Origin of the sequence: Cellulosimicrobium sp. 22598 (genome assembly GCF_052044445.1) — a bacterium.
GTDB lineage: Bacteria > Actinomycetota > Actinomycetes > Actinomycetales > Cellulomonadaceae > Cellulosimicrobium > Cellulosimicrobium cellulans_G.
In genome coordinates, this window is sequence record NZ_JBQEMZ010000025.1 from 1 (window position 1) to 55,120 (window position 55,120).

General features: G+C 75.1%; 55 protein-coding genes. 26 read left to right on the forward strand and 29 right to left on the reverse strand.

Annotated features, from left to right (window positions below):
• Positions 1–486 precede the first annotated feature (486 nt).
• On the reverse strand, positions 487–1,515 hold the full coding sequence (locus tag ACTJIY_RS19135; protein WP_440675175.1) for a helix-turn-helix transcriptional regulator: 1,029 nt from the start codon (positions 1,513–1,515) through the stop codon (positions 487–489).
• 93 nt (positions 1,516–1,608) lie between these two features.
• Between ACTJIY_RS19135 and ACTJIY_RS19140 the strand changes: the two genes are divergently transcribed.
• Together ACTJIY_RS19140 and ACTJIY_RS19145 are read left to right on the forward strand one after the other, a co-directional pair.
• Positions 1,609–2,697: an ATP-binding cassette domain-containing protein gene (locus ACTJIY_RS19140; protein ID WP_440675176.1), complete on the forward strand. Its 1,089-nt coding sequence runs from the start codon at positions 1,609–1,611 to the stop codon at positions 2,695–2,697.
• Positions 2,694–3,548 (forward strand): ABC transporter permease, encoded by an 855-nt coding sequence (locus ACTJIY_RS19145; protein ID WP_440675177.1) that lies wholly within the window; start codon positions 2,694–2,696, stop codon positions 3,546–3,548. The genes ACTJIY_RS19140 and ACTJIY_RS19145 overlap by 4 nt, the downstream gene beginning before the upstream one ends.
• An 83-nt stretch (positions 3,549–3,631) precedes the next feature.
• On the opposite strand, the gene ACTJIY_RS19150 is transcribed toward ACTJIY_RS19145, so the two are convergent.
• Complete coding sequence (locus ACTJIY_RS19150) at positions 3,632–5,086, reverse strand: hypothetical protein (protein ID WP_440675178.1); 1,455 nt, start codon at positions 5,084–5,086, stop codon at positions 3,632–3,634.
• A gap of 115 nt (positions 5,087–5,201) precedes the next feature.
• The gene (locus tag ACTJIY_RS19155) at positions 5,202–5,522 is read right to left on the reverse strand and encodes an MTH1187 family thiamine-binding protein (RefSeq protein WP_253053765.1); all 321 of its coding nucleotides are present in this window, start codon (positions 5,520–5,522) and stop codon (positions 5,202–5,204) included.
• 70 nt (positions 5,523–5,592) lie between these two features.
• Between ACTJIY_RS19155 and cofD the strand changes: the two genes are divergently transcribed.
• Both cofD and ACTJIY_RS19165 read left to right on the forward strand, forming a co-directional pair.
• Positions 5,593–6,546: a 2-phospho-L-lactate transferase gene (gene cofD / locus ACTJIY_RS19160; RefSeq protein WP_253053767.1), complete on the forward strand. Its 954-nt coding sequence runs from the start codon at positions 5,593–5,595 to the stop codon at positions 6,544–6,546.
• Positions 6,539–7,411, forward strand: a complete 873-nt coding sequence (locus tag ACTJIY_RS19165; protein ID WP_253053769.1) for a 2-phospho-L-lactate guanylyltransferase — start codon at positions 6,539–6,541, stop codon at positions 7,409–7,411. The genes cofD and ACTJIY_RS19165 overlap by 8 nt, the downstream gene beginning before the upstream one ends.
• Positions 7,412–7,471: 60 nt before the next feature.
• Here ACTJIY_RS19165 and ACTJIY_RS19170 read toward each other — a convergent pair whose 3' ends face one another.
• The 4 genes from ACTJIY_RS19170 to ACTJIY_RS19185 form a co-directional block, all read right to left on the reverse strand.
• Positions 7,472–8,221 carry a hypothetical protein gene (locus ACTJIY_RS19170; RefSeq protein WP_253053771.1) on the reverse strand — a complete coding sequence of 250 codons (750 nt, stop codon included), beginning with the start codon at positions 8,219–8,221 and terminating at the stop codon, positions 7,472–7,474.
• A complete protein-coding gene (locus ACTJIY_RS19175; protein ID WP_253053780.1) occupies positions 8,218–8,835 on the reverse strand; it encodes a nitroreductase family protein in 618 nt (205 codons plus the stop codon). The genes ACTJIY_RS19170 and ACTJIY_RS19175 overlap by 4 nt, the downstream gene beginning before the upstream one ends.
• Before the next feature lie 88 nt (positions 8,836–8,923).
• Entirely contained in the window at positions 8,924–9,064 is a 141-nt protein-coding gene (locus ACTJIY_RS19180) for a hypothetical protein (RefSeq protein ID WP_253053782.1), read from the reverse strand.
• 59 nt (positions 9,065–9,123) lie between these two features.
• A complete protein-coding gene (locus ACTJIY_RS19185; protein WP_253053784.1) occupies positions 9,124–10,107 on the reverse strand; it encodes an aldo/keto reductase in 984 nt (327 codons plus the stop codon).
• Positions 10,108–10,217: 110 nt separating this feature from the next.
• Between ACTJIY_RS19185 and pdxR the strand changes: the two genes are divergently transcribed.
• On the forward strand, positions 10,218–11,861 hold the full coding sequence (pdxR, locus tag ACTJIY_RS19190; RefSeq protein WP_440675179.1) for a MocR-like pyridoxine biosynthesis transcription factor PdxR: 1,644 nt from the start codon (positions 10,218–10,220) through the stop codon (positions 11,859–11,861).
• On the opposite strand, the gene ACTJIY_RS19195 is transcribed toward pdxR, so the two are convergent.
• The gene (locus tag ACTJIY_RS19195) at positions 11,836–13,635 is read right to left on the reverse strand and encodes an oleate hydratase (RefSeq protein ID WP_440675180.1); all 1,800 of its coding nucleotides are present in this window, start codon (positions 13,633–13,635) and stop codon (positions 11,836–11,838) included. The genes pdxR and ACTJIY_RS19195 overlap by 26 nt on opposite strands.
• A 151-nt stretch (positions 13,636–13,786) precedes the next feature.
• Here ACTJIY_RS19195 and ACTJIY_RS19200 point away from each other — a divergent pair, with 151 nt between their 5' ends.
• Complete coding sequence (locus ACTJIY_RS19200; protein ID WP_439158632.1) at positions 13,787–14,281, forward strand: DUF6174 domain-containing protein; 495 nt, start codon at positions 13,787–13,789, stop codon at positions 14,279–14,281.
• Positions 14,282–14,339: 58 nt separating this feature from the next.
• Here ACTJIY_RS19200 and ACTJIY_RS19205 read toward each other — a convergent pair whose 3' ends face one another.
• The 5 genes from ACTJIY_RS19205 to ACTJIY_RS19225 form a co-directional block, all read right to left on the reverse strand.
• Positions 14,340–17,246: an FAD-binding and (Fe-S)-binding domain-containing protein gene (locus tag ACTJIY_RS19205; RefSeq protein ID WP_440675193.1), complete on the reverse strand. Its 2,907-nt coding sequence runs from the start codon at positions 17,244–17,246 to the stop codon at positions 14,340–14,342.
• 876 nt (positions 17,247–18,122) lie between these two features.
• Complete coding sequence (locus ACTJIY_RS19210; RefSeq protein ID WP_047232044.1) at positions 18,123–18,824, reverse strand: response regulator; 702 nt, start codon at positions 18,822–18,824, stop codon at positions 18,123–18,125.
• Positions 18,821–20,320: an ATP-binding protein gene (locus tag ACTJIY_RS19215; protein ID WP_253053001.1), complete on the reverse strand. Its 1,500-nt coding sequence runs from the start codon at positions 20,318–20,320 to the stop codon at positions 18,821–18,823. Before ACTJIY_RS19215 ends, ACTJIY_RS19210 begins: the two co-directional genes overlap by 4 nt.
• Positions 20,317–21,189 carry an ABC transporter permease subunit gene (locus ACTJIY_RS19220; RefSeq protein ID WP_440675181.1) on the reverse strand — a complete coding sequence of 291 codons (873 nt, stop codon included), beginning with the start codon at positions 21,187–21,189 and terminating at the stop codon, positions 20,317–20,319. Before ACTJIY_RS19220 ends, ACTJIY_RS19215 begins: the two co-directional genes overlap by 4 nt.
• On the reverse strand, positions 21,186–22,175 hold the full coding sequence (locus tag ACTJIY_RS19225; protein WP_253053005.1) for an ABC transporter ATP-binding protein: 990 nt from the start codon (positions 22,173–22,175) through the stop codon (positions 21,186–21,188). Before ACTJIY_RS19225 ends, ACTJIY_RS19220 begins: the two co-directional genes overlap by 4 nt.
• 388 nt (positions 22,176–22,563) lie before the next feature.
• Between ACTJIY_RS19225 and ACTJIY_RS19230 the strand changes: the two genes are divergently transcribed.
• Both ACTJIY_RS19230 and ACTJIY_RS19235 read left to right on the forward strand, forming a co-directional pair.
• The gene (locus ACTJIY_RS19230) at positions 22,564–23,457 is read left to right on the forward strand and encodes a Bax inhibitor-1/YccA family protein (protein ID WP_253053007.1); all 894 of its coding nucleotides are present in this window, start codon (positions 22,564–22,566) and stop codon (positions 23,455–23,457) included.
• 2 nt (positions 23,458–23,459) lie between these two features.
• On the forward strand, positions 23,460–23,978 hold the full coding sequence (locus ACTJIY_RS19235) for a hypothetical protein (protein ID WP_253053009.1): 519 nt from the start codon (positions 23,460–23,462) through the stop codon (positions 23,976–23,978).
• An 82-nt stretch (positions 23,979–24,060) separates the two neighbouring features.
• Here the strand turns inward: ACTJIY_RS19235 and ACTJIY_RS19240 are convergent, their stop codons facing one another.
• On the reverse strand, positions 24,061–24,762 hold the full coding sequence (locus ACTJIY_RS19240) for a DUF5701 family protein (protein ID WP_253053011.1): 702 nt from the start codon (positions 24,760–24,762) through the stop codon (positions 24,061–24,063).
• A 125-nt stretch (positions 24,763–24,887) separates the two neighbouring features.
• Between ACTJIY_RS19240 and ACTJIY_RS19245 the strand changes: the two genes are divergently transcribed.
• Positions 24,888–26,297, forward strand: coding sequence for a cystathionine beta-synthase (locus ACTJIY_RS19245; protein WP_353708629.1), 1,410 nt, complete (start codon positions 24,888–24,890; stop codon positions 26,295–26,297).
• 101 nt (positions 26,298–26,398) lie between these two features.
• Here ACTJIY_RS19245 and ACTJIY_RS19250 read toward each other — a convergent pair whose 3' ends face one another.
• From ACTJIY_RS19250 to ACTJIY_RS19260, 3 genes are all read right to left on the reverse strand, one after another.
• The gene (locus ACTJIY_RS19250; protein WP_439159165.1) at positions 26,399–27,097 is read right to left on the reverse strand and encodes a hypothetical protein; all 699 of its coding nucleotides are present in this window, start codon (positions 27,095–27,097) and stop codon (positions 26,399–26,401) included.
• A gap of 69 nt (positions 27,098–27,166) precedes the next feature.
• Positions 27,167–27,757 (reverse strand): TetR/AcrR family transcriptional regulator, encoded by a 591-nt coding sequence (locus ACTJIY_RS19255; protein ID WP_440675182.1) that lies wholly within the window; start codon positions 27,755–27,757, stop codon positions 27,167–27,169.
• The gene (locus tag ACTJIY_RS19260; protein WP_440675183.1) at positions 27,750–28,643 is read right to left on the reverse strand and encodes an alpha/beta fold hydrolase; all 894 of its coding nucleotides are present in this window, start codon (positions 28,641–28,643) and stop codon (positions 27,750–27,752) included. Before ACTJIY_RS19260 ends, ACTJIY_RS19255 begins: the two co-directional genes overlap by 8 nt.
• 138 nt (positions 28,644–28,781) lie before the next feature.
• Between ACTJIY_RS19260 and ACTJIY_RS19265 the strand changes: the two genes are divergently transcribed.
• Positions 28,782–29,192: an FKBP-type peptidyl-prolyl cis-trans isomerase gene (locus tag ACTJIY_RS19265; RefSeq protein WP_047232052.1), complete on the forward strand. Its 411-nt coding sequence runs from the start codon at positions 28,782–28,784 to the stop codon at positions 29,190–29,192.
• A 65-nt stretch (positions 29,193–29,257) separates the two neighbouring features.
• On the opposite strand, the gene ACTJIY_RS19270 is transcribed toward ACTJIY_RS19265, so the two are convergent.
• Positions 29,258–30,472 carry a class I SAM-dependent methyltransferase gene (locus ACTJIY_RS19270; protein WP_440675184.1) on the reverse strand — a complete coding sequence of 405 codons (1,215 nt, stop codon included), beginning with the start codon at positions 30,470–30,472 and terminating at the stop codon, positions 29,258–29,260.
• Between the two features lie 156 nt (positions 30,473–30,628).
• Here ACTJIY_RS19270 and ACTJIY_RS19275 point away from each other — a divergent pair, with 156 nt between their 5' ends.
• Positions 30,629–32,023, forward strand: coding sequence for a DUF2252 domain-containing protein (locus ACTJIY_RS19275; RefSeq protein WP_253053023.1), 1,395 nt, complete (start codon positions 30,629–30,631; stop codon positions 32,021–32,023).
• Positions 32,024–32,053: 30 nt separating this feature from the next.
• Positions 32,054–32,425, forward strand: coding sequence for a SelT/SelW/SelH family protein (locus ACTJIY_RS19280; RefSeq protein WP_253053025.1), 372 nt, complete (start codon positions 32,054–32,056; stop codon positions 32,423–32,425).
• Between the two features lie 4 nt (positions 32,426–32,429).
• Here the strand turns inward: ACTJIY_RS19280 and ACTJIY_RS19285 are convergent, their stop codons facing one another.
• The gene (locus ACTJIY_RS19285; RefSeq protein ID WP_047232055.1) at positions 32,430–32,810 is read right to left on the reverse strand and encodes a DUF5997 family protein; all 381 of its coding nucleotides are present in this window, start codon (positions 32,808–32,810) and stop codon (positions 32,430–32,432) included.
• A gap of 54 nt (positions 32,811–32,864) precedes the next feature.
• Between ACTJIY_RS19285 and ACTJIY_RS19290 the strand changes: the two genes are divergently transcribed.
• The 4 genes from ACTJIY_RS19290 to ACTJIY_RS19305 all read left to right on the forward strand — a co-directional run bounded on the left by ACTJIY_RS19290 (position 32,865) and on the right by ACTJIY_RS19305 (position 35,908).
• Positions 32,865–33,749, forward strand: coding sequence for a LysR substrate-binding domain-containing protein (locus tag ACTJIY_RS19290; RefSeq protein WP_440675185.1), 885 nt, complete (start codon positions 32,865–32,867; stop codon positions 33,747–33,749).
• A 103-nt stretch (positions 33,750–33,852) separates the two neighbouring features.
• Positions 33,853–34,239 (forward strand): ArsR/SmtB family transcription factor, encoded by a 387-nt coding sequence (locus ACTJIY_RS19295; protein WP_253053027.1) that lies wholly within the window; start codon positions 33,853–33,855, stop codon positions 34,237–34,239.
• Entirely contained in the window at positions 34,236–34,892 is a 657-nt protein-coding gene (locus ACTJIY_RS19300) for an SRPBCC family protein (RefSeq protein WP_440675186.1), read from the forward strand. The genes ACTJIY_RS19295 and ACTJIY_RS19300 overlap by 4 nt, the downstream gene beginning before the upstream one ends.
• Before the next feature lie 164 nt (positions 34,893–35,056).
• Positions 35,057–35,908 (forward strand): phosphatase PAP2 family protein, encoded by an 852-nt coding sequence (locus ACTJIY_RS19305; RefSeq protein ID WP_440675187.1) that lies wholly within the window; start codon positions 35,057–35,059, stop codon positions 35,906–35,908.
• Between the two features lie 19 nt (positions 35,909–35,927).
• Here the strand turns inward: ACTJIY_RS19305 and ACTJIY_RS19310 are convergent, their stop codons facing one another.
• The 4 genes from ACTJIY_RS19310 to ACTJIY_RS19325 form a co-directional block, all read right to left on the reverse strand.
• The gene (locus tag ACTJIY_RS19310) at positions 35,928–36,779 is read right to left on the reverse strand and encodes a CPBP family glutamic-type intramembrane protease (RefSeq protein WP_439159171.1); all 852 of its coding nucleotides are present in this window, start codon (positions 36,777–36,779) and stop codon (positions 35,928–35,930) included.
• 52 nt (positions 36,780–36,831) lie between these two features.
• Entirely contained in the window at positions 36,832–37,668 is an 837-nt protein-coding gene (locus ACTJIY_RS19315) for an aldo/keto reductase (protein ID WP_253053035.1), read from the reverse strand.
• A 132-nt stretch (positions 37,669–37,800) separates the two neighbouring features.
• Positions 37,801–38,481 (reverse strand): peptide-methionine (S)-S-oxide reductase MsrA, encoded by a 681-nt coding sequence (msrA, locus tag ACTJIY_RS19320; RefSeq protein WP_253053037.1) that lies wholly within the window; start codon positions 38,479–38,481, stop codon positions 37,801–37,803.
• 145 nt (positions 38,482–38,626) lie between these two features.
• Complete coding sequence (locus ACTJIY_RS19325; RefSeq protein WP_440675188.1) at positions 38,627–39,421, reverse strand: SDR family NAD(P)-dependent oxidoreductase; 795 nt, start codon at positions 39,419–39,421, stop codon at positions 38,627–38,629.
• Positions 39,422–39,618: 197 nt separating this feature from the next.
• Between ACTJIY_RS19325 and ACTJIY_RS19330 the strand changes: the two genes are divergently transcribed.
• From ACTJIY_RS19330 to ilvA, 3 genes are all read left to right on the forward strand, one after another.
• Positions 39,619–40,860: a cystathionine gamma-synthase gene (locus ACTJIY_RS19330; RefSeq protein WP_440675189.1), complete on the forward strand. Its 1,242-nt coding sequence runs from the start codon at positions 39,619–39,621 to the stop codon at positions 40,858–40,860.
• Positions 40,861–40,985: 125 nt separating this feature from the next.
• The gene (locus ACTJIY_RS19335; protein WP_253053043.1) at positions 40,986–42,281 is read left to right on the forward strand and encodes an AI-2E family transporter; all 1,296 of its coding nucleotides are present in this window, start codon (positions 40,986–40,988) and stop codon (positions 42,279–42,281) included.
• Positions 42,278–43,543, forward strand: a complete 1,266-nt coding sequence (gene ilvA, locus ACTJIY_RS19340; protein ID WP_353708640.1) for a threonine ammonia-lyase — start codon at positions 42,278–42,280, stop codon at positions 43,541–43,543. The genes ACTJIY_RS19335 and ilvA overlap by 4 nt, the downstream gene beginning before the upstream one ends.
• Positions 43,544–43,626: 83 nt before the next feature.
• Here the strand turns inward: ilvA and greA are convergent, their stop codons facing one another.
• Complete coding sequence (gene greA, locus ACTJIY_RS19345; RefSeq protein ID WP_047232065.1) at positions 43,627–44,109, reverse strand: transcription elongation factor GreA; 483 nt, start codon at positions 44,107–44,109, stop codon at positions 43,627–43,629.
• 299 nt (positions 44,110–44,408) lie between these two features.
• The gene (locus ACTJIY_RS19350) at positions 44,409–44,843 is read right to left on the reverse strand and encodes a DUF4307 domain-containing protein (RefSeq protein WP_253053047.1); all 435 of its coding nucleotides are present in this window, start codon (positions 44,841–44,843) and stop codon (positions 44,409–44,411) included.
• Positions 44,844–45,039: 196 nt separating this feature from the next.
• Between ACTJIY_RS19350 and mca the strand changes: the two genes are divergently transcribed.
• Genes mca through ACTJIY_RS19365 form a run of 3 tightly spaced genes read left to right on the forward strand, consistent with a single transcriptional unit; the run spans position 45,040 to position 47,179 of the window.
• Positions 45,040–45,981 carry a mycothiol conjugate amidase Mca gene (mca, locus tag ACTJIY_RS19355; protein ID WP_253053049.1) on the forward strand — a complete coding sequence of 314 codons (942 nt, stop codon included), beginning with the start codon at positions 45,040–45,042 and terminating at the stop codon, positions 45,979–45,981.
• A complete protein-coding gene (locus ACTJIY_RS19360) occupies positions 45,978–46,370 on the forward strand; it encodes a hypothetical protein (RefSeq protein ID WP_353708642.1) in 393 nt (130 codons plus the stop codon). The genes mca and ACTJIY_RS19360 overlap by 4 nt, the downstream gene beginning before the upstream one ends.
• A 2-nt stretch (positions 46,371–46,372) precedes the next feature.
• Entirely contained in the window at positions 46,373–47,179 is an 807-nt protein-coding gene (locus ACTJIY_RS19365) for a carbon-nitrogen hydrolase family protein (protein WP_253053053.1), read from the forward strand.
• A 13-nt stretch (positions 47,180–47,192) separates the two neighbouring features.
• Here ACTJIY_RS19365 and trhA read toward each other — a convergent pair whose 3' ends face one another.
• On the reverse strand, positions 47,193–47,900 hold the full coding sequence (trhA, locus tag ACTJIY_RS19370) for a PAQR family membrane homeostasis protein TrhA (protein ID WP_439158856.1): 708 nt from the start codon (positions 47,898–47,900) through the stop codon (positions 47,193–47,195).
• 364 nt (positions 47,901–48,264) lie between these two features.
• Here trhA and ACTJIY_RS19375 point away from each other — a divergent pair, with 364 nt between their 5' ends.
• The 3 genes from ACTJIY_RS19375 (at position 48,265) to ACTJIY_RS19385 (ending at position 50,910) form a co-directional block, all read left to right on the forward strand.
• Positions 48,265–49,026 carry an isoprenyl transferase gene (locus tag ACTJIY_RS19375; protein WP_253053055.1) on the forward strand — a complete coding sequence of 254 codons (762 nt, stop codon included), beginning with the start codon at positions 48,265–48,267 and terminating at the stop codon, positions 49,024–49,026.
• A 60-nt stretch (positions 49,027–49,086) separates the two neighbouring features.
• The gene (locus ACTJIY_RS19380) at positions 49,087–49,632 is read left to right on the forward strand and encodes a MarR family winged helix-turn-helix transcriptional regulator (RefSeq protein ID WP_253053057.1); all 546 of its coding nucleotides are present in this window, start codon (positions 49,087–49,089) and stop codon (positions 49,630–49,632) included.
• A 69-nt stretch (positions 49,633–49,701) separates the two neighbouring features.
• Entirely contained in the window at positions 49,702–50,910 is a 1,209-nt protein-coding gene (locus tag ACTJIY_RS19385; protein WP_374614998.1) for a glycerate kinase, read from the forward strand.
• Positions 50,911–50,957: 47 nt separating this feature from the next.
• On the opposite strand, the gene ACTJIY_RS19390 is transcribed toward ACTJIY_RS19385, so the two are convergent.
• Positions 50,958–52,169 (reverse strand): AAA family ATPase, encoded by a 1,212-nt coding sequence (locus ACTJIY_RS19390; RefSeq protein ID WP_440675190.1) that lies wholly within the window; start codon positions 52,167–52,169, stop codon positions 50,958–50,960.
• 211 nt (positions 52,170–52,380) lie between these two features.
• Here ACTJIY_RS19390 and ACTJIY_RS19395 point away from each other — a divergent pair, with 211 nt between their 5' ends.
• Complete coding sequence (locus ACTJIY_RS19395; protein WP_440675191.1) at positions 52,381–53,037, forward strand: manganese efflux pump MntP; 657 nt, start codon at positions 52,381–52,383, stop codon at positions 53,035–53,037.
• Between the two features lie 25 nt (positions 53,038–53,062).
• Here ACTJIY_RS19395 and ACTJIY_RS19400 read toward each other — a convergent pair whose 3' ends face one another.
• Positions 53,063–53,470 (reverse strand): RidA family protein, encoded by a 408-nt coding sequence (locus tag ACTJIY_RS19400; RefSeq protein ID WP_087469635.1) that lies wholly within the window; start codon positions 53,468–53,470, stop codon positions 53,063–53,065.
• 56 nt (positions 53,471–53,526) lie between these two features.
• Positions 53,527–54,900 (reverse strand): alanine racemase, encoded by a 1,374-nt coding sequence (locus ACTJIY_RS19405; protein ID WP_440675192.1) that lies wholly within the window; start codon positions 54,898–54,900, stop codon positions 53,527–53,529.
• Positions 54,901–55,120: the final 220 nt, after the last annotated feature.

Sequence of the window (55,120 nt, forward strand, 5' to 3'; positions counted from 1 at the left end):
AACCAAAGGAATCCCAGACACAACCAACCACCCCACCCGACGGGCGAAGACGATCAGCCATGCCACAGGGACAAAAAATTGGCATTGACTAACAAGCACACTGTTGAGTTCTCAAACAACCGACACACACCGCCTCCGACCTCGTTCCCGAGGCCCTTACGCGGGGCGCTTCCTTCGTTCTGAATCCTACCAGACCCGGCCGTTCGTCCCGGACCGGTGAAAACCGGATTTCCGTTCAGAAATGTACCTGATCCAGACACCCTCACTCGTTCACCGGCGCAGCACTGTGCTCCGAGAATCTGGTGGGAGTTTCACCCGGGGGACCAGCCACTTCGCATCTGCTCCGAGGAGCTGTGCCGTGGTGTCTGTTCCTCCCTGCCGGGCGACCTCGAGAACATTACGGGGTCCCGGGGCGGGAGGTCAACTCGCGCCGTGGTGACCCGGACCACTCTCCTCCGGGGCACCAGGCCCGGCGAGCACCGCCCCTCACGCAGGACGTTGCCGTGGGCCCGCTGCGTCCGTCCCCGCAGGATCGGCCGCGGCCGTCGCCCGCGCCGCGAGGCGGGTCATCGCCGTGCGCAGCTCGTCCGGCCCGACCACGGTGAAGGGGGCGTCGAAGATCCCGAACCAGGCGGCGAGCCCGCCCCACGACCAGGAGCCCGCCGTCAGCCGGCACCGCCCCTCGCCCACGGCCTCCACGAGTGCGCCCGTTCCGGCCCATGCCGCCACGACGGCGGCGTCCAGCTCGAGCTCGACCGTCCCCCGCACGGGCGTCACGGGCTGCGTGAACCTCTCGGCGATGAACGTCGCCACGTCCGGGGCCGGCAGCGCCCGCCGCTCGAAGCGCGCTCCGGCGCCCTCGCGCGGCGCCATCCGGTCGATCCGGAAGGTTCGCCAGTCGTCCCGGTCGAGGTCCCACGCGACGAGGTACCACCGCCCGCCCCACGTGACGACGTGGTGCGGCTCCACCCGGCGCGGCGCACGGAACCCCTCCCCCTCCTCCTGGCCCGGCGCGCGGAGCACCTCGCCCGTCCCGCCGTCGTAGTCGAACCGCAGCACGCGGCGTTCGACGGCCGCCGAGCCGACGGCCACGAGAACGTCGGCGCTGACCGCGGGCAGGGCCCGCTCCCTCCGGCCGGGCACCGCCGTCACCTCCAACGCGTCGATGCGCGTGCGCAGGCGCGCGGGCATGACCTGACGGATCGTCGCGAGCGCGCGTGCTGCGGCGTCCTCGACGCCGGGGAGCGTCCCGGTACGCAGTGCGATCGCGACGGCGACCGCCTGCTCGTCGTCGAACAGGAGGGGCGGCACGTCCGCCCCGGCATCGAGCCGGTACCCGCCGTCGGGCCCCTTCGTCGCGCCGACCGGGTAGCCGAGCTCGCGCAGCCGGTCGACGTCGCGCCGCACGGTGCGCGGGCTCACCTCGAGCCGCTCGGCGAGCGCGGACCCGGGCCAGTCCCGGCGCGCCTGGAGCAGCGAGAGCAGTCGGAGCAGTCGTCCAGAGGTCTCGAGCATGACCCCAGGGTGCCAGGAGTAGAGGACCGAACCTGGCCTCTACTTCTGGCACCGTCGGTCTCGACGCACGAAGCACACCCAGGAGGAGCCACCGTGATCCGCACCAGAGCACTGACCAAGGACTTCGCCGTCGGGCGCGACGCGAGCGCCACGGTGCACGCCGTCCGCGGCATCGACCTCGACGTCGCACCCGGCGAGCTCGTCGCCGTCCTCGGCCCCAACGGCGCCGGCAAGACGACCACGCTCCGCATGCTCACCACGCTCATCCGTCCCACGTCGGGCACCGCGACCGTCGCGGGCCACGACGTCGTCGCCGAGCCCGACGCAGTCCGCCACCGCATCGGCTACGTCGGGCAGGGCAACGGCGCCGGTCACGCCCAGCGTGCCGTCGACGAGCTCGCGAGCCAGGGCCGCATCCACGGCCTCGACCGACGCACCGCTCGACGCCGCGCCGACGAGCTCCTCGACTCGCTCGAGCTCGGGTCCTACGGCGCGCGCAAGGTCTCCGACCTCTCCGGCGGGCAGCGTCGCCGGCTCGACGTCGCCATGGGCCTCGTGCACGCGCCGTCGCTGCTGTTCCTCGACGAGCCGTCGACCGGCCTCGACCCGCACAACCGCGCGAACCTGTGGGAGCACGTGCTGCGTATGCGCGACGACGCCCTCGCGTCGACGGGCGAGCCCATGACGATCGTCCTCACCACGCACTACCTCGACGAGGCCGACACCATGGCCGAGCGCGTCGTCGTCGTCGACCACGGTCAGGTCATCGCCGACGACACCGCCGAGAACCTCAAGGCCGACCTCGCCGGGGACCGCGTCGTCGTGACGCTCGCGCCCACGCAGGGCCCGCTGCACGACGACGCGGCGCGCCTCCTCGCGCTCGCCCGCCGCGTCGAGGGCTTCCGCGAGGCGACCCGCACGCCCGACGGCACCCCCGCCGTCGGGCACGACGCCGCACCCTCGCTCGAGGTGCGGGCCGAACGCGGCGACGCGTACCTCCCCCGGCTGCTGCGCGCCGCCGACGCGGACGGCATCGCCGTCGAGACCGCGCTGGTGCACCGCCCCACGCTCGACGACGTCTTCCTCGCCCTGACGGGCCGCAGCCTGCGCGAGGCCGGCGCCGCGACCCCGACCGACACCCCCGCCGAGGGCACCCGCCCCACCGAGAGGACCGCAGCATGAGCACCGTCGACATCGCCCCCACCAGCATCGCCCCGCATCCGGCCCCGGCACGTCCGCGCGCACGTCGCGGGCTCGCCGCGTTCGCGCGCGACACCCGGATCGTGCTCGTCCGCGAGCTGCGGCCCGTGCTGCACGACCCGTTCTCCGTGCTGTTCGGGCTCGTCCAGCCGATCGTCTTCCTCGCGCTGTTCGGCCCCCTGCTCGTCGGGTCGCTCGGCGGCACGACGACCGGGCAGGAGGTCCTGGGCGGCAACGTCTGGCAGTGGTTCGTCCCGTCCATCCTCGTGATGACCACGCTCTTCGGGACCACCACGACCGGCGCGAACCTGCTCGTCGAGCTCCAGACCGGCGCGCACGAGCGCATGCTCGTCGCCCCGCTCTCGCGCGCCTCGCTGCTCGTGGGCCGCGCGCTCAAGGAGATGGTCCCGATCGTCGCGCAGTCGGTCGTCGTCGTGCTCGTCATGCTCCCGTTCGGGTTCGAGCTCCACCCCGCCGGGGCCGTCGTCGGGCTCGCGCTCCTCGCCGTCTTCGGCGTCGGGATCGGGTCCCTCAGCTACGCGCTCGCGCTCGCGGTGCGCAAGCAGGACTGGATGTTCTGGGTCGTGCAGCAGACGCTGATCTTCCCGCTCATGATCCTGTCCGGCATGCTCCTGCCGCTCGAGACCGGGCCGCGGTGGATGCAGGTGGCGTCCGACGTCAACCCGCTCCAGTACGTCGTCGACGCCGAGCGCGCGCTGTTCGCCGGCGACCTCACGGCCTCGGCCGTCGCGTGGGGCTGGGTCGCCGCCGTCGTGACGGCCGCCGTCGGGCTCGCGGTCGGGATCCGCACCATGGTGCGCTCGACCGACTGAGCGCGGCCTCCTCGCGTCGGGCCCGGGCCGGCTCCACGGCCCGGGCCGCCGTCCTGCCCGGGCTCGTCAGCCCGAACGGTGGGTCAGGCGTGGTGCTGGCGGAAGGCGTCGGTGAGGGTGGGGCCGTCGTCGCCGCCGAGGCGCCAGACGCTCCAGCCGTCGGCGGTGTGGGTGCCCGACACGGCGACGGCGGCGAGGTCGGGGTGGCGGTAGCGCGCGCCGTCGGAGAGCTCGATGAAGCCGTCGGGCTGGAGGACCGCCTCGAAGCGCTGGCCGCGCCGCGGCCGGGACCACACGAGCTCGCGGGGCGTGCCGAACGCGCGGGCGAGCGCGACGAGGTCGGGGTCGTCGTCGGGGCCGAGCGGCACGTCCGCGGGGGGCGGGGGCGGCACGGGGACGACGTCCCGGCTCGCGGACGCGCGCGGGGGTGCCGGGTCGAGGTCGACCGGCGGGTGGTACGACAGCGGGTCGTACGGCTGCTCGCGCGACGGGCTCCGCTGCTCGCCGTACTCGTGGGTGAGGTACGACTCGCGCGTCCGGATGGACTCGCGGGTCCGGATGGACTCGCGCGTGAGGATCGAGGTGCGCGGGGTGGGCGTCTCGTCGCCGGCCTCGACGGGCCGGCGGTCGGCCCAGCCGGTGGACGCGGGCTCGGGCACGGTCCGCGCGGTGAGCGGGTCGTCGAGGGGCACGAAGTCCAGGACCGGGGGCTCGGCGTGCGACGGCACCGAGGGCGCGGCGACCGGGGCCAGCGGGCCGGTCTCGTCGGCCGCGGTGGGTGCGATCCCGGGGAGGGCGCGCGGCTCGAGCTCGGCGGCACGACGGCGCTCGGCCCGGGACTGCGCGGCCTGCCGCGTCACCACGGGAAACTTGCCGGTCAGGGCTCGGCCCACGGCGACGCCGTCCGCGAAGTCGGATCCGGGGGCCACGGCGCGGCCCCGGCGGGGCTCGGGTGCCGCGGGTGGCGCGGGGTTGTCGCGCGTCATCGCGAGCGGGGACACGTCGACGAAGCGGCGGCCGTCGGCGCCCTGCACGACGCCGAGGCGCAGGACCGCGACCGGGGAGCCGGGCTGGCGGAGGAAGTCGAGCGCGTCCTGGATGCCCGGTGCGGCGCTCGAGCAGATGACGATGAGCCGGGCACCGGTCGCGCGGGCGGTCGCCTGCGAGCGCGTGAGGGGGACGTTGTCGTAGAACGCCGCGACGTCCTGCTGGAACCGCGACGCGCCGCCGGTGTAGCGGGCGGCGAGCTCGGCGCGCGTGAGACGCCCGGCCCGGCCGGCGTGGTTGAGCGCCGCGGTGAGGGCCTCCTCCGTGAGCTCCGCGGTGACCTCGATGACGACCGGGAGCCCTGCGGCGTCGAGCGCGAGCAGGTGGGGCTCGTCGTCGGACGTGCCCTGCGCGACGGGGAAGATCTGCTCGCCCAGCAGCCCCTCGATGTTGCCGTCCACGACACGCTGCGCGTCCGTCCCGAAGGCACCTGCCGGCTGGGGCGGCTGGACCAGTACGGGACGCTCGGCGTCCACCTCGAAGAGGGGCATCGGGGGATCTCCTGCTGCAGCGGGACGCGACCTGGGCGGGGGCGTTTGCGCCATAGCCTACGTCGCCGGTCAAGTCCCTCGAACCGGTCGAACCGCCCCCGCGCGACCGTGCAGGTCAGGCGTGCCCGGTCTCCTCGGACTCCACGGCGAGGCGCTCCTCGACCCGTTCGACCTTCCCCGTGAGCTCCCCGGTACGGCCGGGGCGGATGTCCGCCTTGATGACGAGCGAGACGCGGTGCCCGCCCGCGCCCACGGCCTCCGTGGCGCGCTGGATCACGGGCATGACGGCGTCCCAGTCGCCCTCGATCTCGGTGAACATCGCGGTGGTGCGGTTGGGCAGGCCCGACTCGCGGACGATGCGGACGGCCTCGGCGACGGAGTCCGCGACGGACTCGCCGGCACCGAGCGGGGCGACGGAGAAGGCGAAGACGGCCATGCGCCCATCGTGGCACGGGTCCGGCGCACGAACCGCCGGGACCCCGACGCCCCGACGTAGGCTCGTCGTCGTGACAGCAGAACACCGCACCGACCGCGTGACCGTGCTCGCGGGCGGGGTCGGCGGGGCACGCCTCGCGCACGGTCTGGACCTCGCCGGGGCCGAGCTCACGGTCGTCGTCAACGTGGCGGACGACGTCGAGCTGCACGGGCTGTGGATCTCGCCCGACCTCGACACCGTGACGTACACGCTCGCCGGGCTCGCGGACGAGGAGCGCGGCTGGGGCGTCGTCGGCGAGACGTACGCGGCGCTGGAGGCGATGGGCCGGCTCGGCGAGGACACGTGGTTCACGCTCGGGGACCGCGACCTCGCGACGCACGTGGTCCGGACGGCCGGGCTGCGCGCGGGGTCGACCCTGACCGAGGTGACCGCGCGGCTCACGACGGCGCTCGGCGTCCGGGCGCGCGTCCTGCCCGTGAGCGACGACCGCGTCGCGACGCTCGTCGACACGCCCGCGGGCCGGCTCGGGTTCCAGGAGTACTTCGTGGGGCGCCGGCACGCGGACGACGTCCTGGGCCTCGTCTACGACGGGATCGACGCCGCGCGCCCCGCGCCCGGCGTGCTCGACGCGGTGACCGACGCCGACGTGGTCGTGGTCGCGCCGTCGAACCCGTTCCTGTCGGTCGAGCCGGTGCTCGCGGTCCCGGGTGTGCGGGAGGCGCTGGCCGGGACGTCCGCGCGCCGCGTCGCGGTGAGCCCGATCGTCGGCGGCCGCGCGATCAAGGGGCCCGCGGCGCAGATCCTCACGACGCTCGGGCACGAGGTCTCCGCGCTCGGCGTCGCGCGCCTGTACGCCGGGCTCGTCGACGTCATGGTGATCGACGACCACGACGCCCACCTCGCGGACGCCGTGCGGGGCCTCGGGATGGACGTCGTGGTCACGGACACCGTCATGGGCGGCGCCGCGGGCCGCGAGCGCCTCGCGCGCACGCTCCTCGCGTCGGCGGGTGCCGCGCGTGGGTGACCTCGTGGTGCCCGACGGCGCTGCTCGTCCCGGTGGGCCCGCCCGTCCGGGGCGCGTGGTCGCCGTCGTGCCGCTGCGCGACGGGTCGTCGGGGAAGTCGCGGCTCGCGCACGTCCTCGACCCTGCGGCGCGCAGCCGGCTGATCGCCGTGCTCGCGCGGCACGTCGTGGGGACGCTGCTCGCGAGCGACGGCGTCGAGCGCGTGGTCGTGGTGACGTCGGACCCGCGGTTCACGTGGCGGGCGCTGCGCGACGTCGTGGTGGACGAGTCCGCCGGCGCTGCGGACGCGGCCGCGTCGGACGGTCTCCTGCTGACCGACGACGCCGACCGGCTGCGCATCGTGCTGCAGCCCGCGGACCGGCCGGGGCTGGACGCGGCGGTCGACCTCGGCCGGGAGATCGCGGCGCGTGACGAGTCCCCGGAGGGTCCGGTGCGGCTCCTCGTCGCGCACGCCGACCTCCCCGCGCTCACGCCCGCCGACGTGGCGGCGCTGCTCGCCGAGGACGCGCCCGTCGTCGTCGCGACGGACCGCGGGGGCACGGGCACGAACCTCCTCGTCCTCGACCCCCCGGCTTCCGCGCCGACGACCACGGGGTCGCTGTCGGAAACCGGCTCAGAACGACGGGAACCTCGTGCTCGGCGAGGCAGCGGTCCCGTCGGCGACGGGTTTCGGTTTCGGTTCGGGGCGGGCAGCCGTGCGGCCCACGTCGCGGAGGCCGCGCGGCTCGGGCTGCGGGCCGTCGTCGTGCAGCGGCCCGGGACCGCGGTCGACCTCGACACCGTCGAGGACTGGGACGAGCTGCCCGCGGACGCGCGCGCCGTCGTCGGGCTGCACGTCCCGGCGCTGCGCGACCGCGACGCCTGACGTCGCCGCGCCACGGCTCCGCGCCCACGGGCCGGGCCGTGCGCCGGCTCCAGGATCCGGCTACGAGAGCCAGACGCCGGGTTCCTCGACGGGTGCGACGAGACCGACGCGCACGTCGGCGAGCAGCCGCTGCCACGCGCCCTCGTCGAGCGGCCCGGCGCAGTCGAGCGCGAGCACGACGGACTGGGTCGACGCGCCGCCGTCGAACGTCGGCACGCTCACGACGCGCGCCGCACCGCGGACCCGGACCTCGCCGCGCGGCGTGCCCACGGCCCAGTCCTGGGCGACCGCGTTCACGCCCTGCACCGCCACGCCGTCGGACGTGAGCGGGAGCAGGACCTCACGCGTCGCACCCGGGTCGCCCCGGTCCGCGACGACGGTCTCGGTGAGCAGGGCGTCGGACGCCTCCCGGGCGCCTGCTCCCGGCGCCTCAGGGTCGCTCGCGCCGCGCCACGACAGCACGCACGCGCCGCTCGACCCGACGACCTGCCACCCGGCGCGCGCGACGAGCGGCGGTGCGGACGCGGCCCCGCCCAGGATCGTGACCTCGGGGGCCGGCGCGTCCGCGGGGTCGGGCAGCAGGTCGGACGGGCCGCCGGTCGTCGCGTCCGGATCCCCCGGTGCGGTCTCGGTCGTCGGCGCCGGGGACGTGGGGTCGCCGGCGTCCGGACCGGGCGCGTCCGCGGTGCCCGACGTCGTCGGGCCGCCGGTCGGGCCGGGCGACGGTCCGCCGGTGCAGGCGGTCGTCCCAAGGACGGCGAGCACGGCCGACGTCGCGAGCACCGCCGCGCGGGCGGGCGGGCGCCTCACGATCGGCCTCCCCAGCGGCCGCGGTGCACGACGTCGTCGAGCGGCTTGCGCTCGCGACGTCGCGGCGAGCCCGTGGTCGCCCGGTCGGCGGGGTGCCCGACGGCGACGACCCCGGTCGGGGCGTACGCGTCGGGGATGTCGAAGGCCGCGCGCAGCCGCCCGACCTCGCCCGGCGCGACGCCGAAGAAGCACGCGCCGAGCCCCTCGTCGACGGCGGTCTGGAGCATGAGCAGCGCCGCCATCCCGGCGTCGACGTGCCAGTAGGGGACGGCCCAGCGGTTCTCGTCGCGGTCCGCCCAGCCCTTGTCGTCCTCGGCGTACCGGTCGAGGTAGACGTCCTTCGACGTGAGGACCACGACGAGCACGGGCGCGGTGCGCATCCCGGCGAGCCACGCGCTCATGCTCCGCTCGGGCCGCTCGGGTGAGGTCGCGGCCCAGAAGCGCGCGACGTCGTCGGGCTCGGTGAGCACGAGGAACGACCACCCCTGCGCGAACCCCGCGCTCGGCGCGCGGACGGCGTTGCGCACGAGGCGGTCGACGGCGTCCGGCGCGACGGGCTCGTCGGTGAACCGGCGCACCATGCGTCGGCGTCGCACGACGTCCTGGAACTCCACGTGGCCCCCTCGGCACGGTCCGGGAACAGGTCCCCGCACCCTACCCGGCGACGCCCCGCGACGTCCGCAGCCCGGCCGCGCGCTCGCGTCACACGTCGTGGGGGAAGGCGGCCTCGCGCGCGACGGTCGAGCCGAACGCGGTCGGCGCGTCCGCGAGCGCGCGCAGGCGGACGTCCCGGAGGTCGCGCCAGTCGTCCGCCCGGACGCGCGCGACGGTGGTGGTGAGCACCCGCCCACGGTGGCAGCCCGGCCCGACGCCGTGGCGCCGGGCCGGGCGAGCACGCGGGCTCAGGCGGCGTCGAGCCGCGCGCGCAGCTCCGGGTCGAGCTCGAGGTCGGCCGCGCCGAGGAGCTCGTCGAGCTGCTCGATCGTGCTGGGCCCGACGAGCGGGATCACCGGGTGCTCGCCCCCGAGGAGCCACGCGAGCGCGACCTGGTTGGGCGTCGCGCCGAGCTCGCCCGCGACCTCGTGCAGGAGGCGGATGCGCTCGCGCGTGGTCGGGTGGTCGAACCCGTCCCACAGCGGCTTGTCCCGGCGCACGTACGCGCCCTGGAGGATCGGCGAGTAGGCGGTGACGGCGAGCGGCGGGCGCCCGTCGACCCCCGTGGACGCCGCGTAGTCGAGCAGCTCGTACGAGGCCCAGTTGTGCCGGCCGACCTCCGGCGTCGGGTAGGCGTACGTGTAGTTCTGCTGGACGAGCCCGTAGGGCGCGACGCCCTGGCGCAGCGCCTCCTCCCGCGCCTCGACGACGCGCCACAGCGCGACGTTCGAGATGCCGGTGATGCCCACGACGCCCTCGGCCTGGAGCTTGCCGAACGCGCCGACGGTCTCGGCGAGCGGCGTCTCGTGGTCGTCGACGTGCCCGTACAGCACGTCCAGGTGGTCGACGCCGAGGTGCCGCAGGCTCTCGTGCGCCTCGTAGCCGACGACGTCGGCGCCGAGGCCCTGGAAGTTCGTCGGCGGCGTGTTCGACAGCGGGAGGGACCTGTCCTTCTGCGCCGCGCCGAGCTTCGTCGCGATGCGGACCTGGTCGCGCACGCCGCGGCTCGCGAGCCAGCGGCCGAGGAGGTCCTCGCTGTCGCGGCCGTGCCCCCCGGCCCAGAGGCTGTAGTTGTTCGCCGTGTCGAGGAACGTGCCGCCCGCCTCGACGAAGCGGTCGAGGATCGCGAACGACGTGTCCTCGTCGACGAGCGTGCCCATGTTCATCGTGCCGAGGCACAGGGTCGACACGTCGAAGGAGGTGCGCCCGTCGCCGATGGTGCGGTACCGCATGGTGGTCTCCCGAGGTTCGTGGTGGACCCGCGTGGTCCGTGGTGGACCCGTGGTCCTGATGACGTGCTCCACGCTACGGAGCGATCGGCGCGGGTGTACGGTCCGATTCCATGGGTGTCGACCAGACCAATCCTGCTCCACCGCCGGGCACGACGGCGGCGCTCGCCTGGGAGGCGCTGCTCGACCTGGGGACAGGGCCGGGGTCGCGCGTCGAGCGGCTCGAGCGCGCGGTCCGCGACGCCGTGCACACCGGCCGTGTCCCCGTCGGGGCGGCGCTGCCGCCGAGCCGCCAGCTCGCCGAGTCGCTCGGGGTGTCGCGGTGGGTCGTCACGGAGGCGTACGGCCAGCTCGTCGCCGAGGGCTTCCTCGAGGCGCGCACCGGCTCCGCGACCCGCGTCTCCGCCGCAGCCGGCGCCCGATCGACGAGCCCGAGGGGAACGAGTGCGCTGGGCGAGCGGCCCACGAGCCCGGCGGGAACGACGGCGCGCGCGGGTCGTGGCGGGCCTGGCGGGAGCCGCGAGGAACGAGCGGCGGATGGTAGACCCGCGCGCGCCGTCGTGGACGCCGGTCGGACCGACACCGGCAGGACCCACGCCGCGCGCGCCCGGTTCGACCTCGCGCCCGGCGTACCCGACCTGCGCCACGTCCCGCGCGACGCGTGGCTGCGGGCGGCGCGCGACGCGCTCGGTTCCTCGACCGGTACCGCGTCGAACGACGACCTCGGCCAGCCCGCCCCTGCCGGGCACCCGCACGCGCGCGCCGTCGTCGCCGGCCACCTGCGCCGGGCGCGCGTCGTCTCCGGGCCGGACGACGCCGTCGTGCTCACGCGCGGCGCGACCGACGGGATGGCGCGCGTCGCCGCCGCGCTCGTCGAGGCGGGCCACACGCACGTCCTGGTGGAGGACCCGAGCTGGTCGGTCCTGCGCGACGTCGCGACGCGGGCCGGCCTCACCCCCGTCCCGGTCCCCGTGGACGACGCGGGCGCGGACGTCGACGCGCTCGTCGCGGCGTCGCGACGGACCGGGGCGCGCGCGGCGCTGCTCACGCCCGCGCACCAGTTCCCCACCGGCGCCGCGCTGGCGCCCGAGCGGCGCGAGGCGGTGCTCACGTGGGCCCGCACCGCCGACGCCCTCGTGATCGAGGACGACTACGACGCCGAGTTCCGCTACGACCGCCGACCCGTCGCCGCGCTCCAGCAGCTCGACCCCGACCGGGTCGTGCTGCTCGGCTCGGTGAGCAAGACGATGAGCCCCGCGTTCGGCGTCGGGTGGATGGTCGTGCCCGCCCGCTGGCGCGAGTCCGTCGCGCGCGCGGCCGCCCCGCACGGCCCGACGGCGGCCCCGTCCACCGTCGACCAGCTCACGTTCGCGCGCCTCGTCGCGTCCGGCGGCTACGACCGGCACCTGCGCGCCGCGCGCGGGCGCTACCGCCGCCGTCGTGACGCCGTGCTCGACGCCCTCGCCCGGGAGCTGCCCGGCGCCGCGGTGAGCGGCATCGCGGCGGGGATGCACGCGCTGCTCTCCCTGCCGGGCTCGCCGGACGACCCCGCGCCCGACGCCGCTCACGTCGTGCGCGAGGCCGCGCGGCGCGAGGTGACCGTCGTCGACCTGCGCCGCTACCAGGTGCGCCCCGCCGAGCGGTCGACGACCCTCGTGCTCGGGTACGGCAACCTCGCCGACGCCCGCGTCGACGAAGCCGTCTCCCGGCTCGCCGACGCGGTGCGTGCCGCTACTCGTCGTGGGACAGCAGGCTGAACTCGGCGAGCAGCTCGCCGATCTCGGTGGCGTCGACCTTCTTCTGGAGCCGGTCGCGCAGGATCCGCGGTCCGGGGAGGTCGAGCTCCTCGCCGTCGCGCAGGGCGCTCACCGCGGCGAGCAGCTTGCGGACGTCGTACGTGCTGTTGAACACCTCGGGCACGCCGCGCTCCAGGTCGAGCAGCTGGTAGGCCGCCTCCATGCCGGTGCGCACGGAGTACTCGGTGGTGAAGATCGTGTCCCGCGTCGTCTCGGCGAACTGGCCGATGAACGCGAAGTTCCGTGCGCCGTCGGGCACGACCTGGGGCCGGTCGCCCGCGTGACGGGGCATGAAGAACGCCGTGACGTACGGCATCATCACGGGCACGCAGCTCGCGGCCTCGGCGGCGAGGGTCGGGATGTCGGCCTCGGGGACGCCGAGGTGGTACAGCCACTCCTGCGTGATCTCCTCGCCCGTGCAGTCCTGGAGCGGCTTCTTCACGTAGTCGCCCGGCGTCTCGACGAACAGCCCGTAGACCCACACGACGATCTCGTCCGGCGACTGCGCCTTGAAGTGCGGCTGCCGGTTGACGGTCCAGCTCATGAGCCAGGCCGAGTCGCGCGCGGTGACGATGCCGCCCGTGACGACCTTCCCGCTGAACGGGTCGCGTCGGCAGATGCGCTCGATGTACTCGGGGATGCGCCGGTCGAGGGTCGTGACCGTGGCGGACTGCCACTTGGTGCGCGGGATGTCGGTGCTGAACACGTCGGGCCGGCCGAACGACGGGTCCTTGGCCGCGATGCGCCGCCACAGGTCCCACGCGGGCGCGGGCCCCGTGTCGAGGCGCGCGGGCGTGTGCTGGTCGCCGTTGTCGGAGTTCTCCGTGAGCGAGCCGATGGTCGCGATGACGAGGTCGTCCTCCCCGAGGTCGATCGTCTGCTCGACGGCCGCCCCGCCGGACTCGTGGGCGGCCCCGTGATCGAGCAGGTGCAGCCGCGTGGCGACCTTGCGGTCCGGGGCGAGCTCGAAGTCGACGTCGGTGACCTCGACGTGGAACCGGAAGGTGACACCCTGGTCCATGAGCCAGCGCGTGAGCGGCAGCACCATCGACTCGTACTGGTTGTACTTGGTGAACTTGAGCGCCGAGAGGTCGGGCAGGCCGCCGACGTGGTGGATGAACCGGTGCAGGTACAGCTTGAACTCGAGCGCGCTGTGCCATTCCTGGAACGCGAACATCGTGCGCCAGTAGAGCCAGAACTGGCTGTCGAGGAAGTGCTTCGACATGACGTCCTCGATCGACTTCCCCTCCATGTCCTCGCGGCGCGCGAGGAAGATCTTCGTGATCTCCTTCTGCGCCTTCTCGTCGAGGCGGAACAGGTTGTCGAAGTGCGCGTCCTTGCCGCGGTCCTCCGTGACGCGCTGGAGCGAAAAGTTCGGGTCGTCCTTGTTGAGCCAGTAGAACTCGTCGAGGACCGACACTCCCTCGGTCTCGATCGACGGCACGGAGCGGAACAGGTCCCACAGACACTCCATGTGGTCCTCGAGCTCGCGCCCGCCGCGGATCACGAACCCGCGCCGCGGCTCCTTGATGCCGTCGAGCGCACCACCGGGGAGCCTGAGCCGCTCGTAGACGGTGATCTTCTCCCCCGGGACCTGGCCGTCGCGGACGAGGAAGCCCGCCGCGGAGAGCGACGCGAGGCCCGCTCCCACCAGGTGCACGGACCCGAGCCGGTCCGTCCGCTCCGGCTTGCGCGGCCGCGCGAACGCCTCGTAGTTGCCGCTCGAGTAGTACATGCCACTCCCTCTCACCGCTGACGACAGGAAAGAAGCGCCGCCCGCGGTGGCGCTCCCCTGCCATGCTCACGCCGGTCCCCACGGACCGCACCTCGGTGCACGAACGTGCAGCGCAGGGCAAGACCGGGCCGGGTCGGCACACGAGCAGGGCATGGAGAAGACCTCGCGCCGCCGTGCTCGGCCGTCCTGGACGACGGCGGTGCTCGCCCTGGGCGCGCTCGTCGTCGCGCCGCTCGTGACCGCGTGCGCGCCCGCGAGCGCCGAGGGGCCCGTCGCCGGGCTCCCGGAGGCCCGGGACCGGTGGGCTGCGGCGGGGTACGACGACTACGCGTTCACGCTGACGTCGTCGTGCGGCGAGCGGAACCTCGTCGGGGACTTCGACGTCGAGGTCGCGGCCGGCGAGGTGGTCGCGGTCGCCGCGAGCCTCGCGCACCTGGAGATGACCCCCGAGTCCTACGTCGAGAGCGGCGGCCGCACGATCGACGGGTTCCTCGACCTCGTCGACGAGCGCCACGAGGACGTCACCGACGTCGCGTTCGACGACGAGCTGGGCTACCCGACGTCGCTCACGCTCGACCCGATGCCGCGCGCGATCGACGACGAGGAGTGCTACGCGATCACGGACGTGCACCCCGCGCGCGGCTGACGGCCGCCCACGCGGGCGGCCGAGCGCCGTCGGGCGACCTGGCCGCGCAGCGCGACGCTCAGAGCCGCTCGGCGAGCAGCTCGACGAGGGCCTTGCCCTGGACGCCGGCGAGGTCGTCGGCCTGGGTGCGGCACGAGAAACCGTCCGCGAGGTACACGTCGCCGGGGGCGGCGTCGCGCAGCGCGGGGAGCAGCGCGTTCTCCGCGACGGCGACCGACGTCTCGTAGTGGCCTTTCTGCATGCCGAAGTTGCCCGCGAGGCCGCAGCACCCGGCGAGGACCTTGATCGTCGCGCCCGCGTCGCGCAGCAGGCGCTCGTCGGCGGCGAAGCCCATCACCGAGTGCTGGTGGCAGTGCGGCTGCACGACGGCCGTCACGTCCGACAGGTCGGGCACGCGCCACCCGGACTCGCGCCCGGGCGCGGTGTCCACGGACGTGAGGAGCTCGGCGAGCGTGCGCGTCGCGGCGGAGACCGCCCGGGCGCGCGGGTCGTCGGGGAACAGGTCGACGAGGTCGGAGCGCAGCACGGCCGTGCACGACGGCTCGAGCCCCAGGATCGGGATGCCGTTCACGGCGTACGGGCCGAGCACGGACAGCAGGTTCTCCAGGCGCTTGCGTGCGCCGTCGAGCTGGCCCGTGCTGATCCACGTGAGGCCGCAGCACGCCTGCTCGTCGGGGACGACGACGTCGTAGCCGGCCGCGGTGAGCACCTTCACGGCCGCCTGCGGCACCCCGGGCGACATGTTGTCGCTGAACGAGTCGGTCCACAGCACGACCTGGGGGCGCTCGTCGCGCAGGGGGTGGCCGGGCCGCTCGCCGATGCGCAGGCCGGGGACGCCCTGGGTCGCGCCGCCGCGCTTCCACCACGTGCGGAACGGCACCTCGGCGAACTCCGTCATCGAGCGACGCGTGTCCATGCCGCCCGCCCACAGGACCGCCTTCGCGAGCGGCCGGAACCCGAGCAGCTTGTTCGCCAGGCGCGGCATGCCCGTGGCGAGGCGCGCCCAGATCGGCAGCCAGCCGAGCGAGTAGTGGTCGACGGGGCGCAGCTTGCCGCGATACGTGCGGTACAGCACCTCGGACTTGTACTGCGCCATGTCGACGCCGGCGGGGCAGTCGCTCGAGCACGCCTTGCAGGACAGGCACAGGTCGAGCGACTCGCGCACCTCGGGTGCCGCGAGGCCGCCGACGAGCGTGCCGTTGACCGCCTCCTGGAGCACGCGGGCGCGGGCGCGCGTGACGTCCTTCTCGTCCTTCGTCGCCTGGTACGACGGGCACATGAACCCGCCCGCGGCGCTGGTGTCGGCGCGGCACTTGCCCACGCCGACGCAGCGGTGCACGGCCTGCGTCATGTCGCCGTGGTCGTGCGCGAACGAGAAGCCCTGGTAACCGGCGCGGCGCGAGATCTTCGTGACCTTCGCGGGCGCGGCCGTGCTCGTGCCGGGTGTGCCCGGCGCGCCGACCGTCGACAGCAGCGGGTGCGTGTGCGGGCGGCGCAGGTCGTCGTCGATCGCGCTCGGGCGCACGACGACGCCCGGGTTCATGACGTCCTGCGGGTCGAACAGGGCCTTGAACCGCTCCATGAGGGCGATCGCCTCGGGGCTGTACATGACCGGCAGCAGCTCCGAGCGCGCGCGGCCGTCGCCGTGCTCGCCCGAGAGCGAGCCGCCGTACTTCGCGACGAGCTCCGCCGCCTCGAGCATGAACGTGCGCAGCACCGACCCCGACGCCTCGAGCGGGATGTCGATGCGCAGGTGCACGCAGCCGTCGCCGAAGTGCCCGTACGGCAGGCCGTCGACGCCGTAGCGCGCCATGAGCGCGTCGAGGTCGCGCAGGTAGTCGCCCAGCTTCTCCGGCGGGACGGCGGAGTCCTCCCAGCCCGGCCACGCCTGCTCGCCCGCGGGCGTGCGCCCGGCGAGCCCCGCGCCGTCGGCCCGGATCTGCCACATCTTGGTCGCCTCGGGGCCTGCGGGCAGGATCATCGTGGCCTCGCTGCCCGACGCCGCGACGATCGCCTCCGCGTTCGCCATCGCCTCCTCGGGCGTCGCGCCGCCGACCTCGACCATGAGCCAGCCGGCGCCCGGCGGCAGCGGCGGGACGGACGCGTCGCCCTTGGCGCGGCGCACGACGTCGACGAGCCGCGCGTCGAGGCCCTCGACCGCGAGCGGGTCGAGACCGAGGAAGGTCGGGACGTCGTCGGCCGCGGACGGCATGTCCGGGTAGCCCAGCACGACGAGCGTCGGCTTGGACGGCACCGGCACCAGGCGCACCGTGGCCTCGAGGATCGTCACGAGCGTGCCCTCGGTGCCGACGAGCGCCTTCGCGAGGTCCGACCCGTTCTCCGGCAGCAGGTGCTCGAGCGAGTAGCCCGACACCTGGCGCCCGAACCGCCCGAACTCCGTGCGGATCAGCGCGAGGTTCTCGCGGACGAGCTCCGCCAGGCCGGGGACCGCCGCGAACGTCGGGTCGCCCTTGCCGGCGGTGAAGCGGCGGCCCCGGCCGTCGACGACGTCGAGCGCGACGACGTTGTCGACCGTGCGCCCGTAAGCGACGGCGTGCGGCCCGCACGCGTTGTTGCCGATCATGCCGCCGAGCGTCGCGCGGTTCTGCGTCGACGGGTCCGGGCCGAACCGCAGCCCGTGCGGCGCGGCCTCCTTCTGGAGAGCCGACATGACCACGCCCGGCTCGATGCGCGCCGTGCGCGCCTCCGGGTCCACGTCGAGCACGCGGTTCACGTGCCGCGTGAAGTCCAGGACCACGCCCGGGCCGATCGAGTTCCCCGCGACCGACGTGCCCGCGCCGCGCGCCGTGACCGGCACCTCGAGCTCGCGCAGCACGTCGAGCGCCGCGACGACGTCGTCCGCGTCCTGCGGGTACACCACGGCCTCGGGCACGACGCGGTAGTTCGACGCGTCCGTCGAGTACTCGGCCCGGCGGCGCGTGGAGGAGTCGACCCCGCCGCGCACGACCGTCCGCAGCGCCTCGGCGAGCGCCGTGCGGGCCGCGTCGGCCGCCCGTTCGGCCTCGCGGAGAGCGGCCGCCCGTTCGGCCTCGCGGAGAGCGGCCGCGCGCTCCGCCTCCGGCGACGACGTCGCGCGGGAGCCGGACCGCCGCGAGCCGTTCCCGGGGTGCTGCGGGGCGGGGGTCGGGTTGGCGTCGATCTCAGCGGACACGTCGCGATTGTCGCACCCTCGCGCCCGAACCCCCGGAACCGTCCGCCCCCTGGCAGCCGCCCTGCCGAGGTAGAGCCCTGGTCGGTCGAGGTAGAGGCGTGGTCAGCCGACCTCGGGCCCTGGCCCGCCGAGGTAGAGGCGTGGTCCGCCGACCTCGGGCCCTGGCCCGCCGAGGTAGAGGCGTGGTCCGCCGACGTAGAGGCGTGGTATGCCGAGGCAGGGGTCCGGTCCGCCGACAGAGATGCCTGGTCGGGCGAGACGGCGCGTGGTCACCCGTCACGTCCGGGCTACCGGCCGGCATGGGCACCTGAAGCCCGACGGCGGCCGGTCGCCCGCCACGGCGGGTCGCCGCCCGAGGTGTGCGAACGACGCCGCGGGCAGTTCGCCCAGGTGAGCGAAGACCACGGCGAGAAGACGCCGGGCGGGGTGGGTGGTGGTGCCGCGTCGTGGCGGGCCTGGCGGGAGCGACGCGAGGAACGAGCGGCGCGGATGGTAGACGCGGCACCACCACCCACCCCGCCACCCAAGGTGACCAGACCGCCGTCGGGCACGAAACCAGGCCTCTACCTGGGCTGACCACGCCTCTACCTCGGCCGACCACGCTTCTACCTCGGCCTACCAGGGCTCTACCTGGGCGGACCACTCCTCTACCTCGGCGGGCGGACGACCTCAGGAGGGGCGGGCCACGCCCGTCTCGTAGGCGAGGACGACGGCCTGGACGCGGTCGCGGAGCCCGAGCTTGCCGAGGACGCGGCCGACGTGGGTCTTGACGGTCGCCTCGGACAGGACGAAGCGCTCGGCGATCTCGGCGTTCGTCAGACCCTCGCCGAGCGCCTCGAAGACCTCGAGCTCGCGCGCCGTGAGCTCGGCGAGGCGGGGGTCGTGCAGGCCGGTCTGGCTCGGCGCGGGAGCGACCGTCCCGTCCTGGGGGAGCTGCCCGGAGAACATCTCGAGCATGCGGCGCGTGATGCGCGGGGACACCGCGGCGTCGCCGCTCGCGACGGCGCGGATCGCCCCGACGAGCTCGCCCGGCTTGGCGTCCTTGAGCAGGAACCCGCTCGCGCCGGCGCGCAGGGCGGCGAACGCGTACTCGTCGAGGTCGAACGTCGTGAGGATGATGACCCGCGACTCCGGCTGGGCCGCGACGATGCGCTCGGTCGCCTCGATGCCGTTGGTGCCGGGCATGCGGACGTCCATGAGCACGACGTCGGGGCGCAGGGCGGCGGCCTGCGCGATCCCGGTCTCGCCGTCGCCGGCCTCGCCGACGACCTCGATGTCGTCCTCGGCGGCGAGGATCATGCGGAAGCCCATGCGCAGCAGCGCCTGGTCGTCGACGAGCAGCACCCGGGTCGGTGCGCCGCTGTCCGTCATGTGCGTTCCCGTCCGTCGTCGCGTGCGCCGGTCTCCCGGCCGGGGTCGAGGTCGAGGCGCAGGCTCGCCCGCACCTCCCAGCCGGTCCCGCTCGGCCCCGCCGACACCGTACCGCCGTACACGGCCGCCCTCTCCCGCATCCCGATGACGCCGCGGCCCGTCCCGACCGGGACGCCGGGCGGGTGCTGCTCCGCGACGGACGGCGGGAGGCCGCGCTCGTCGACGCTCGCGCCCTCGCCGGGCCGGCGCCCCGCCTGGTTGACGACCCGCAGCTCGAGCCAGTCCGCGCCGGGCTCGGCGCGGCGGGAGACCTCGACGAGGACCATGGGGGACAGCGGCGCGTAGCGCAGCACGTTCGTCAGGGACTCCTGGACGATGCGGTGCGCGGTCTGGCGCAGCGCCGGCCCGGGCGTCGGCTGCGGGCCGGAGCGCACGAGCCGGACGGGCAGACCGGCGGTCCGGAAGCGCTCGACGATCTCCTCGAGCTCGGGCGTCTCGTGCGCCGGGGCGAGGGGCACGGTCTGCTCGCCGCCGGGCTCGCGCAGGACGCCGAGCACGCGCCGCATGTCGGCGAGCGCGGCGCGCCCGGTCGCGGTGAGCTCGTCGAGGGCGTGCCCCGCGAGCTCGGGGTTCTTGGGGCCCGACGCCTTGGCGCCGTCCGCGAGGGCGACCATCACCGTGAGGGAGTGCGCGACGACGTCGTGCATCTCGCGCGCGATGCGCGTGCGCTCGGCGGCCGCGGCGAGCTGGGCCTGCTGGTCGCGGTCGCGCGCGATGGAGTTGGCGCGCTCGACGAGGTCGGACACGTGCTGCCGACGGGCGCGCACGTTGGTGCCGATCGCGAGGGCGACCAGGCAGAGGATGGTCGTGACGAGGATGCCGACGACGCGGTCAACGGTCGCGCGGCCGGGCTCGACGCTCTGGCGCAGGATCTCCCCGTCGGCGGTCGTGACGATGTCGTACCAGAGGAGCGTCGCGCCGGACAGGGCGAGGACGACGATGGCGAGGACCGGCCACGCGATGCGCGACGGCCGCGAGGCGGCGACGGCGTAGACCGCGAACATGGCCGCGACCTCGAAGCCGGCGGTGTCGCCGGTGACCGCGATGGCGAGGACGCCGAGGACGGTGAGGCCGAGCGCGACGGTGACGGGTCGGCGGCGGCGCCAGTACAGGAGCGCCCCGCCGAGGAGGAAGAAGACGAGCGACAGCGGGGTCGAGCCGCGGGGCTGCTCCGCGAAGAGCGCGTAGAGCACGCCCGGCACGACGAACACCGCGACGATGACCCAGTCCATGACGACCGGGCGGCGGGCGAAGTAGCGGCGCACCGGGCCGAGGCGCCGCGCGTCGAGCTCGGTGAAGGGCTCTGGCGCGGGCCGCATCGGCAGGGGCGCCGTCCCCGGCGCGCTCGCCGAGACGGCGTCCGGGCGCGCCACGGCCGACGCCGGACGAGCGGGCTGCTCGTCCGGCGTCGGCGGGGTGGTAGGCCGGGAGGTCACGCGTCCCGGCGCTTGAGCACGACCGCCGCGGCGACGGTGAGCGCCGCGGTCCAGCCGGCGAGGACCGCGAAGCCGGGCCACGGGCCGATCGCGTCGGGGGACGACATCCCGCCGCCGAGCACGACCTGCTCGCCCGCGGACGCGGGCAGCGAGTTCATGAGGGTCTGGACCCAGTCGGCCCCCGTGACGCCCATGACGATGTTGAGCACCATCGAGAGGACGAAGAACACGGCGACGAGCGTGAAGATCGCGCCCGCGGAGCTGCGGAGCAGGACGCCGACCGCGACGGAGAACAGCGCGACGGCGGTGAGGTACAGCACGACGCCGATCAGGGCGCGCTGGTCGTCGGCGGACGAGAAGTCGACCGTCATGTCCTTGCCCGACAGGATCGGGTAGGTGACGAGGTAGGACAGCCCCACGGCCACGACGGTCGAGACGGCCGTGACGATGCCCACGACGATCATCTTCGCCGCGAGCGCGGGCGTGCGGCGCGGGACGGCGGAGAGCGTGGAGCGGATCATGCCCGTGGAGTACTCGCCGGTGACGGTGAGCGCGCCGAGCACCGCGACGGCGAGCTGGGCGAACGAGTAGCCGACCGTGATCACCATGACGCCGACGCCGTCGGTCGAGCCCATCCCCGCCTCCTCGGGCGAGACGCCCGCGGAGCCCATCGAGGTCATGACGGCCGCGAACATGAGGGAGAAACCCACCATGACCGCGACGGTGATGCCGAGCGTCCACCACGTGGAGCGCAGCGAGCGGAACTTGATCCACTCCGAGCGCAGCACGTGGCCGAAGGTGAGGCGGTACGGGGACGTGCGGGACGCCGTCGGGCTGGTGGCGCCCGGGGCGAGGGTCGTGGCGCTCATCGCTGCGCTCCTTCGAGGGAGTCGGTGGGGGCCGGTGCGTCCGCGGGCGCACCCGCCGCGCCGTGGCCGATGTGGATCTGCGCGGACTCGGTCTGGTACTCGACGGAGTCGGCCGTGAGGGCCATGTAGGCGTCCTCGAGCGTCGACGTGACGGGCGTGAGCTCGTGCAGGACGAAGCCCTTCGCGGCGGCGAGCTCGCCGATCCCGGGCGCGTCCGCGCCGGTGACCACGAGCAGGCTCGGCTCGTCGCTCGTGACGGTCGCGCCGTCGCTCGTGAGGATCTCGGCGAGCTGCGTGGCGTGCGGCGTGCGGACGCGGACCGTGCGCTGCTGGGTGCCGTTGACGATGTCGCTCACCGGGGCGTCCGCGATGATGCGGCCCTTGCCGATGACGATGATGTGGTCCGCCGTGAGGGCGACCTCGCTCATGAGGTGGCTCGACAGGAAGACCGTGCGGCCCTCCGACGCGAGGTACCGGGCGAGGTTGCGCACCCACAGGACGCCCTCGGGGTCGAGGCCGTTGACCGGCTCGTCGAGGATGAGCGTCTTGGGGTCGCCGAGCAGCGCGGACGCGATGCCCAGGCGCTGGCCCATGCCGAGCGAGAAGCCGCCGACGCGCTTCTTCGCGACCGACTGCAGGCCGGTCATGTCGATGACCTCGTCCACGCGCTTGGTGGGGATGCCGTGCGTCGCGGCCATCGCGAGGAGGTGGTTGTAGGCGGTGCGCCCGGTGTGGACGGCCTTGGCGTCGAGCAGCGCGCCCACCTCGGTGAGGGGGGAGCGGTGCTGCGCGTACGGGCGCCCGTTGACGGTGACGTGCCCCGCGGTCGGGCGGTCCAGACCCATGATCATGCGCATGGTCGTGGACTTGCCGGCGCCGTTGGGGCCGAGGAAGCCGGTGACGGTCCCGGGACGCACGGTGAACGAGATGCCGTCCACCGCGGTCTTGGGCCCGTACCGCTTGGTCAGGCCGCGTGCTTCGATCATGACTTCGCCCCTCCGAGGGTCGTTCGTCCGGGATGGTTCTGGTGCTCGCGGGCGGGGGTCGCACCGGGTCCGACCGGGGGCCTCACCGCGAGGTACGTCACGAGCCTAGGGACGTGGACGACGTCGGACAGCCCCCGTGCGACGTATCTTGCCCGGGGCGTGGGCCGGGCGACGTACGCCGCGCGGCGTACGTCACGCCGCGCGGGATGGTCCGCTGGTCGGGACTTCGCGCTCGCAGGGGCGAAAACCGGTGAGAAACCGGCGGGAACAGTGGCCACGGCTCGCACGTTCCCTAGGATGAACACAGGCCAGCGACACCCGACTCGAGGCGAGACGCCGATGACGAGGCCCGCTGAGAGGTAGTGGACGCCGCGACCAGGAGGAGCTCATGAGCAACCCCGTCTTCAACAACAGCGCGGTCTTCGGGGATCCGAAGAACCAGCGCGGTGGGGCGGCCACGCAGGCCGGACCCGCCTACGGGAGCCCGCCCCCGCAGGGCCAGGGCCCCGCCTACGGCACGCCGCCGCAGCAGGGTGCGCAGTGGGGCGCGTACGGCGCCCAGACCGCCGACGCCGCGTCGCTCGACGCGATGTACAACGCGCCGTCGGCGACGACCGCGGACACCAAGCGCCTGACCTACGACGACGTCATCATGAAGACGGGCGGTCTGCTCGCCCTCCTCGTCGTGGTCGGTGCGGGCTCGTGGATGGTCACGCCGCAGATGCCGGCGCTGTGGATCGTCGGTGCGGTCGTCGGCCTCGTGCTCGGCCTGGTGAACTCGTTCAAGCGGAACCCGAGCCCCGCGCTCATCGTGCTGTACACGGTCGCGCAGGGCCTGTTCCTCGGCGGCATCAGCCGCTTCTACGAGACGGCGTGGAACGGCGTCGTGCCGTCGGCCGTCGTGGCCACGGTCGCGACGTTCGCCGCCGCCCTGTTCCTGTTCAAGTCCGGCCGCGTGCGCGTCACGCCGAAGTTCATGCGCTGGCTGCTCATCGCGATGGTCGGCTACCTGGTCTTCTCGCTGGTGAACGTCGTCCTCATCATGACGGGCGTCCTGGGCGGCTGGGGCCTGTACAGCGGCTGGGGCATCATCGCCAGCCTCCTCGGGGTCGGCCTGGCCGCCGCGTCGCTCATCGTCGACTTCGACTCGATCAAGCGCGGTGTCGAGGGCGGCGTGCCCGCCAAGTTCGCGTGGTCGGCGGCGTTCGGCCTGCTCGTCACGCTGATCTGGCTCTACCTCGAGTTCCTGCGCCTCTTCGCGATCCTGCAGAGCAGCGACTGACGGTGGCGCGCAGCACCCGTGAACCGGCACCCGCGGCGGACCTCCCGCCGCGGGTGCCGGTCTTTCTCGCCGGCCTCGTCGTCGCCGCGGCGGCGATGCTCGGCGTCCAGGTCCTCTACATGGTCGTCTCCGGCGCCCCGCCCGCGTGGCTCGCGTTCGCGGCGCTCCTCATCCTGCTCAGCGTCCCGACCGCGGGCGCCGCGGTGGCCTGGCTCGGCACCCGGATCACGCGCGACGCGTCCGAGCGCCGGGCCGCGCTGGTGTTCGCCGCGCTCGGCCTCGTCGCGGGCGCGCTGTGGGGGTCGCTGCTCGCCGGCGGCCTCGCGCGGCAGCTCGCCGACGCCGGCGCGAGCGGCGGGGGAGCGCTGGTCGCGGGCGCGGCCGCCGTCGTCGGTGTCACGGCCGCGATCGGGGCCGGGCTGGGTCGCCTCACCGCGCGCGAGGCGTCCGACCGGCCGCTCCTCGTCGTCGTGCTCGGCGTCGTCGTGGTCCTCGTCGCCCTCCTGGGCTTCTTCGGCTGAGCGCCCGTCGTCGTGGGCAGGGAATGGGCCCGGTTCTCGACCGAGAACCGGGCCCATTCCCTGCTCACACGCGCAGGCTGCGTCAGGCGGGGAGGCGGCCCGTCGTCGAGGCGAAGCCGAGCCAGGTGTGGCGGTTGCCCGCCCAGCACCAGCCGACCTTCGGGGCGCCGCGCCGCTCGCGACCGTCGCGGCCCGTGCCGTTCGAGATCCACAGCGCCGGGGTGCGGGCGTCGAGGCGGCCGTCGGGCTTGCGCAGGCGCGACCCGATGGTCATGTAGCAGAGGTTGCGCGTGAGGACGCTCGGGGCCTGGAGCGCCCAGTGGATGCCCTCGTGCAGCAGCATGGGCGTGCGCCCGCGGGCCGTGAGCTCGGGCAGCGCCTCGTCCGGCGACCAGTTCGCCAGGTCGTCGCCGCGGTCCGGACCGGCTACGAGGTAGAGCGGGCCGTCGGGGACCTCGACGCCGTCGATCGGCGCGAACCGGTCGACGTCCGTCATGTCGACGACGACGAAGCCCTCCTTCTCGCCGTCGCGCGCCGGGAGCCGCAGCAGGGGTGCGAGGGCCGACGGCGGCGCGAGCCTCCGGTCGACGACGAGCAGCGCCCCGGCGGGTGCGGTGGCAGCGAGACCGGCCGCGGCGGTGCGGAACGCGTCGGGCGTCAGGCCGGCGATCTCATGGACGCCGAGCGCGACGAGGCGCTCGGCCTGGGCGACGACGTCGGGCAGGTCGGGGAGCGTCGTCGCGGGGGCGGTCGGCTGCGGGGCGGCGGTGGTCGTCTCGGGCACAGGTCACCTCTCGGTCGGGGCGGTCGGAGGGCTCAACGCTGTACACCGTACGGAAATTCCCGCCGTCGTGCTGCCGGAGGGCCGCACGACGTACGCGTACCGCGCGGATCGGGGATGATCGGGGCATGAGATACGCAGAGCACGTGTCCGAGCTCGTCGGCGGTACCCCGCTCGTCCGGCTGTCCCGTGTCACCGAAGGCCTCAGCGCGACGATCCTCGCCAAGGTCGAGTACGTGAACCCCGGCGGCTCGGTGAAGGACCGCATCGCGCTGAAGATGGTCGAGGCCGCGGAGGCGTCGGGCGAGCTGGCCCCGGGCGGCACGATCGTCGAGCCCACGTCCGGCAACACGGGCGTCGGCCTCGCGCTCGTCGCGCAGCGCAAGGGGTACGACTGCGTGTTCGTGTGCCCCGACAAGGTGAGCCAGGACAAGCGCGACGTGCTGCGCGCGTACGGCGCGCGCGTCGTCGTGACGCCGACCGCCGTCGCGCCCGACCACCCGGACTCCTACTACTCGGTCTCCGACCGGCTGGTCCGCGAGATCCCGGGCGCGTGGAAGCCGAACCAGTACGCGAACCCGAACGGCCCGGCGTCGCACTACGAGTCCACCGGCCCCGAGGTCTGGGCGGACACCGACGGCCGCGTGACCCACTTCGTCGCGGGCGTCGGCACGGGCGGCACCATCACGGGCACCGGGCGCTACCTCAAGGACGTCTCGGCGGACCGCGCGGAGGCCGACGGCGGTCGCGTGCGCGTCGTGGGCGCCGACCCGGCGGGCTCGGTGTACTCCGGGGGCGACGGGCGGCCGTACCTCGTCGAGGGCGTGGGCGAGGACTTCTGGCCGGCCGCGTACGACCCGTCGGTCCCCGACGAGGTCATCGCCGTGTCGGACGCCGACTCGTTCGCGATGACGCGGCGCCTCGCGCGCGAGGAGGGCCTGCTCGTGGGCGGGTCGTGCGGCATGGCGGTCGAGGCGACGCTGCGGCTCGCGCGCCGGCTCGAGGAGGAGGACCCGGAGGCGGCGGCGCGGGCCGTGATCGTCGTCCTGCTGCCGGACAGCGGGCGCGGCTACCTCTCGAAGATCTTCAACGACGCGTGGATGCGGTCCTACGGGTTCCTGCCCGACGAGGAGGGTGTGACCGCGGGCGACGTGCTGCGCGCCAAGGACGGACGTCTGCCCGACCTCGTGCACACGCACCCGAGCGAGACGGTCCGCGACGCCATCGAGATCCTGCGCGAGTACGGCGTCTCCCAGATGCCCGTCGTGGGCGCCGAGCCGCCGGTGAAGAGCGGCGAGGTCGCGGGGTCGGTGAGCGAGCGGGAGCTGCTCGACGCCGTGTTCTCGGGCCGCGCCTCGCTCGCCGACCGCGTCGACCAGCACATGGAGCCCCGCTTCCCGCTCATCGGCGCGGGCGAGGGCGTCGAGGCGGTGCGCGCCGCGCTGCACGACGCCGACGCGCTCCTCGTGGTGGAGGACGGCGACCCGGTTGGCGTCCTCACCCGGCACGACCTCCTGGGCTTCGTCGCCGCCCGCTGACGCTCCCCGGCACTGGCCGAACACGACATGGGTGCCGTTATCCGTGGGATAACGACACCCATGTCGTGCTCGGCAGCGATCGGGGTCGTTCTCGGGAGCGGTCAGGGGCGTGGTTGGCGGAGCGCCACGACTGCGAGGAGCGCGCAACCGGCGCCGAGCAGGACGCCGTGCGCGACCCGCAGCCCCGGCCCGCCCCAGAACTGCGGCAGCAGCAGGACGAGGCCGAGGGCGAACGGCAGGGTGAGCCACCAGCGCGCGACGCGCCGGAGCGCGACGGCGGTCAGCGCGCCGCCCGCCGCCAGGAGGAGCAGCCCCGCACCGAAGAGCGTGACCGCGAGCGGTCCCGTGCGCAGGTCCGTCGCGACGGCGAGGAACCCGGACGCGGCGGGGTCGCTCGTGGCGGTCGCGGCGCGGGCGACCGCCTGGATGCCGAACATCTCCGCGCCGAAGAAGAGCGCGGCGAGGAATCCTCCCGCCCACGCCAGCCCGGTCGCGGACGCGAGCAGGGCGGTCGTGCGGCGCGGAGCGACCGGGGCGAGGGTCGAGCGCAGGCCCAGGAGAGCGGGCGCGAGCAGTCCGATCGCGAGGATGCCGCACAGGTGCGCGACGACCCAGCGGTCGGACGCGAACGCGGCCGCGAGCTCGGCGGTCGGACGCGCCTCGTCCGGCCACGGCCGCAGCACGGGGAACAGGACGAACCCGGCGCCCGCCGCGACGAGCGCGGCGGCGGTCAGGCGTCGGGTGCGGGTCGAGGCCGACGGCGTGGTCGTGCCGGGCGCGGTGGCGGTGGTCGAGCTCACGGGAGCCTCCGGGGTGGTTGCGCTGGACGGATGGGCGACTTCGCCGGGGCCGGTCTGCGGCGCGGGGCGTCAGGAGCCGCCGGAGAGCGACTCGAGGCCGGCGAGCACCGAGCGGACGTGGAGGTCGAAGCTGCGGTCGAGGTCGTCGGGCAGCCGGTAGCCGCCGCCGAGCTCGAGCGAGACGAACCCGTGCAGGCTCGCGCGCACGGACCGGATCGCGTCGATCGTGCGCTCCTCGGGGAGGTCGAACCCGCGCAGCACGGCGGCGACGACCTGGACGCTGCGGCCGGCCGCCGCGGAGAGCGTGGCGTCGGCGGGGTCGTCCGGGTCGGGCGCGACCTGGACCGCGGCGTACCGGCCCGGGTGGGCGCGCGCGTAGCGGCGGGTCGCGCGCGCGAGGGCCGCGACGGCGTCGGGCCCGGCGAGGCCGACGGTCGCGTCGGTGAGGGCGCGCGTGTAGTCCTCGACGGACACGACCGCGACCTCGCGCCGCAGGGCCGCGAGCGACCCGACGTGCTTGTAGAGGCTCGGCGTCGCGACGCCCGCCTGCGCGGCGACCTTCGCGAGCGTGAGGTCGGCGAACCCGGTCGGGCCGCCCGCGTCCACGAGGTCGACGGCGATCCGCACGACCGCCGCGTGCGAGAGCCCCGCCCTAGCCACGGGTGCCCTCCGACCCCTGCGACTCTCCGCGCCGCGCGCCCGGGCGCGCGGCGTCGTCCGGCAGGTCCGCGAGGAACGCGAGCGTCGCGGCCACGACCTCCTCGGGCGCCTGGAGCTGGGGGTAGTGGCCCACCTCGGGCAGCACGAGGGTCGTCGCGCCGAGCGACTCCTGAGCCCACGCGGCCTCGGCTGCCGGGTCGGCGTAGTCGGGGTCGAGCGCTCCGAAGATCGCGAGCGCGGGCGCCCGGACCTGCGCGACGCGGGGCTCGACGACGCGGTGGTCGAGCTGGAGGGTCAGGTCCCGGAAGGAGCGCAGGCGCCCCGGCTCGGCGAGGTTGGCGCGGATCGCGGCCTGGTGCGCCGCGAGGCGCGCGGGCGTGCGGCCCTTGTTCAGCGACCCGTAGAACGACGCCCAGAACGCGGCCCCCCACGGGCGGGCGAGCGCGAGGCGGTAGAGGACGCGCATCGCGCGGAGCTTCGCGGGCGACGACGGCTCGCGCAGGAACCCGTCGAGGAGGACGAGCCCGCGCACGAGGTCGGGGCGCTCGGCCGCGGCGACCACGGCGGCCGACGCCGCCATGGAGCTCCCCAGCAGGACGGCGGGGCCCGCGTCCAGGTGCTCGACGAGCGCGAGGTAGTCGGACGCCGTCGCCTCGTCGCCGTGGGTGGAGAACGTGGTGTCGCTGTCGCCGTGGCCGCGCAGGTCCACGAGGACCACGCGGTAGCCCGCGGCCACGAGGTGCGGGGCGACGTCGTCGTAGGTGGCGCGCAGGTCGCCCATGCCGGGCGACGCGACGACGAGGGGGCCGGTGCCCGCGTCGGTGTAGGCGAGACGCCCCTCGGCCCGGGCGAGGTGGTGCACGGCTGGTCGCTGGCTCGTGTTCATAGCCCTGAGGCTAATACCATTAGCCAGTGGCTGCAAGGGCTCGGGTCGTGGTCGTCCCCGTCGCGCCGGGGCGACCCCGCGTAGGGTGGGGAGACCCGCGTCCGCGCGGGCTTCCTGCACCCGACGAGAGGCACCCTCGTGACCGACCAGCCCACCCTTCCCACCGCCTCCGGATCGTTCGGCGACAAGCCGACGCTGACCTTCCCGGAGACGGACGCGCCCAGCGGTCTGCAGGTCGTCGTGCTCAGCGAGGGCGACGGCCCGGCCGTCACGTCGGGGCGCAACATCGTCGTGCACTACCTCGGCCAGACGTGGGGCGGGCACGTGTTCGACAACTCGTACGACCGCGGCGACACGATCGCCTTCCCGATCGGCGTCGGCGCCGTGATCGGCGGCTGGGACAAGGGCCTCGTCGGCCAGAACGTCGGCTCGCGCGTGCTGCTCTCGATCCCGCCGGAGCACGGGTACGGCCAGCGCGGTGTGCCGCAGGCCGGCATCGCGGGCACGGACACGCTCGTCTTCGTCGTGGACGTCGTCGACGTCCAGTGACACCTGCCCGCTGAGTGCGGGGTGTTCGTCGCCGCGGAGCCGTCCCGACGACGAACACCCAGTACTCAGGGGCGCGTGGAGCGGGTCACGGTGAAGCGCGGGCCGCGCGCGACCTGGGTGGTCGGCCCGACCGTGCGCTCCAGCGCCGGCCGGTAGCGCAGGTGCGAGTTCCACACGCACCACAGCTCGCCGCCCGGGCGCAGGACCCGCCCCGCCGTCGCGAACATGCGGTGCGCCGCGTCGGTGCGCAGGGCGGCGCCGTCGTGGAACGGCGGGTTGAGCAGCACGACGTCGGCGCTCGCCTCGGCGAGCGTCGCGCCGGCGTCGTCGCGCACCGTGCGCACGCGGTCGCCGACCCCGTTCGCGCGCGCCGTGAGCGCCGCCGACCGCACCGCCGCGTCGGAGCGGTCCGCCGCGACGACGTGCGCCCCCGGCCAGCGCCGTGCCGCCCACGTGGCGAGCACGCCCGTCCCGCAGCCGAGGTCGACGACGTCGCGCGGACCCGTCCCGCCGGGCGCCCGTCCGTCCGGGCCCGCGGCGTCGAGCTGCTCGAGCAGGAACCGCGTCCCGAGGTCGAGGCCGGCCCCCGCGAAGGCCGCCCCGAACGCGACGACCCGCAGCCCGAGGTCGGGCAGCTCGGCCGTCACGGGAGAGGTGAACCCGCCGCGCGCGGGGCGCGGGGACGACGCGACGAGCGCGCGCGACTTCCCGCGCGCGAGGCTCGCCCGCACATCGACGAACGACTCGGCGAGGACGTCGTTCATCGCGCGGGTCATGTGCTTGACGCGTCCGCCCGCCAGCAGCACCACGTCCGGGCGGGCCTCGCGCGCGACGTGCTCCGCGACGTCGCGGAGCGCCGCGAGGCTGCGAGGGAGGCGCAGCAGCACGACGCGCGCCCCGGACAGCAGGTCGGGGCCCAGGGCGCGGTGCACGACCGCCCCCTCCATGCCCACCGCGGTCGCGTTCGCGTCGAGGGCCGCCTCCGCGGTGCACGCGTCCTGGTGGACACGCACCCGCCCGCGGCCCGGCGTCGGTCCCGTGGCGGTCGACGGCGCGGCGAGCAGCGCGGCCCCCAGCGTGAGGGCCCCGTACCGGTCGTCGACGACCGCCACCGACTCCCGGCCGGCGCTCGCCAGCCACGGCGCGTCCTCGACCAGGAGGTCGAGCAGCAGGCGGTCCACGGGGTCGACGGCGACCGGCGCGTCCTCGCGGGCCGGGCCGGTGTCGTCGGTGCGCAGGCGCGCGAGCAGCGCGGCGAGGTCGGGCGGCGAGGTCGTCACCGGACCAGTCTCCCCGACGGTGCGAGCATCCCGCCCCGGCCCGCGCCGCCGCGCCGCCGCGGTCGCGCCGTCGCGCTGCGGCTCGGGGTCGTCGTCCTGTCGCCGTGCCGTGCGGCGCGCGCTACTGTGCGGTTCCCGGACAGCGAGGAGGCACCCGTGGACGTCCCGCGAACCCTGGCCGAGTCCCGCGCCGCGGGCCGCGCCCTGCGCGACCGGGTGCCGCGCCGCACGCAGGGGGCGCTCCTGCTCCCCGAGCGCGACCCGGTCGCCGTCATCGAGGAGCAGAACCGCGACCGGCTGCAGGACCTCGTCCCGCTCCGGATCGGGCGGATGCTGGAGTCGCCGTTCGCGTTCTACCGCGGCACGGCGGCCACGATGGCCCACGACCTGCGCGACGGCCCGCGTACCGGTGTGCACGTCGTGGCGTGCGGCGACGCGCACGTCTCCAACTTCGGCCTGTTCGCGTCGCCCGAGCGCCGGGTCCTGTTCGACCTCAACGACTTCGACGAGGCGTCGGACGCGCCGTGGGAGTGGGACGTCAAGCGGCTCGCCGCGAGCATGTACGTCGGCGGGCGCGACAAGGGGCTGTCCGAGGCGGACTGCGCCGACGCGGCGCGCAGCGCGGTGCGGGGCTACCGCGAGACGCTCGCCGAGGCGTTCGCGCGCAGCGCCCTCGACCGCTTCTCGTTCCAGATCGACACCGACCTCATCGAGCCGCTGCTGCTCAAGGAGGGGCGGCAGGAGCTGCAGCGCACCCTGAAGAAGGCGCGTCGACGCACGTCGGAGCAGGTGGTCCAGAAGATCACCGGGCAGACCGAGGACGGGCGGACGCGGATCGTCGACCAGCCGCCCGTCACCCAGCACGTCACGACGGCGACCCTCGACGAGCTGACCGCGCTGTTCGAGGCGTACCGCGAGCCGCTGCGCGCCGACGTCCGCCTGCTGCTGAGCCAGTTCACGGTCGTCGACTACGTGCTGCGGGTCGTCGGCGTGGGCAGCGTGGGGACCCGCTGCTACATCGTGCTGCTCGAGGGGCCGGCGGGCGAGCCGCTCGTCCTCCAGGTGAAGGAGGCGACGACCTCCGTCCTCGCGACCTACGGGGGGATGGTCGACGCGCTGCCGTCGGGCCTGGTGCCGGCCGGGAAGGTGCCCGCCCAGGGCCGCCGGGTCGTGGCCGCCCAGCGGATCCTCCAGGCGCAGTCGGACCCGTTCCTGGGCTGGATCACGGTCGAGGCGCCCGCGCGCACGGGCCGCCCGCGCGTCGACTTCTTCTGGCGGCAGTTCCGCGACATGAAGGGGTCGGTCGAGCTCGACCGGCTCTCTGCCAACCAGTTCGTGCGGTACGGCGAGCTGTGCGGGCGCGTGCTCGCCCGTGCGCACAGCCAGTCGCCCGGCACGCGGGTGGCCTCCGGGTACCTCGGCCGCTCCGACGCGTTCGACGACGCCATCGCGCGCTGGTCGCGCGCGTACGCGGACGTCGTCGAGAGCGACTACGCCGCGCTCGAGGCCGCCGTCGCGAGCGGCCGCCTGCCCGCCGAGCGGGACGCCTGAGGCGGGCCGCGCGACCGTAGGCTGGGCGCCATGACGGACGACGCCGGGCTCCCCGGACCCGAGGCTCCCACCGCCGACCCGCCGCGCGGGACCGCACGCGTCGCGGTGGAGTACTGCACGCAGTGCCGGTGGCTCCTGCGGGCCGCGTGGGTCGCTCAGGAGCTGCTGCAGACGTTCCGCACGCGGCTCGGCGAGGTCGCCCTGGTGCCGGGGACGGACGGCGTCTTCCGCGTCACGCTCGACGCCGGCGACGGACCCGTGCTCCTCTGGGACCGCAAGGCCGACGGCGGGTTCCCCGAGATCCCGGACCTCAAGCGGCGCGTGCGGGACGCCGTCGCGCCGGACCTCGCGCTCGGCCACACGGACCGGGCCGCCGCCCGGTCAGGGTCCGGCGAGGGCTGAGGGCTCAGCCCTTCTTGGCGCGGGCGGCGGCGAGCCGCTCCTCCTCGGCGCGGACCTTCTTCTGCACCTCGCGCTCGGTCGCGAGCCACGCCGGCGGGTCCTGGCGCAGGGCGTCGATCTCCTCCGTCGTCAGCGGCTCCGTGAGGCCGCCGCGCGTGAGGCCGGAGATGGAGACGCCCAGGCGACCCGCGACGACGGGGCGAGGGTGGGGGCCGTTGCGGCGCAGGTCGGCGAGCCACTCCGGCGGGTTCTTCTCGAGCTCCTCGAGCTGGGCCCGCGTGATCGTGCCCTCCTGGAACTCCGGCGGCGTGGCGGGCAGGTACACCCCGAGCTTCTTCGCCGCGGTGGCGGGCTTCATGGTCTGCGCGGACTGCTTGGGGGTCATGGGCTCCAGGGTAGTCGGCCGGTCGGGCATCGGCGGCGCGCCTAGGCTGGTCGGGTGGACGACGACGCGGGCACGGCCCCCGAGGTGACGAACGGCGCGACCCCCGGCGACGGCGGTGCGGTGCGGCGGTTCCGCCTCGCGTACGTGCCGGGCGCGACGCCGGCGAAGTGGGTGCGCACGTGGCGCGAGCGCCTCGCCGACGTGCCGCTCGACCTCGTCGCCGTCGAGGCGCGCGATGCCGAGCGCGCGCTACGCGACGACGAGGCGGACGCCGCGATCCTCCGTCTGCCGGTCGACCGCGACGTCCTCAGCGCGATCCGGCTCTACGACGAGGCGCCGGTCGTGCTCGTCTCGCGCGACCACCTGCTCGCCGCGCTCGAGCCCGACGAGCCCGTCGCCCTCGCCGACCTCGCCGACGACGTGCTGCTGCGACCGCTCGACGACGTCGTGCCGTGGGCGGGCGAGCCCGGCGCCGCGGACGACGCCCCGGAGCCCCCGGGCACGCCGGCCGTCGAGCGTCCGGCGACGACGGGCGACGCCGTCGTGCTCGTCGCGGCGAACGTGGGGGTGGCGGTCGTGCCGCAGTCGCTCGCGCGCCTGCACCACCGCAAGGACGTGACGTACCGGCGCCTCGACGACGCGCCGACCGCCCCGGTCGCGCTCGCGTGGGTCGCGGACCGGGACGACGAGCTGGTCGAGGAGATGGTCGGCATCGTGCGAGGCCGCACGGTCAACAGCTCGCGCGGCCGTCGTGCCGAGGCGGCCGCCGCGGAGCCGGAGGCTCCCCGTGGCGCGGGCCGCGGTGGAACCCGTGGACAGGTCGGTCGCGGGGGAGGGCGCGGCGCGTCGGCGCGCGGGCGTTCCGGCGGGGGGAAGCCGGGTCGCGGCGGCGGCCAGAAGGGGCGCGACGCCCGGTGGCGCGGCGGAAAGCACCGGTGAGGTCCGCACCGGGCTCGCCGGCCGGGCGCCGGGAGCGCGCTGACGTTCCTGGACGCTTAGATCGGCCTTGACTTATATAAGCACCAGGTGAAACATGGGTGTCATGGAAGCGTTCGACGTCCTCGGCGACCCGGTCCGGCGGCGGATCCTCGAGCACCTCGCCCGCGGCGAGCGACCGGCGGGGGAGCTCGCCGCGCTCGTGGGCGAGGAGTTCGGGATCAGCCAGCCCGCCGTGTCCCAGCACCTCAAGGTGCTGCGCACGAGCGGCTTCGCGACCGTGCGGCCCGAGGGGACCCGGCGCCTCTACGCGCTCGACCCCGCGGCGCTCGACGAGGTCGAGGACTGGGCCGCGGGCCTGCGCCGGTTCTGGGAGCAGCGGCTCGACGCGCTCGGCACCGAGCTCGCTCGCGGTGCCCGCGAGCGGCGCCGCGCCGCGGCCGCCGACGAGGACGCCGGACGCCCGACCGACACCACCAGGAGGACAGCATGAAGGACTTCACCGCCGAGCTCGAGGCCGCGCGGCGCTCCGTCGGGACGGGGACGCTCCCTGCGGGCGAGGCCCGCGTCCTCACGATCGAGCGGACCTACCCGGCCGACGTCGAGGACGTGTGGGACGCCGTCACCGACCCCGAGCGCATCCCGCGCTGGTTCCTGCCCGTCACGGGCGACTTCCGCGTCGGCGGCACGTACCAGGTCGAGGGCAACGCGGGCGGCGAGATCCGCGCGTGCGACGCGCCGACCCTCCTCCGGCTCACCTGGGTCATGGGCCCGCCGACGCCGGAGGACTCGTCGGTCGTCGAGCTCCGCCTCGCGCCCGCGCCCGACGGCGGCACGACCCTCACGCTCGAGCACACCGCCGTCGTGCCGCCGGAGATGTGGGACGTGTACGGGCCGGGGGCGGTCGGCGTCGGCTGGGACGGCGCGCTGCTGGGCCTGGCGCTGCACCTCGACGGCGCCGGGCCGCTCGACCCCGAGCAGGTCCTCGCGAGCCCCGAGCTGCGGGCGTTCAACGTCGCGAGCAGCGCGGCATGGGGCACGGCGCTCGCGGCCGCGGACGGGCTGGGCGCGGACGAGGTCGCGGCGCGCGTCGCCGCCACGACGGCCTTCTACGTCCCCGCCGACGACGCCCCCGAGCCGAGCTGAACCGGGTCGCACGCGCGCGGGGCCGGTCGTGAGCGTGCCTCACGCACGTGCGATCGTGTCTCGGAGTCGTCGCGCGAGTGTCCGGCCCTGGGGGGAGGGCCGATGGCGGACATCCCCCGTGGGGCGGATGTTCACCTGTCGTTCACCCGGCATACCCTCGTGCGATGACCCCGCCCGATTCGTCCCGTACCTCCACCCTGCTCGACCGCCCCGCCGCACCCCTCGGCACCACGTCCGGCACGGTGCCGGGAACGGCGTCGCGCCCGCTGCCGGAGCCGTCCGCGGACGCGTCGAACCGGGCCGCCGGTCAGGTCCTCGTCGCGGTGTCGTGGCTGGTCGGAGCAGCGCTCGTGGTGCTGGTCGCACGGCTCCTGCGCGGGCCGAGCGAGGCGCTCTACCTCGCGATCACGGCACGGACCGCCGATCTCCCGGGGTCCGAGCTCGTCGCGGAGGGCGGGGTCCTCGTCCTCCTCGGCCTGTGCGCGGTCGTCGCGTGGCGGTCGCGCCGTGCGGGGGCGTCCGCCGTCGGGACGACGCTCGTCGCCGGAGCGGGCGCCGTCGTCGCCTACGCCGCGAGCGAGGCCGTGAAGTCGCTCGTCCGCCAGCCGCGAGGGTGCTGGGAGCTCGTGGAGGTCGCGCACTGCCCGGCGGCGGGGGACTGGTCGTTCCCCAGCAACCACACCGCCATCGCGTTCGCCCTCGCGACGGCGGTCGTCCTCGCGGGTGCGCCCGCCGTGCGCGTCCCGGGGGCGGTGCCCGCCCGGCACGCCTACCGGTCGCCGCTGCGCCGCGTCGCGCTGTGGGTCGTGCTCCCCGTGGCGCTCGCCGTCGCCGTCGCGTCCGCGCGGGTCGCCCAGGGGGTGCACTTCCCGCACGACGTCGTCGCGGGCGCGGCCGTCGGGATCGCCGTCGTCGTCGCGACGGTGACGGTCCTCGCCGGCCCGGCGACGGTCGCGGTCACCGCGGCGTGCCGCGTGGACGGGGTCCGTCGGGTCCTGCTGGCGCGACCGTCCTGAACCGGCTCGGGCGGCACCGTCAGCGTGGCGCGGTGACGAACACGTCGAACAGCTCCGGGTGGTGGGCGTGCACGAGCACGGCGAACACCACGACGTCGAAGAGCAGGTGGACGGCCACCACGTAGGTGAGCGACTTGCTCCAGGAGAAGATCCAGCCCTGGACCAGGGCGAACGGGACGGTGAGGAGCGGACCCCACTCGCGGTACCCGAGCTCCCACAGGAACGACACGAAGACGGCCGCCTGGAGCAGGTTCGCCGTCCACAGGCCGAAGTGCTCGCGGTACAGCGCGAACACGACGCACACGAAGAACAGCTCGTCCCAGATCCCCACCGCGTTGACGCCGACGAACAGCCGGGCGATCTCCTGCCCGCCCGTGATCTCCGGCCAGTTGAGGTACGCGCCCGAGCCGATGAAGTAGAACGGCAGGATCAGGTAGCCCGCGACGACGACCACGACGAGGTAGACGATCTGCCCCCGGGTCCAGCGCCGCCCGGTGGCGACGGGGAACCGGACGACGTCCTCGCGGAACGCGAACCGCGAGAGCGCCCACGGGACGAGCACGGCGAGGGACAGCACGACGGCGAAGCGCACCATCCCCGCGTCCGACAGGTCGGCCTCGAGCGAGATCGTCGAGATGATCGCCATGCCGGTGCCGACCAGCGCGAGGTCGCGCCCGAGGCGGCGGTCCACGGCGAGCCCGAGCGCCACGCCGAGCACGAGCGGCACGTACCCGAGCGGGCGCACGTGCACCGCGAACAGCAGCACCGCGGAGCCGGAGACCAGCACCGCGGCGAGCAGCCGCAGCGGCGAGCCGACCGCCCAGGGCGGTCGGGCGGCGTCGGGCACCGGGGCGAGGGCGGGGGACGTCACCCGCACACGGTGCCACGACCGGCGGCGCGGGGCACGTGCCGCGCCGCGGGAGTCAGAGCTCCTCGTACACCGCCGGGTCCTGGTCGTTCGTGCGCCCGTCGGGCCGGGCGAGGCCCGTGAGGGCGTTCATCTCGTGGGTCGTGAGCTCGAACGAGAAGACGTCGAGGTTCTCGCGCTGGCGCTCGGGCGACGACGCCTTGGGCAGCGGCACGACGCCGAGCTGCACGTGCCAGCGCAGGATCGCCTGGACGGGCGAGACCCCGTGCGCGGCGGCCACCGCCGTGACGACGGGGTCGCGCAGGAGGTCGTTCGCACGACCGATCGGGCTCCACGCCTCGGTGACGACCCCGCGCTCGGCGTCGGCGGCCCGCTGCGCTGCCTGCGGGAAGTACGGGTGCAGCTCGACCTGGTTCACGAGCGGGGTCACGCCCGTCGCGGCGATCACCGCGTCGAGGTGCTCGGGCAGGAAGTTCGACACCCCCACGTGGCGGACCAGCCCGCGCTCGCGGCACTCGACCAGCGCCTCGTACGCCTCGACGTACCTCCCGACGCGCGGGTTCGGCCAGTGGATCAGGTACAGGTCGATCCGGTCGAGGCCGGTCCGGAACAGCGACTCCTCGACGGTGCGGACGGCGTCGTCGTGGGCCTGGTGGCGGCCGGGGAGCTTGGACGTGACGAGCACGTCGTCGCGCGGGACGTCCGCGCGTCGCACCGCGGCGCCGACCGCGCCCTCGTTCTCGTAGCTGAACGCCGAGTCGATCAGCCGGTAGCCCGCGTCGATCGCGCGGGCGATCGAGTCCGCACCCTCCTCGCCGCCCAGCCTGTAGGTGCCGAAGCCGATCGCGGGGATCGTCGTGCCGTCCGGGGCGCTGAGGGTGGGGATCGTCATGGGCCCATCCTGCGTCGGGCCGGGCGCGGCACGCACCCCGACGGGACCGGGCGCCGGGACCCTCGGGCGAGAAGCGAGAAGTGGCCCCGATCCACGGGGGATCAGGGGCCACGACTCACGTCTCGGCGGGCGCTACGCGGCGCTCGGGAACGGGACGCCCGTGGTCGCGTGGCAGCGGTAGCCGTTCGGGTTCTTGGCGGGGCTCAAGTACTGCTGGTGGTAGTCCTCGGCGTAGTAGAACGGGCCGGCCTCGGCCGCGGGGCGCATCTCGGTCGTCACCGGGTCGTAGCCCTTGGCCTCGAGCACCGCGGAGTAGCGCGCCGCGGTGTCGCGGACCGCCTGCTCCTGCTCCGGCGTCGTCCAGTACACGGCGGACCGGTACTGGGTGCCGACGTCGTTGCCCTGGCGGTAGCCCTGCGTCGGGTCGTGGCGCTCCCAGAAGATCTTGAGGAGCTCCTCCTCGGAGACCTTCGTCGGGTCGTACGCGACGAGCGCCGTCTCGGTGTGGCCCGTGCGCGCGGTGCACGCCTCCTCGTAGGTCGGGTTCGGCGTCGTGCCGCCCATGTAGCCGACGGCGGTGCTCACCACCCCCGGGACCTGCCAGAAGATCTCCTCGGCGCCCCAGAAGCAGCCCATCGCCAGGTAGAGCACGCGCGTGCCCTCCGGCCACGGGCCGGTGATCGAGGTGCCGAGCACGGTGTGGGGACGCGGTGCCTGCAGCACGGGCGACTGGCGCCCGGGCAGCGCGTCCTCGGGGGCGACCATCGTCGTCTTGCCGGACGAGCCGAAGATCGCGTCGAAGATCGAGTTCATCGCTTACCTCCTGAAGGACCCGGACGACCGGGGCGCTGGCCCACGACGCATCGTCCTGGCACGGGGTAGAACGCCGTGGGGGCGGCGGGTGTTCCGGGCCGACGCCGGCCCGTCGCGAGCCGGGCGGGCGCACCGCACGAGCCTCTCACGGGACGATCGAGTCGATGTAGCCGCCGTCGACGCGCACCGCCGCGCCGGTCGTCGCCGACGCCAGCGGCGACGCGAGGTAGGCGACCAGGTGCGCGATCTCCTCCGGCTCGATGAGGCGCTGGAGCAGCGACTGCGGGCGGTGCTCGCGCATGAACACGCGCTGCGCCTCGTCCCAGGGCAGGTCGTCACCGACGAGCTCGCGAGCGAACGCCTCGACCCCGCCCGTGTGCGTGGGGCCGGCGAGCACGCTGTTCACCGTGACGCCCGTGCCGGCCGCCGCCTTGGCGAACCCGCGCGAGACGCCGAGCAGCGCCGTCTTGCTCACGCCGTAGTGGATCATCTCGGCCGGGATCACGACCGCCGAGTCGCTGCCCACGAACTGCACGCGGCCCCACCCGCGCTCGATCATCCCGGGCAGGTAGGTGCGCGTGAGCCGCACGCCCGCGAGGACGTTCACCTCGAAGTAGCGGCGCCACGTCGCGTCGTCGATCGCGAGCGGGTCTTCGCTCGAGAAGATCCCGAGGTTGTTCACCAGGACGTCGACGTGCGGCACGGCGTCGAGCACCGCGGCCGTGCCCTCGTCGGTCGCGAGGTCGGCCGCGACGCCGAGCACGTCCGCGCCCGGGACGTGCGCGCGCACGTCGTCGGCCGCGCGGGACGAGGTCTCCTCCGAGCGTCCGTTGACGACGACGGCCGCCCCGCACTCCGCGAGGGCGCGCGCGATCGCGAGGCCGATGCCCTGCGCCGAGCCGGTGACGAGCGCCCTGCGCCCGCCGAGGTCGATCTCCATGCGTGCTCCCTCCGCGCCCGGGCGACGCGCGCCGCCCCACCCACCGTCCCGCGCGACGACGCCGGTCGCCACCGCGGCGCTCCCGGCGGGCCGAGCAGGCGCTCTCGGCAGGCCGAGCAGGCGGTCCCGGTTCGTCCGGGCAGCGGGACGGACCACGACCACCTGCTCGGCGCAGGGCGGCGCCGTAGGGTGGGTCCGTGAGCACCTCGAGCGAGCACCCCGACTGGACCACCACCGGCTTCTCCACGCGGGCGATCCACGCGGGGCAGGACCCGGACGCGACCACCGGCGCCGTCGTGCCGCCGATCCACCAGGTCTCGACGTACAAGCAGGACGGCGTCGGCGGGCTGCGCGGCGGCTACGAGTACTCGCGCTCCGCGAACCCCACGCGCACCGCCCTGGAGGAGGCGCTCGCGGCCGCGGAGTCCGGCGGCCTCGGCCCGACGGCGGACGGGTCGCCCGCCGCGCGCGGGTTCGCGTTCGCGTCCGGCCTGGCCGCGGAGGACACGCTGCTGCGCGCCGTCGTGCGCCCCGGGGACCACGTGATCGTGCCCGACGACGCGTACGGCGGCACGTACCGGCTCATCGCCCGGGTGTTCGGGCCGTGGGGCGTGGAGCACACGCCCGTCGACCTCACGGACGTCGAGGCGGTCCGGGCCGCCGTGCGCCCCGAGACGCGCGTCGTGTGGGTCGAGACCCCGACGAACCCGCTGCTCGGCGTGTCCGACATCGCGGCGCTCGCGGGCGTCGCGCACGACGCCGGGGCGCTGCTCGTCGTCGACAACACCTTCGCGACCCCCTACCTGCAGCAGCCGCTCGCGCTGGGCGCGGACGTCGTCGTGCACTCGACGACCAAGTACGTCGGGGGCCACAGCGACGTCGTCGGGGGAGCGCTCGTCGTCGCGACGGGTGCCCGGCTCCCCGGCGGGCTCGCGTCGCCCGCGGGCGGGAGCGACGTCGCCGGGGCGGTCGGGTTCCACCAGAACGCGTCCGGCGCCGTCGCCGGGCCGTTCGACGCGTGGCTCACGCTGCGCGGCCTCAAGACCCTCGCGGTGCGCATGGACCGCCACCAGGCGAACGCCGCCGCCGTCGCCGACTTCCTCGCCGCCCACCCCGCGGTCACCGAGGTGATCTACCCCGGCCTCGCGTCGCACCCCGGGCACGAGCTCGCGGCGCGCCAGATGCGCGGGTTCGGCGGCATGGTGTCGTTCCGCCTCGGCAGCGAGGCGAAGGCGCTCGACGTGTGCGCGCGGACCCAGGTCTTCACGCTCGCGGAGTCGCTGGGCGGCGTCGAGTCGCTCATCGAGCACCCGGGCCGCATGACCCACGGCTCCGTCGCCGGGACGGCGCTCGAGGTCCCGGACGACCTCGTCCGCCTCTCCGTGGGCATCGAGGACGTCGAGGACCTCGTCGCGGACCTCACCCGGGCGCTCGGGTAGGCCGGGGCCGACCCGGCCGGGGGGATCCCGCGCGCACCGGGCGCGGTGGGGAGATCCTGCGCACACCGGGCGCGTCGTGGGTCTTCAGCGCCGCGAGCGGAGGGGCGCTCACCTAGGGTGGCGCTGTGAGCGCGCAGACGGACCAGCACAGGACCCCCGACCCGCTTCCCCCCGGGCGCCCCGGCGCGGCGGCGGTGCCCGACTCGGTGCGATCGGCCGCCGCCTGGTCGTGGCGGCTGCTGCTCATCGGCCTGACGATCGCGGCGGGCCTGTGGCTCGTCACGCAGCTCAAGGTGATCGTCGTCCCCATCGCGGTGGCGCTCCTGCTCACGGTGCTGCTCACGCCCGTCCAGCGGTTCTTCCGCCGTCACCTGCGCATGTCGCGCGGGCTCGCGTCCGGCGCGGCGCTCATCGCGCTCATCGTCGTCGTCGCGGGGCTCGTGGCCATCGCGGGGCAGCAGATCGTCAGCGGCTTCCAGGACCTGCGCGACCAGGCGGTCGAGGGGTTCGAGCAGTTCACCGAGTGGCTCGCGGACGGCCCGCTCGGCCTCGACTCGACGACGATCTCGCACTGGCTCGACCAGGCCGGGACCGCGGTCTCGGAGAACCAGGACTCGATCGTCTCCGGCGCGCTCGGCGCGGCCACGACGATCGGCCACGTGGTCGCCGGCGCCCTCATCGCGCTGTTCTGCACGTTCTTCTTCCTCCTCGACGGGCGCACGATCTGGTCGTGGGTCGTGGGGCTGCTGCCCCTGCGCGCGCGCGACGACGTCCACCAGGCGGGCCGCCGCGGCATCGTCACGCTCGCCGCGTACACGCGCACGCAGATCCTCGTCGCGGCGGTCGACGCGGTCGGCATCGGGATCGGTGCGGCGTTCTTCGTCCCGTCCCTCGCGCTGCCGCTGGGCATCCTCGTGTTCGTCGGGTCCTTCATCCCGATCGTCGGTGCGATCGTCACCGGGTCGATCGCGGTGCTCGTGGTGCTCGTCGCGCAGGGCTGGGTGCAGGCGCTCGTGATGCTCGGCATCGTGCTGCTCGTGCAGCAGATCGAGGGCCACATCCTCCAGCCGTTCCTCATGGGCCACGCCGTCTCGCTGCACCCGGTCGCCGTGCTGCTCGTCGTCGCGGCGGGCAGCTTCGCCGCGGGGATCGTGGGCGCGCTGTTCGCGGTCCCGATCGCGGCGGTCCTCAACACCGTGGTGCTCTACCTCCACGGGCACGACAAGTTCCCCGAGCTCGGCACGGACGACCGCGTCGTGGTGCGCGGGAGCCCGCAGCCGCCGGTCATCGCGCGCGCGGAGGCCGACCTCGAGGACGTGGCCGCGCGCCGTCGGACCCGCGAGGGCGCCGGCGAGGACTCCGCCGTCGTCGGGCCGCAGGACGCCGGACCCGTGGAGGACGCTCCCGGGGAGGTGCGGTGACCTCCGGGCCGGTCCCGGTCACGCTCGACGACGTCCGCGACGCGGCCCGCCTGCTCGACGGCGTCGCGTACCGCACCCCGGTCCAGACGACGCGCGCGATCAGCGAGGCCGCCGGCGTCCGCGTGCTGCTCAAGTGCGAGAACCTGCAGCGCGCCGGGTCGTTCAAGGTGCGCGGCGCGTACGTGCGCATGGCGCGCCTGAGCGCCGAGGAGAAGACCCGCGGCGTCGTCGCGGCGAGCGCGGGCAACCACGCGCAGGGCGTCGCGTTCGCCGCGGGCCTGCTCGGCATCCGGGCCGTCGTGTACATGCCGGTCGACGCCGCGCTGCCCAAGGTCGCGGCGACGCGCCAGTACGGCGCCGAGGTCCGGCTCGTCGGCGCGGACGTGGACGAGACGCTCGCCGCCGCGCGTGCCGAGGCCGACCGGACGGGCGCCGTGTTCATCCACCCGTTCGACCACCCCGACGTCGTGGCCGGCCAGGCGACGATCGCGCTGGAGATCCTCGAGCAGGTGCCCGACGTCCGGACCGTGATCGCGCCGCTCGGCGGCGGGGGGCTCGTCGCGGGCCTCGCCGCGGCGTTCGCGCAGACGGCGCCGCACGTGCGCGTGATCGGGGTGCAGGCGGAGCGCGCCGCCGCCTACCCGGGCTCGCTGGTCGCCGGGACGCCGACGACGGCACGGCTCGCCGCGACGATGGCCGACGGCATCGCGGTCGGGACGCCCGGGCACGTGCCGTTCGGGATCCTGGCCCAGCACGGCGTCGAGGTCCGCACGGTGACCGAGGAGGAGATCTCCCGGTCGCTGCTCATGGTCGCCGAGCGCGCGAAGCTGCTCGTCGAGCCCGCGGGCGCGACCGGCGTCGCGGCGCTCCTCTCGGGGACGGCCGCGGTCGACGCGGGCGCGGCGGACCCGGTCGAGGGCCCGGTCGTCGTCGTGCTGTCCGGGGGGAACATCGACCCGCTCGTGCTGCTGCGGGTCGTGCGGCACGGCCTCGCGGCGGCCGGCCGGTACATCCAGCTCCAGGTGCTGCTCGACGACCGCCCCGGCGCCCTCGCGCGCCTGCTCGAGGTCATCGCGACCACGCGCGGCAACATCATGCACATCGACCACGACCGCACCGACGTCGGCCTCGCGATCGGCGAGGCCTGGGTGCGCATGCAGGTCGAGACGAAGGGCCCGGAGCACTGCGACGAGCTCGTCGCGCACCTGCGCTCCGAGGGCTACCGCGTCGAGCGCAGCGACGGCGGCTCGCCCGGCCTCTGACGAGACGCGAGAAGTGGCCCCTCCGAGACGTTCGGAGGGGCCACTTCTCACGACTCGCCGGCGGCGTGGCCGCCGGTGGCGCGTCAGCCCTCGAAGGGCTTCGCGGCGACGATCTTCACGGCGATCTCGTTGCCGTTGGGCGCGGTGTAGCTCGTCTCGTCGCCGACGGTCTTGCCGTCGATCGCGGCACCGAGCGGCGACGTCGGCGAGTACACGTCGAGGTCGGTCGTGCCGGCGATCTCGCGCGAGCCGAGGAGGAACGTCATCTCGTCGCCCGCGACGACCGCGGTGACGACCATGCCGGCCTCGACCATGCCGTCGTCCGGCGGGGTCCCGACCTGCACGTTGCGCAGCTTCTCGGTGAGCTCGCGGATGCGGGCCTCGTTCTTGGCCTGCTCCTCACGCGCGGCGTGGTAGCCGCCGTTCTCCTTGAGGTCGCCCTCGTCGCGCGCGGCGGCGATGCGCTCCGCGATCTCGGTACGGCCCTCGCCGGACAGGTGGGCGAGCTCGGCCTGCAGCCTGTCGTACGCCTCCTGGGTCAGCCAGGTGACGGTGGTGTCGGTCACGGTTCGCTCCTTCCTTTCCATGGTCGACGGCCGGGTCGGTCGCACGGCCGTGCGGGTACGGGCAGCCGGGGCGCGTGCGTTCGCGGTGCGCCTGCCTGCCCGGGTCGGTGACGCTGGCCGGGTGGCAGCGCGTAGGACTGGTCCCCCGCCGGGAACCGGGGCGCCCGGCGGACGGCGTGCTTGTCACCGGCACGCAGTCTCGGGCTCCACACGGTCGGGTGCGGGAATCCCTCAGGATAGCAAAGCACCGGGCACCGACAGCGACGCCGCAGGTCAGCCGGCGCGCGGACCGGAGGGCCTCACGGCGCGACGCGGCACGACTGGACGATGCCCGTCGTGGCGAGCTCGGAGGTCGCGACGCTCACCGTGTACCGGGACTCGGCGACCTCGACCGGCCCAACCGTCACGTCGACGGTCCCGACCTGGGCGAAGCTCTCCGCGAGGGCGTCGAGCGTGCACGTCGCCGTCGTCCCCGGGTCCATGTAGACCTCGAACGTCACGTCGACGCGCTCCGGGCTCACGACCGTGTACCCGAAGTCCTTGAACCGCACCGGCTCGTTCGCGTACCGCAGCCCGATGACGAGCGTGATCGCGAGCCCGACGATCGCGACGAGGACGATGCCGACGACGGCCAGGCGCCGACGTCGCTCGGTCGGCTCGGGTCCGTAGCGGCCCGCCGGCGGTCGCAGGGGTGCGCCCGGGCTCGGCTGCGGGGCGGTGGTCTCGTTCGTCATGGTGCGGTCCCGTGGTCGGTGCCGCCGCGCCCGGTCGCGGGCCCGGCGTCGCGCCGGTGGTTCCCGGCGGTTCGTCAGGTGTGGGCGCGGTGGGGGATCATGTCCTCGACCCATCTTCGCAGAGCCCGGGCGCTCGTCGTGCACCCACGACAGGTCCGGGCGTGCGAGGAGACGTACGACGCACCCGGGAGGACCAGTGGCCGAACCCGCGGCCGGATCGACCACCCACCGCGAGCAGCCGGAGACGCTCCGTCTCCTGGCCGTGCACGCCCACCCCGACGACGAGTCGAGCAAGGGCGCCGCGACGGCCGCCCGCTACGCGGCCGAGGGCGTCGACGTGCTCGTCGCGACGTGCACGGGCGGTGAGCGCGGCGACATCCTCAACCCGAGCTTCGGCGAGGGGCCCGACGACATCGAGGGCATGCGCGCCCTGCGTCGCGTCGAGATGGCGTCCGCGGCGCGCGCGCTCGGCGTGCGCCAGCAGTGGCTCGGCTTCGTCGACTCGGGCCTCCCGGAGGGCGACCCCCTGCCCCCGCTGCCCGAGGGGTCGTTCGGCCTGGTGCCGCTCGAGGAGGCCGCCGCGCCGCTGGTCGAGCTCGTGCGCGAGTTCCGTCCGCACGTCGTCACGACGTACGACCCGTCGGGCGGCTACCCCCACCCCGACCACGTCATGTGCCACCGCGTCGCGTTCGAGGCGTTCCACGCCGCGGGCGACCCCGAGCGCTACCGGCGCGAGGGCGGGGCGGCGCCCTGGGCGCCGCTCAAGCTCTACTACAACCACGACTTCTCGATGAACCGCATCCGCACGCTGCACGAGGCGATGCAGGGCGCGGGCCTGGAGTCACCGTTCGGCGACTGGGTCGAGTCGCGGTCCGCGCGGGAGATCCCGGAGCGCGAGGTCACGACGCGCGTCCACGTCGCGCGCTACTACGCGCAGCGCGACGCGGCGCTCATCGCGCACGCGTCGCAGATCGACCCCGAGGGCTTCTTCTTCGCGATCCCGCGCGACCTCGAGGTCGACGTGTGGCCGTTCGAGGAGTTCGAGCTCGCCGAGTCGCGCGTCCCCACGCAGCTCCCCGAGGACGACCTGTTCGCGGGCGTCCGTGAGCTCGTCGCGAGCGAGGAGGCGGCCTCGTGACCACGACGACGTCCCTCGTGGACTCTCTCGCGCCGACCGTCGCGGGCGGTCCGGGCTGGGCGGCCGACGTCGTCGCCGAGACCGCGACGCCGAGCCCTTCCGACGACCCGCTGCGCAAGGACCTCGACCCGAACGACGTGTCGCCGGGCCTCGTCGGCTTCCTCGCGATCTTCGCGGTGGCGCTCGCGACCGTGGGCCTCTTCTTCGCCCTGTCCCGCCAGCTCCGGCGCATGCGGCACAACGCCGAGGTGCAGGGCATCGGCGCGGACGGTCCGCTGGAGACGGGCGCCGACGGCGCGGCTCCCGGAGCCGAGAGCCCGGACGGGACGACGTCCGACGGCGGCGCTCCCGACGGTGCGCCCGGCGGCGGTCCCGCCCGGCAGGGCTGACCGTGGCCGCCGGGGCGCGCGTCACGATCGGCCAGATCGAGGTCTCCGCCGACCATGCGGCGAACCTCGTGACGGTCGGTGCCGCGTTCCGGGAGGCGGGGCGCGTGCACGCGGACCTGCTCGTGCTGCCCGAGTACGCGGCGGGCTTCGACCCCCGGGGCACGGGCGTCGAGCACGCCGAGCCGCTCGACGGGCCGTTCGTGACCACCCTGCGCCGGCTCGCGCGCGAGCACGGGGTCGCCGCGATCGCGGGGACCCTCGTGCCGGGCGGCGCCGCGGGACGCGCGGTGAACGTCGTCGTCGCGGTGGACGCGTCGGGCGAGCTCGTGGGCACGTACCGCAAGGTGCACCTCTACGACGCGTTCGGGCACCGCGAGTCCGACCGGCTCGACGCCGGCGACCCGGCGGCGCCGCCGCTGGTCGTGCGCCTCGGTGACCTGACGTTCGGCGTCATGACGTGCTACGACCTGCGGTTCCCCGAGAGCGCGCGGCGGCTCGTCGACGCCGGCGCGGACGTGCTCGTCGTGCCCGCGGCGTGGGCGGCGGGCGACCTCAAGGCGGACCAGTGGCGCACCCTCGCGCGGGCGCGGGCGATCGAGAACACCGCCGTCGTGCTCGCGGTCGGGCAGGCGGGCAGGGGCGTGACCGGCCGCTCGCTCCTCGTCGGCCCGGACGGCCAGGTCGGCCTGGAGCTCGGGGAGCGCGCCGAGCTGCGCAGCGCCGACCTCGACCCCGCGGCCCTGGCGAGCGTGCGCGAGCGCAACCCGTCGCTCGCCAACCGCCGGTACGCCGTCGTCCCTCGGGACTGAGCTCGCGGCGCGCTCAGCGGGCCGCGACCGCCGCCAGCATGATCGCGATGTAGTGGCACGTGAAGCCGACGACGGTGAGCACGTGGAAGATCTCGTGGAAGCCGAACCAGCGGGGGCTGGGGTTCGGCTTCTTGATGCCGTAGACGACGGCGCCGAGCGTGTAGGCGAGGCCGCCCGCGGCGACGAGCCAGACGATCGCCGGCCCGTTCGTCGTGGTCCAGAACTGCGGCATGTAGCCGACGGCGACCCAGCCGAGGGCGACGTAGATCGGCACGTAGACCCAGCGCGGGGCGTCGAGCCACAGGATCCGGGCGAGGAGGCCGAGGACGGCGCCGCCCCAGACGATCGCGAGCAGGATCGTCGCGGTCCGCTGGGGGAGCAGGAGCACCGCGAGGGGTGTGTAGGTGCCCGCGATGATGAGGAAGATGTTCGAGTGGTCGGCGCGGCGGAGCACCCCGGCGACGCGTGGCGACCACGTACCGCGGTGGTAGACGGCGCTCGTGCCGAAGAGGAGGCACGCGCTGAGCCCGAAGATCGCGCACGACACCTTGCCCGCGACGGGCGGGGCGACGACGACGAGGACGATGCTCGCGACGAGCACGACGGGGAACGTCCCCGCGTGGATCCAGCCCCGCAGGCGCGGCTTGACCGCCTCGGCGACCTTCTCGACCGCGTCGCCCACGCTCTCGCGGACGTCCTTCACGGCGTCGGCGCCCGGCAGGCGCGCGCGTCCGGTGTCGGTGGCGGGCGCGCTCGGGGTGGGGTCGCTGTCGTGCGGTCGGTCCACGGCGTCTCCTCGGGGTCGGGCCGGGTCGGGCGGTGGTCTGCCGGTGGTCGGGTGGGTCGGGCGGACGCGCACGCGGCGTCGTCCGTCGAACCTACGCCATCGTAAGTTACGCGAGCGTAGGTTCGCGAGCCCTCGTCGCGCCGCGGGTGTGAAGATCCTGGGCAGGGCCGTGCGCGGTCGCGGGCGCCCTGCCGTCCGGACGCTCCGGAGCGGTAGCGTGTGCGGGTTCGGCCCGCGCGTCCCGACCAGGGACCAGCCCGCCGGGCGACACCCGTCCTTCCACCGTCGAGGAACCGTCGTGCGCCTGCCCCGCCCCGTCTACGGACTCTACGAGCGTCGCCTCGCCGCGACCCTCTCGCACGAGAGCGTGCCCCGCCACGTGGGCGTCATCCTCGACGGCAACCGGCGCTGGGCGCGCTCGTTCGGCGAGTCGACGGCGACCGGGCACCGTCGCGGTGCCGACAAGATCGCGGAGTTCCTCGGCTGGAGCGAGGACCAGGGCGTCGAGGTCGTCACGCTGTGGATGCTCTCGACCGACAACCTCTCGCGCTCCCAGGAGGAGCTCTCCGCGCTGCTCGACATCATCGAGGACGCGGTGCGCGACCTCGCCGACTCGGGCCGCTGGCGCCTGCGGGTCATGGGCCGCCTCGACCTGCTGCCCGAGCGCCTCGCCGGCGCGCTGCGCGAGGCGCAGCAGCGCACGGCCTCGGTCGACGGGCTCCAGGTGAACGTGGCGATCGGCTACGGCGGGCGACACGAGATCGCCGACGCGGTGCGCTCCTACCTCCGCGAGCAGGCGGCCGCGGGCGCGCGGCTCCAGGACCTCGCGGAGAACCTCGACGTCGAGCACATCGAGGAGCACCTGTACACCAAGGGCCAGCCGGACCCGGAGCTCGTCATCCGCACGTCGGGCGAGCAGCGCCTCGGCGGCTTCCTGCTGTGGCAGAGCGCCCACTCCGAGTTCTACTTCTGCGAGGCGTACTGGCCGGACTTCCGGCGCGTCGACTACCTGCGCGCGCTGCGCGCCTACTCCCAGCGCGAGCGTCGCCTCGGCCGCTGAGCCGGCTCCCGACCCGGTAAGGTCGATGCGAACGCATCGATCGAGCCGTCCGGGGGTGTCATGGTCGAGCAGGGCCGGCGCGAGGACGAGCCCGTCACGGCGCCTGGTCACGGGAGCCCGCGGCTCGCCGTGGAGACGTGGGAGTCGCTCTTCCGGGCGCAGGTCACCGTCATGCGCCGGCTGCAGGCCGACCCGGTCTGGGACGGCCTCACCCTGCGCGAGTACGACGTGCTCTTCTCGCTCACCAAGGGCCCGGACGAGGGGATGCGCCTGCGCGACCTCAACGTCTACATCCTGCTCAGCCAGCCGTCGCTGAGCCGCATGGTCGACCGGCTCGCGACGCGCGGCCTCGTCGAGCGGACGTCCGCGCCCGACGACGCGCGCGGCACGCTCGTCCGGCTCACGCGGGCGGGCCGGGACCTCCAGCGGGCGACCGGGCGCGCGCACGCGCGAGCCATCGCGACCTACGTGGGCGGGGCGCTCGACGACGACGATCTCACGACCCTCGGCGAGCTCCTCGAGCGGTTGCGCGCGGCCCAGCAGACGATCCCCGACGTGGTGCGCGAGGCCGTCCCCGAGCCACCGGCGGACGGGCGGCGTCCGTGAGCGCTGTGGCGGGGAACACGTCCGGTCCGTCCGTTCCCGGGCGGACCGGGAGGTCCCGCGCTGCCTAGGATGCGAAGCGTGTCCTCAACGCCGAGCACCATCCAGACCGGTTCCCCGCAGCGCCCCGACGGCCCGCTGCGCGTCGTCGTCGCGCCCGACTCGTTCAAGGGCAGCCTGAGCGCCGCGGACGTCGCGCACGCCGTCGCCGCCGGGGTGCGCGGCGTCGTCCCCGACGCCGAGGTCGTCGAGCTGCCCATGGCCGACGGCGGCGAGGGCACCCTCGACGCGCTCCTCGCCGTGTGGGGCGTACCGGCGCGCGAGGTCGCGACCGTCGACGCGATCGGGCGTCCGCGCACCGCGCGGTACGGGGTCTCCGCCGACGGGCGGCTGGGCGTCGTGGAGCTCGCGGAGGCGAGCGGCCTGCCGCAGGTGAGCGACGTCGCGCTGCAGCCCCTGCACGCGCACACGCTCGGCACGGGCGCGGCGGCCGCGGCCGTGCTCGACGCGGGCGTGGACGAGGTGATCGTGTGCCTCGGCGGGTCGGCGTCGACGGACGGCGGCGCGGGCATCCTCACCGGCCTCGGCGCGCGGCTCCTGGACGCCGCCGGGGACCAGGTGCCCGACGGCGGCGAGGGGCTCGCGCGGGTCGCGCGCCTCGACCTGTCCGGGCTGCACCCGCGCGCCCGCGACGTGCGCTGGCGCCTCGCGGTCGACGTGACCAACCCGCTGCACGGCGAGCGCGGCGCGGCGCACGTGTTCGGCCCGCAGAAGGGCGCCCAGGAGGCCGACGTCGCGTTCCTCGACGACGCGCTGCGCCGCTGGGCAGGGGTGCTGGTCGAGGAGGCCGGGTTCGACGTGTCCGAGCTCGCGGGGGCGGGCGCGGCGGGCGGCGTGCCCGCGGCGATGGTCGGCGTCCTCGGCGCGGAGCTCGAGCCCGGCGCGCGGCTCGTCGCCGAGGCCGTCGGGCTGCCGGACGCGATCCGCCGTGCGGACCTGGTCGTCACGGGCGAGGGGTCGTTCGACTCGCAGTCGGTCAACGGCAAGGTCGCCGACGCGATGGGCGCGCTCGCCGCCGAGGCACCGCACCGTCCGCCGGTCGTCGTCCTCGCGGGGCGCGTGCTGCTGCCGGCGCACCAGGCGCGCGACGCCGGCATCGCCGCGGCGTTCAGCATCGCCCCCGGCCCCATCGAGCTCGACGAGCTGCTCGACCGGACGGCCTCTCGGCTCACCGACCTCGCCGCGACGGTCACGAGCCTCCACGTCGCCTCGCGGCGCTGACCGCCGCTCCGGGGCGGGGCTCGAGCCCGAGGTCCGCGCCGCCGGCGTCACCGCCGGGGCCAGGTCCACGGCGGCTGGTCGAGCGGGCCCTCGCGCCCGGCGACCGTCGTCTCGCCGAACGGTGAGCGGACGAGCTCGACCTCGAGGAGCTCGTCGGAGCCCGGCAGGTCGGCCGTGCCCGACGCCGTCGCGTCCCGCAACGCCTCGACGAGCGGCGTCGCGTGGGTCACCACGACGACCTGCGTCTCCCGGGCCGCGGCGTGCACGAGCGTGCCGAGCGCGGGCAGCAGGTCCGGGTGCAGGCTCGTCTCGGGCTCGTTGAGCACGAGGAGCTCGGGCGGGCGCGGCGAGAGCAGCGCGGCGACGAGGAACAGGTACCGCAGCGTGCCGTCGCTCAGCTCGGCGCCCGTGAGGGGTCGCAGCAGCCCGTGCTGGTGGAGGGCGATCTCGAACCGTCCGTCGTCGGCGTGCACCGCGAGCCGGCTCCCGGGGAACGCGCGGGACACGGCGGCGTCGAGCTCGTCGCCGCGGCCGAGGTCGCGGACGGTCTCGAGCGCGGCGGCGAGGTCCGCGCCGTCGTGCGCGAGGACCGGCGTGCGGGTGCCGACCTGCGGCGCGCGCGCCGGGGCGCCGGCGTCGGTGCGGAGCTGGTCGTAGAACCGCCACGAGCGCAGCGTTTCCCGCACCGCGACGACCTCCGGCGCGCCCACCGGGTCGACGAGCTCGGTGAGCACGCTGTCGAACGACCGGAGCCGGGCGGGGGTGGAGACCCAGCGTCCGGCGTCGTCCCGCACGCGGACCGCGGGCCCGCGCCGCTCGACCTGGAGCGTCGCGGGACGCGGGGAGGGACCGGACCAGACCGTCTCGACCTTGATCTCGGGGTCGAGCCCGAACGCCGACCCGGGGTGCTGCGGGAGCCCCAGGTCGACGGCGTAGCCGAGGTCGCCCGGTGCGCCGCCCGCGAACCCCAGCCGCAGCGCGACGGGCGCGGTCCGCCGCGTGCCCTGCACCGGGCCACCGTCACGCAGCGCGCGGCTGCCGCCCTGCTCCGGCCCGGCCCACAGCGTCGAGCGCAGCCCGCCCTCGCGCGCGACCGCCCCCACCGCGCCCCCGAGCGCGCACTCCGCGAGCAGGCGGAGCGCGCGGTACAGGCTCGACTTCCCGGTCCCGTTGGCCCCGGTCACGACCGTCAGCCGGTCGAGCGGCAGCACGAGGCTGCGCAGGGAGCGGTACCCCTCCACGGCGATCGTCGCGAGCATCGTCACCTCCGCCGCGCACGCTACGCGTGGCCTCCCACGCGGGCGTGGCCGGGCGCCGCGGACGCCCGTACCCGAGGTTGCGGGCACCCGCATCCAGGAATGCGGGAATGCGCGTCCGGGAATGCCGGAATCCACGTCCGGAAATGCCGAGACCAGCGTCACCACGACGCACCTGGACGCATTCCTCGGGCGCTTTCTAGGCTGCTTTCTCGTGGGAATTCTCGAGCTCGCGGTCGTCGCGGTCGCGCTCGCGGCGGACGCGTTCGCCGTGGCGCTCGCGCAGGGCACCCGGATGCGCCGCCCGACGTGGCGCGAGACCGCGCGCGTCGCGGTCCTCTTCGGCCTCTTCCAGGCGCTCATGCCGCTCGCCGGCTGGGCGCTGTCCACGTGGTTCGCCGACGCGGTCTCCGGCGTCGCGCCGTGGATCGCCTTCGGGATGCTCGCGTTCGTGGGCGCGCACATGGTCAAGGAGGGCCTCCAGGACGAGGCCGAGCACGCCGTCGAGCACGTGGAGGGGTCGGCGGACGAGCGGGCCGCCGGCGGGGAAGCCGGGACGCCTGGCGCGCCGGCCGCCGTCGCGACGCTCGCGCTGCCCGTCACCCGCCCCCGCGTGGCCTACCGGGTGCTGCTCCCGCTGGCGATCGCGACCTCGATCGACGCCGCCGCGTCGGGCGTCACGTTCGCGGTGCTCGGCGTCCCGATCCTGCCCGCGGTCGTCCTCGTGGGCGCCGTGACGCTCGTGCTGTCCGCCCTGGGGGTGCGGATCGGCGCCCGTGCGGGCGAGCGCCTGGGCCGCTGGGCGACCGTCGCGGGCGGCGCCGTGCTCGTCCTGCTGGGCGTGCGCATCCTGCTCGCACACCTCCTCTGACCCGCCGACCCGCTGTGGGCGGGGATCAGTCCGTGATCGCGAAGGCGTCGATCTCGACGAGCATCTCCTCGCGCGGCAGGCCCGTGAAGACCGTGGTGCGGCTGGGGAGCACGCCCTTCGTGGTGTGCTGCGCGACGAACGCGCCGTAGGCGTCGTTCATGATCGGGAAGTCCTCGCGCTTCGTGAGGTAGACGCGCAGCATGACGACGTCGTCGAACGTCGCGCCGGAGGCCTCGACGATCGCCCGCACGTTCTCGAGCGTGCGCGTGGTCTGCGCGGCGACGTCACCGGGGTACAGGTACTCGTTCGTCGCGGGGTCGACGGGGCCCTGGCCGGAGACCTGGACGAACGGGCCCTTGCGCACGCCCTGGTGGAACGTGTGGGCGGGCGCCGGGGCGTCGGGGGTCGAGATCGCGGTCTTCTCGCTGGTCATGGTGTCCTCTCGGTCGTTCGGGGGTCGCGGGGGGTGAGCGTGGTCTCGGGCGATGGTCAGAGGTCGACGGTCGCGAGGTCGACGACCTCGTCGCCGCGCACGACCGCCGCCACGCGCCAGCGGTCGAACGTCGTGCACGGGTGGGAGATGCCGAACCCGACGACGTCGCCCGGGCGGACCTGGGCGGTCGCGGGGCCGGTCACGTGGCTGGCCCCGGCCTCGCCGGCGTCGAGCGCGAGGTAGAGGTGCTGGTCGTTGAGCGCGGTGACGCGCGTCCCGGCGAGCTCGCGCGCGGGCAGCCAGCCGTCGTCGGACTGCGTGCGCAGCCACAGCGCGACGGGCAGGTCGATGTCGAACGACACGTCGCGGCGCCCGATGCCGCAGATCGCGAGACCCGGCTCCGGGACGGACAGCACCTGGCCCCAGACCGTCGCGGCGCCCCGGAGCTGCTCTGCGCCGGGGATGCGGCTCCACGGGTCGGTGCGCGAGTAGAAGCCGTGGTCGTGCGTGACGTAGGCGCCCGAGCGCACGACGACGCGGACCTCGACCTCGCGGCCGTCCGCGCCGACGACCGGCCCGGGCAGCTCGGCGAGCACGACGTCGAGGAACGAGCTGCCGCCCGCCGACAGGACGAGCGGCTCGTCGACGCCCGCGAGGCCCTCGCGCACGAACGTCGCGCCGAGGTCGCGCAGCCCGTCGCACCACGCGGCGACGGCGGCGAGCTCGTCGTCGCTCGTGCCGCCCGCGACCGAGCCCTCGTACCCGGTGACGCCCAGCAGCCTCAGACCCGACGCCCGCACCGCGCGCGCGAGGTCGAGCGCGGCCGCGGTGCTGCGCACGCCCGTGCGCCCGCCCGGGACGCCGAGCTCGACGAGCACGCCGACGCGCGCCCGCACGGCGGCGGGCGCGTCCGCGAGCCCGCGCGCGAGGAGGTCGACGCCGTGCGGCGAGTCCACGCACAGCCATACCTCGTCGGGGGAGCCGTCGACCACACCGGTCAGGTCGTCGCGCAGCCAGGCGATCTCGCGCGGGTCGAGCAGCTCGTTCGCGAGCAGCACGCGCGGCACGCCCCAGTCGCGCACGGTGCGCAGCTGCGACGGCGTCGCGACCGTCGCCCCCCACGCGCCCGCCGCGGCCTGGCGCGCGTAGAGCGCGCGCGACATCGTCGTCTTCACGTGCGGCGCGTGCTCGACGCCGCGCTCCGCGCACACGCGCGCGACGACGCCGACGTTGTGGTCGAGCGTCGCGTCGTCGAGCGTGAGCAGGGGCCAGGAGAACGCGCCGTCCGTGACGCGTGGCGAGCCCGCGAGCACGTCCGCGACGGTCGCCGGGGCGTCGAGCCGCAGCCCCTTGGTCCGGGGCCCGACGACGTCGCCCGCCCAGGGTCGGTCGGGTGCGGGACGCGCGGCGTCGTCCGTCGTGCCGGTCATGTGGTCCTCCTCGGGAGTGGGGCTCTCGTGCTGGACGGGGCGGGCACGCGGGTCACGCCGACCGCACGCCGGTGCCCGGGCGCAGCGGCCGGCCCGGCAGGGCGGTGGTGAGCCTGCCGTCGCGCAGGACGGGCACGCCCGCGACGAGCACGTCGTCCACGCCGGACGCCGGGCGGCGTGGTTCTTCGTAGGTCGCTTCGTCGCGGACCTGGTCGGGGTC

Bases quoted from the DNA above. Each gene is read 5' to 3' on its own strand.
- ACTJIY_RS19385 (WP_374614998.1), top strand. From the start codon at position 49,702: ATGCGAAGCGTGTCCTCAACGCCGAGCACCATCCAGACCGGTTCCCCG.
- ACTJIY_RS19400 (WP_087469635.1), bottom strand. From the start codon at position 53,470: ATGACCAGCGAGAAGACCGCGATCTCGACCCCCGACGCCCCGGCGCCC.
- ACTJIY_RS19325 (WP_440675188.1), bottom strand. From the start codon at position 39,421: ATGGAGATCGACCTCGGCGGGCGCAGGGCGCTCGTCACCGGCTCGGCG.
- ACTJIY_RS19300 (WP_440675186.1), top strand. From the start codon at position 34,236: ATGAAGGACTTCACCGCCGAGCTCGAGGCCGCGCGGCGCTCCGTCGGG.
- ACTJIY_RS19295 (WP_253053027.1), top strand. From the start codon at position 33,853: ATGGAAGCGTTCGACGTCCTCGGCGACCCGGTCCGGCGGCGGATCCTC.
- ACTJIY_RS19305 (WP_440675187.1), top strand. From the start codon at position 35,057: ATGACCCCGCCCGATTCGTCCCGTACCTCCACCCTGCTCGACCGCCCC.
- ACTJIY_RS19155 (WP_253053765.1), bottom strand. From the start codon at position 5,522: ATGGCCGTCTTCGCCTTCTCCGTCGCCCCGCTCGGTGCCGGCGAGTCC.
- ACTJIY_RS19200 (WP_439158632.1), top strand. From the start codon at position 13,787: ATGGAGAAGACCTCGCGCCGCCGTGCTCGGCCGTCCTGGACGACGGCG.
- ACTJIY_RS19390 (WP_440675190.1), bottom strand. From the start codon at position 52,169: ATGCTCGCGACGATCGCCGTGGAGGGGTACCGCTCCCTGCGCAGCCTC.
- ACTJIY_RS19135 (WP_440675175.1), bottom strand. From the start codon at position 1,515: ATGCTCGAGACCTCTGGACGACTGCTCCGACTGCTCTCGCTGCTCCAG.
- ACTJIY_RS19315 (WP_253053035.1), bottom strand. From the start codon at position 37,668: ATGACGATCCCCACCCTCAGCGCCCCGGACGGCACGACGATCCCCGCG.
- pdxR (WP_440675179.1), top strand. From the start codon at position 10,218: ATGGGTGTCGACCAGACCAATCCTGCTCCACCGCCGGGCACGACGGCG.
- ACTJIY_RS19350 (WP_253053047.1), bottom strand. From the start codon at position 44,843: ATGACGAACGAGACCACCGCCCCGCAGCCGAGCCCGGGCGCACCCCTG.
- ACTJIY_RS19220 (WP_440675181.1), bottom strand. From the start codon at position 21,189: ATGAGCGCCACGACCCTCGCCCCGGGCGCCACCAGCCCGACGGCGTCC.
- ACTJIY_RS19285 (WP_047232055.1), bottom strand. From the start codon at position 32,810: ATGACCCCCAAGCAGTCCGCGCAGACCATGAAGCCCGCCACCGCGGCG.
- ACTJIY_RS19230 (WP_253053007.1), top strand. From the start codon at position 22,564: ATGAGCAACCCCGTCTTCAACAACAGCGCGGTCTTCGGGGATCCGAAG.
- ACTJIY_RS19245 (WP_353708629.1), top strand. From the start codon at position 24,888: ATGAGATACGCAGAGCACGTGTCCGAGCTCGTCGGCGGTACCCCGCTC.
- ACTJIY_RS19225 (WP_253053005.1), bottom strand. From the start codon at position 22,175: ATGATCGAAGCACGCGGCCTGACCAAGCGGTACGGGCCCAAGACCGCG.
- ACTJIY_RS19260 (WP_440675183.1), bottom strand. From the start codon at position 28,643: ATGAACACGAGCCAGCGACCAGCCGTGCACCACCTCGCCCGGGCCGAG.
- ACTJIY_RS19145 (WP_440675177.1), top strand. From the start codon at position 2,694: ATGAGCACCGTCGACATCGCCCCCACCAGCATCGCCCCGCATCCGGCC.
- ACTJIY_RS19380 (WP_253053057.1), top strand. From the start codon at position 49,087: ATGGTCGAGCAGGGCCGGCGCGAGGACGAGCCCGTCACGGCGCCTGGT.
- ACTJIY_RS19150 (WP_440675178.1), bottom strand. From the start codon at position 5,086: ATGCCCCTCTTCGAGGTGGACGCCGAGCGTCCCGTACTGGTCCAGCCG.
- ACTJIY_RS19185 (WP_253053784.1), bottom strand. From the start codon at position 10,107: ATGCGGTACCGCACCATCGGCGACGGGCGCACCTCCTTCGACGTGTCG.
- msrA (WP_253053037.1), bottom strand. From the start codon at position 38,481: ATGAACTCGATCTTCGACGCGATCTTCGGCTCGTCCGGCAAGACGACG.
- ACTJIY_RS19210 (WP_047232044.1), bottom strand. From the start codon at position 18,824: ATGACGGACAGCGGCGCACCGACCCGGGTGCTGCTCGTCGACGACCAG.
- ACTJIY_RS19405 (WP_440675192.1), bottom strand. From the start codon at position 54,900: ATGACCGGCACGACGGACGACGCCGCGCGTCCCGCACCCGACCGACCC.
- ACTJIY_RS19280 (WP_253053025.1), top strand. From the start codon at position 32,054: ATGACGGACGACGCCGGGCTCCCCGGACCCGAGGCTCCCACCGCCGAC.
- ACTJIY_RS19195 (WP_440675180.1), bottom strand. From the start codon at position 13,635: ATGTACTACTCGAGCGGCAACTACGAGGCGTTCGCGCGGCCGCGCAAG.